The sequence below is a fragment of the Bartonella sp. LJL80 genome, from assembly GCF_054871565.1.
Window position 1 is genome coordinate 63,873 of the sequence record NZ_JBTXLM010000001.1, and the last position, 57,671, is coordinate 121,543.

The 57,671-nt window shown below is 50.5% G+C and carries 46 protein-coding genes (1 of these 46 only partly in view); 14 read left to right on the forward strand and 32 right to left on the reverse strand.

Going from position 1 to position 57,671, the window contains the following annotated elements; all coding sequences use genetic code 11:
* On the reverse strand, window positions 1–708 hold the 5' portion of the coding sequence (locus ACYSNS_RS00315) for an alkene reductase (protein WP_461721141.1). Its footprint begins 408 nt before the window's first position; only the first 708 of its 1,116 coding nucleotides appear in the window; the start codon lies at window positions 706–708; its stop codon lies off the left edge, out of view.
* Window positions 709–872: 164 nt separating this feature from the next.
* Here ACYSNS_RS00315 and ACYSNS_RS00320 point away from each other — a divergent pair, with 164 nt between their 5' ends.
* Window positions 873–3,158, forward strand: a complete 2,286-nt coding sequence (locus ACYSNS_RS00320) for a Tex family protein (protein WP_461721868.1) — start codon at window positions 873–875, stop codon at window positions 3,156–3,158.
* Between the two features lie 324 nt (window positions 3,159–3,482).
* Here ACYSNS_RS00320 and ACYSNS_RS00325 read toward each other — a convergent pair whose 3' ends face one another.
* A complete protein-coding gene (locus tag ACYSNS_RS00325) occupies window positions 3,483–9,782 on the reverse strand; it encodes an autotransporter outer membrane beta-barrel domain-containing protein (protein ID WP_461721142.1) in 6,300 nt (2,099 codons plus the stop codon).
* Between the two features lie 719 nt (window positions 9,783–10,501).
* On the opposite strand from ACYSNS_RS00325, the gene rpsU reads away from it, so the two are divergent.
* Window positions 10,502–10,729 carry a 30S ribosomal protein S21 gene (gene rpsU / locus ACYSNS_RS00330; protein WP_461721143.1) on the forward strand — a complete coding sequence of 76 codons (228 nt, stop codon included), beginning with the start codon at window positions 10,502–10,504 and terminating at the stop codon, window positions 10,727–10,729.
* 206 nt (window positions 10,730–10,935) lie between these two features.
* Entirely contained in the window at window positions 10,936–11,748 is an 813-nt protein-coding gene (locus tag ACYSNS_RS00335; protein ID WP_461721144.1) for a tetratricopeptide repeat protein, read from the forward strand.
* Between the two features lie 335 nt (window positions 11,749–12,083).
* Here ACYSNS_RS00335 and ACYSNS_RS00340 read toward each other — a convergent pair whose 3' ends face one another.
* From ACYSNS_RS00340 to ACYSNS_RS00350, 3 genes are all read right to left on the reverse strand, one after another.
* Window positions 12,084–13,172, reverse strand: coding sequence for a baeRF11 domain-containing protein (locus ACYSNS_RS00340; RefSeq protein ID WP_461721145.1), 1,089 nt, complete (start codon window positions 13,170–13,172; stop codon window positions 12,084–12,086).
* Between the two features lie 483 nt (window positions 13,173–13,655).
* Window positions 13,656–15,029 (reverse strand): glutamate--cysteine ligase, encoded by a 1,374-nt coding sequence (locus ACYSNS_RS00345; protein ID WP_461721146.1) that lies wholly within the window; start codon window positions 15,027–15,029, stop codon window positions 13,656–13,658.
* Between the two features lie 61 nt (window positions 15,030–15,090).
* Window positions 15,091–15,843: a 16S rRNA (uracil(1498)-N(3))-methyltransferase gene (locus tag ACYSNS_RS00350; protein ID WP_461721147.1), complete on the reverse strand. Its 753-nt coding sequence runs from the start codon at window positions 15,841–15,843 to the stop codon at window positions 15,091–15,093.
* A 255-nt stretch (window positions 15,844–16,098) separates the two neighbouring features.
* Here ACYSNS_RS00350 and ACYSNS_RS00355 point away from each other — a divergent pair, with 255 nt between their 5' ends.
* The 4 genes from ACYSNS_RS00355 (at window position 16,099) to ACYSNS_RS00370 (ending at window position 19,577) form a co-directional block, all read left to right on the forward strand.
* Entirely contained in the window at window positions 16,099–18,189 is a 2,091-nt protein-coding gene (locus ACYSNS_RS00355; protein WP_461721148.1) for an FUSC family protein, read from the forward strand.
* Window positions 18,186–18,389 carry a DUF1656 domain-containing protein gene (locus tag ACYSNS_RS00360; protein WP_461721149.1) on the forward strand — a complete coding sequence of 68 codons (204 nt, stop codon included), beginning with the start codon at window positions 18,186–18,188 and terminating at the stop codon, window positions 18,387–18,389. Before ACYSNS_RS00355 ends, ACYSNS_RS00360 begins: the two co-directional genes overlap by 4 nt.
* A gap of 5 nt (window positions 18,390–18,394) precedes the next feature.
* A complete protein-coding gene (locus ACYSNS_RS00365) occupies window positions 18,395–19,267 on the forward strand; it encodes an efflux RND transporter periplasmic adaptor subunit (protein ID WP_461721150.1) in 873 nt (290 codons plus the stop codon).
* Between the two features lie 166 nt (window positions 19,268–19,433).
* Window positions 19,434–19,577: a hypothetical protein gene (locus tag ACYSNS_RS00370; protein ID WP_461721151.1), complete on the forward strand. Its 144-nt coding sequence runs from the start codon at window positions 19,434–19,436 to the stop codon at window positions 19,575–19,577.
* A 124-nt stretch (window positions 19,578–19,701) separates the two neighbouring features.
* Here ACYSNS_RS00370 and ACYSNS_RS00375 read toward each other — a convergent pair whose 3' ends face one another.
* Complete coding sequence (locus ACYSNS_RS00375; RefSeq protein ID WP_461721152.1) at window positions 19,702–20,529, reverse strand: aldo/keto reductase; 828 nt, start codon at window positions 20,527–20,529, stop codon at window positions 19,702–19,704.
* A 333-nt stretch (window positions 20,530–20,862) separates the two neighbouring features.
* Between ACYSNS_RS00375 and ACYSNS_RS00380 the strand changes: the two genes are divergently transcribed.
* Entirely contained in the window at window positions 20,863–21,165 is a 303-nt protein-coding gene (locus ACYSNS_RS00380; RefSeq protein ID WP_461721153.1) for a hypothetical protein, read from the forward strand.
* Here the strand turns inward: ACYSNS_RS00380 and ACYSNS_RS00385 are convergent.
* From ACYSNS_RS00385 to ACYSNS_RS00410, 6 genes are all read right to left on the reverse strand, one after another.
* A complete protein-coding gene (locus ACYSNS_RS00385; RefSeq protein ID WP_461721154.1) occupies window positions 21,135–21,842 on the reverse strand; it encodes an MOSC domain-containing protein in 708 nt (235 codons plus the stop codon). The two genes, ACYSNS_RS00380 and ACYSNS_RS00385, sit on opposite strands and share 31 nt — an antisense overlap.
* 129 nt (window positions 21,843–21,971) lie before the next feature.
* Window positions 21,972–23,858, reverse strand: coding sequence for an AsmA family protein (locus ACYSNS_RS00390; protein ID WP_461721155.1), 1,887 nt, complete (start codon window positions 23,856–23,858; stop codon window positions 21,972–21,974).
* Between the two features lie 185 nt (window positions 23,859–24,043).
* Window positions 24,044–24,742 carry a polysaccharide deacetylase family protein gene (locus tag ACYSNS_RS00395; protein WP_461721156.1) on the reverse strand — a complete coding sequence of 233 codons (699 nt, stop codon included), beginning with the start codon at window positions 24,740–24,742 and terminating at the stop codon, window positions 24,044–24,046.
* Window position 24,743: 1 nt separating this feature from the next.
* Window positions 24,744–25,472 carry a glycosyltransferase family 25 protein gene (locus ACYSNS_RS00400; RefSeq protein ID WP_461721157.1) on the reverse strand — a complete coding sequence of 243 codons (729 nt, stop codon included), beginning with the start codon at window positions 25,470–25,472 and terminating at the stop codon, window positions 24,744–24,746.
* Window positions 25,473–25,521: 49 nt separating this feature from the next.
* On the reverse strand, window positions 25,522–26,559 hold the full coding sequence (locus tag ACYSNS_RS00405) for a Stealth CR1 domain-containing protein (RefSeq protein WP_461721158.1): 1,038 nt from the start codon (window positions 26,557–26,559) through the stop codon (window positions 25,522–25,524).
* A 295-nt stretch (window positions 26,560–26,854) separates the two neighbouring features.
* Window positions 26,855–27,739 carry a LysR substrate-binding domain-containing protein gene (locus ACYSNS_RS00410; protein WP_461721159.1) on the reverse strand — a complete coding sequence of 295 codons (885 nt, stop codon included), beginning with the start codon at window positions 27,737–27,739 and terminating at the stop codon, window positions 26,855–26,857.
* 93 nt (window positions 27,740–27,832) lie between these two features.
* On the opposite strand from ACYSNS_RS00410, the gene ACYSNS_RS00415 reads away from it, so the two are divergent.
* Window positions 27,833–28,237 (forward strand): CidA/LrgA family protein, encoded by a 405-nt coding sequence (locus ACYSNS_RS00415; RefSeq protein ID WP_461721160.1) that lies wholly within the window; start codon window positions 27,833–27,835, stop codon window positions 28,235–28,237.
* Complete coding sequence (locus tag ACYSNS_RS00420) at window positions 28,224–28,934, forward strand: LrgB family protein (RefSeq protein ID WP_461721161.1); 711 nt, start codon at window positions 28,224–28,226, stop codon at window positions 28,932–28,934. The genes ACYSNS_RS00415 and ACYSNS_RS00420 overlap by 14 nt, the downstream gene beginning before the upstream one ends.
* A gap of 158 nt (window positions 28,935–29,092) precedes the next feature.
* Here ACYSNS_RS00420 and proC read toward each other — a convergent pair whose 3' ends face one another.
* Entirely contained in the window at window positions 29,093–29,908 is an 816-nt protein-coding gene (gene proC / locus ACYSNS_RS00425; RefSeq protein WP_461721162.1) for a pyrroline-5-carboxylate reductase, read from the reverse strand.
* A gap of 264 nt (window positions 29,909–30,172) precedes the next feature.
* Here proC and folD point away from each other — a divergent pair, with 264 nt between their 5' ends.
* Complete coding sequence (gene folD, locus ACYSNS_RS00430; RefSeq protein WP_461721163.1) at window positions 30,173–31,072, forward strand: bifunctional methylenetetrahydrofolate dehydrogenase/methenyltetrahydrofolate cyclohydrolase FolD; 900 nt, start codon at window positions 30,173–30,175, stop codon at window positions 31,070–31,072.
* A 285-nt stretch (window positions 31,073–31,357) separates the two neighbouring features.
* Here the strand turns inward: folD and edd are convergent, their stop codons facing one another.
* From edd to zwf, 3 genes are read right to left on the reverse strand one after another with little or no spacing between them, the layout of a single operon-like run.
* Complete coding sequence (gene edd, locus ACYSNS_RS00435) at window positions 31,358–33,187, reverse strand: phosphogluconate dehydratase (protein WP_461721164.1); 1,830 nt, start codon at window positions 33,185–33,187, stop codon at window positions 31,358–31,360.
* Window positions 33,188–33,211: 24 nt separating this feature from the next.
* Window positions 33,212–33,979, reverse strand: a complete 768-nt coding sequence (gene pgl / locus ACYSNS_RS00440) for a 6-phosphogluconolactonase (protein WP_461721869.1) — start codon at window positions 33,977–33,979, stop codon at window positions 33,212–33,214.
* A 10-nt stretch (window positions 33,980–33,989) separates the two neighbouring features.
* Window positions 33,990–35,465 carry a glucose-6-phosphate dehydrogenase gene (gene zwf / locus ACYSNS_RS00445; RefSeq protein WP_461721165.1) on the reverse strand — a complete coding sequence of 492 codons (1,476 nt, stop codon included), beginning with the start codon at window positions 35,463–35,465 and terminating at the stop codon, window positions 33,990–33,992.
* A 181-nt stretch (window positions 35,466–35,646) separates the two neighbouring features.
* Between zwf and ACYSNS_RS00450 the strand changes: the two genes are divergently transcribed.
* Window positions 35,647–36,399, forward strand: a complete 753-nt coding sequence (locus tag ACYSNS_RS00450; protein ID WP_461721166.1) for a glucose 1-dehydrogenase — start codon at window positions 35,647–35,649, stop codon at window positions 36,397–36,399.
* A 27-nt stretch (window positions 36,400–36,426) separates the two neighbouring features.
* Entirely contained in the window at window positions 36,427–36,567 is a 141-nt protein-coding gene (locus tag ACYSNS_RS00455) for a hypothetical protein (protein ID WP_461721167.1), read from the forward strand.
* A 151-nt stretch (window positions 36,568–36,718) separates the two neighbouring features.
* Here the strand turns inward: ACYSNS_RS00455 and ACYSNS_RS00460 are convergent, their stop codons facing one another.
* The 6 genes from ACYSNS_RS00460 to ACYSNS_RS00485 form a co-directional block, all read right to left on the reverse strand.
* A complete protein-coding gene (locus ACYSNS_RS00460; RefSeq protein ID WP_461721168.1) occupies window positions 36,719–38,002 on the reverse strand; it encodes an NAD(P)/FAD-dependent oxidoreductase in 1,284 nt (427 codons plus the stop codon).
* Between the two features lie 117 nt (window positions 38,003–38,119).
* Window positions 38,120–39,547, reverse strand: a complete 1,428-nt coding sequence (locus tag ACYSNS_RS00465; RefSeq protein WP_461721169.1) for a glutamine synthetase family protein — start codon at window positions 39,545–39,547, stop codon at window positions 38,120–38,122.
* 333 nt (window positions 39,548–39,880) lie between these two features.
* Window positions 39,881–41,776 carry a bifunctional sugar phosphate isomerase/epimerase/4-hydroxyphenylpyruvate dioxygenase family protein gene (locus tag ACYSNS_RS00470; RefSeq protein WP_461721170.1) on the reverse strand — a complete coding sequence of 632 codons (1,896 nt, stop codon included), beginning with the start codon at window positions 41,774–41,776 and terminating at the stop codon, window positions 39,881–39,883.
* Between the two features lie 110 nt (window positions 41,777–41,886).
* Window positions 41,887–43,092, reverse strand: coding sequence for a 3-oxoadipyl-CoA thiolase (pcaF, locus tag ACYSNS_RS00475; RefSeq protein WP_461721171.1), 1,206 nt, complete (start codon window positions 43,090–43,092; stop codon window positions 41,887–41,889).
* Window positions 43,093–43,101: 9 nt separating this feature from the next.
* Complete coding sequence (locus ACYSNS_RS00480; RefSeq protein WP_461721172.1) at window positions 43,102–43,806, reverse strand: 3-oxoacid CoA-transferase subunit B; 705 nt, start codon at window positions 43,804–43,806, stop codon at window positions 43,102–43,104.
* Window positions 43,803–44,510: a 3-oxoacid CoA-transferase subunit A gene (locus tag ACYSNS_RS00485; RefSeq protein ID WP_461721173.1), complete on the reverse strand. Its 708-nt coding sequence runs from the start codon at window positions 44,508–44,510 to the stop codon at window positions 43,803–43,805. Before ACYSNS_RS00485 ends, ACYSNS_RS00480 begins: the two co-directional genes overlap by 4 nt.
* 140 nt (window positions 44,511–44,650) lie before the next feature.
* On the opposite strand from ACYSNS_RS00485, the gene ACYSNS_RS00490 reads away from it, so the two are divergent.
* The gene (locus ACYSNS_RS00490) at window positions 44,651–45,406 is read left to right on the forward strand and encodes an IclR family transcriptional regulator domain-containing protein (protein ID WP_461721870.1); all 756 of its coding nucleotides are present in this window, start codon (window positions 44,651–44,653) and stop codon (window positions 45,404–45,406) included.
* A gap of 387 nt (window positions 45,407–45,793) precedes the next feature.
* On the opposite strand, the gene pobA is transcribed toward ACYSNS_RS00490, so the two are convergent.
* The 10 genes from pobA to ACYSNS_RS00540 all read right to left on the reverse strand — a co-directional run bounded on the left by pobA (window position 45,794) and on the right by ACYSNS_RS00540 (window position 57,370).
* Window positions 45,794–46,966, reverse strand: a complete 1,173-nt coding sequence (gene pobA, locus ACYSNS_RS00495) for a 4-hydroxybenzoate 3-monooxygenase (protein WP_461721174.1) — start codon at window positions 46,964–46,966, stop codon at window positions 45,794–45,796.
* Window positions 46,967–46,997: 31 nt separating this feature from the next.
* On the reverse strand, window positions 46,998–47,366 hold the full coding sequence (locus ACYSNS_RS00500; RefSeq protein WP_461721175.1) for an NIPSNAP family protein: 369 nt from the start codon (window positions 47,364–47,366) through the stop codon (window positions 46,998–47,000).
* A 6-nt stretch (window positions 47,367–47,372) separates the two neighbouring features.
* Window positions 47,373–49,106, reverse strand: coding sequence for an FAD-dependent oxidoreductase (locus ACYSNS_RS00505; protein WP_461721176.1), 1,734 nt, complete (start codon window positions 49,104–49,106; stop codon window positions 47,373–47,375).
* A 24-nt stretch (window positions 49,107–49,130) separates the two neighbouring features.
* The gene (locus ACYSNS_RS00510) at window positions 49,131–50,159 is read right to left on the reverse strand and encodes a 3-carboxy-cis,cis-muconate cycloisomerase (RefSeq protein WP_461721177.1); all 1,029 of its coding nucleotides are present in this window, start codon (window positions 50,157–50,159) and stop codon (window positions 49,131–49,133) included.
* 133 nt (window positions 50,160–50,292) lie between these two features.
* Window positions 50,293–51,696, reverse strand: a complete 1,404-nt coding sequence (locus ACYSNS_RS00515) for an MFS transporter (RefSeq protein WP_461721178.1) — start codon at window positions 51,694–51,696, stop codon at window positions 50,293–50,295.
* Between the two features lie 385 nt (window positions 51,697–52,081).
* Window positions 52,082–52,699 (reverse strand): NIPSNAP family protein, encoded by a 618-nt coding sequence (locus ACYSNS_RS00520; protein WP_461721179.1) that lies wholly within the window; start codon window positions 52,697–52,699, stop codon window positions 52,082–52,084.
* Window positions 52,700–52,701: 2 nt separating this feature from the next.
* Entirely contained in the window at window positions 52,702–54,450 is a 1,749-nt protein-coding gene (locus tag ACYSNS_RS00525) for an FAD-binding protein (protein WP_461721180.1), read from the reverse strand.
* 157 nt (window positions 54,451–54,607) lie between these two features.
* Window positions 54,608–55,648 (reverse strand): Gfo/Idh/MocA family protein, encoded by a 1,041-nt coding sequence (locus ACYSNS_RS00530; protein WP_461721181.1) that lies wholly within the window; start codon window positions 55,646–55,648, stop codon window positions 54,608–54,610.
* Window positions 55,649–55,717: 69 nt separating this feature from the next.
* Window positions 55,718–56,542, reverse strand: a complete 825-nt coding sequence (locus ACYSNS_RS00535) for a sugar phosphate isomerase/epimerase family protein (protein WP_461721182.1) — start codon at window positions 56,540–56,542, stop codon at window positions 55,718–55,720.
* 24 nt (window positions 56,543–56,566) lie between these two features.
* Entirely contained in the window at window positions 56,567–57,370 is an 804-nt protein-coding gene (locus ACYSNS_RS00540; protein ID WP_461721183.1) for a shikimate dehydrogenase family protein, read from the reverse strand.
* Window positions 57,371–57,671 lie beyond the last annotated feature (301 nt).

A 57,671-nucleotide genomic window follows, 5' to 3' on the forward strand; every position in this document is an offset into this window, starting at 1 on the left:
TGTCACCGGCGAGATACGAATACCGGTTCTGCCGCCACCAATTTCAGCGGCAACAGCTTCTGCAACCGCAAGAGGAAAACGGGCACGGTTTTCAATCGAGCCGCCATAATCGTCATGGCGCTGATTGGAATCCGCGCGCAAAAACTGGTCCAGCAAATAACCATTCGCCGAATGGATTTCGACCCCGTCAAACCCGCCAATATCAACCGCGGCACGTGCTGCCTTGCGGAAATCATCGACAATGCCGTCAAGCTCTGCAACTTCCAAAGCGCGTGGTTGCGATGTTTCAACAAAAGCACCCTTGCCGTCATCGCCTTTAATATAGGTTCTTCCCTTGGCCTTGATAGCTGACGGAGCAACAGGAGCGCCGCCGCCGGGCTGCAGGGAGCTGTGGGATATACGGCCGGTATGCCATAGCTGGGCAACGATTTTCCCACCTTCCTGATGGACGGCATCGGTCACCTTGCGCCAACCATCCAGCTGCTCCTTTTCATAAAGGCCGGGGACATCAATGTTGCCCTGCCCCTGTTGGCTGATGGCCGTTCCTTCAGAAACAATAAGGCCAGCCGTTGCACGTTGGCGGTAGTAAAGTACATTCAATTCATTTGGCACTTCACCAAAGGCACGCGCCCGCGTGAGCGGTGCCATCACGATGCGGTTTGCCAGCGAAAGAGAGCCTGCCTTGATAGGATCGAATAACGTTGTCATGGAAAAGCCTTTCAAGCATTTTAATCATTGTTCATAAGAAAGATAGGAATGCACACAGCGTTTACAAAGGAAAAAAATTCTAAAACCGGCTTCATCACGCTATTGTGGTTGCGTTATGCGTGGTGATCCGTAAGGTCGGGACCAATACGAATCTGGTGAATATGATGACACACATTGCGCAATTTATTTGCAAAACAATTGCCGCTGAAATCGGCGCACGTACGGAACAGGTCAATGCCGCAGTCGGTCTGATTGACGAAGGTGCGACAATTCCCTTCATTGCCCGATATCGCAAGGAAGTGACAGGCGGGTTGGATGATACTCAGTTACGCACCCTTGCCGAGCGTCTTTCTTATCTGCGTGAAATGGAAAGCCGTCGCGAAACCATCATCCAATCCATTCGCGAGCAGGGCAAGCTTACAGAAGAGCTCGAAACGGCGTTGACTAAGGCTACAACGAAGTCAGAACTTGAAGACCTTTACCTTCCCTATAAACCGAAGCGTCGCACCCGTGCGCAGATTGCGCGGGAAAATGGCTTGGCGCCATTGGCTGAAACAATTTTGGCGGACCGCGGCCAAAATCCGGCAGACCTTGCCAGTGCCTATCTCAGTGAGGCAATTACCGACATCAAAACCGCGCTTGACGGTGCGCGCGATATTATCGCCGAAGAAATGGCTGAAAACGCCGAGCTTTTAGGCCGTTTGCGCCATTACATGCAGGCCAATGCACTTTTGCATGCCCGTGTTATTGATGGCAAGCAAGAGGCCGGCGCCAAGTTTTCAGATTATTTCGACCATGTAGAAAAATGGAACAATGTGCCCAGCCATCGTGCCTTGGCCATGTTGCGCGGCCGCAATGAAGAGATTTTGAATGTCGATATAGAAATTGACGAAGATTTCCCTGTCGCACAAAAACCGGTATTGAAATTTATCAAGGACGCCTATCAGATTGGTGCGTCATTGCCGGGCGATCTTTTTCTTTCCGATGTCGCGCTCTGGGCTTGGCGCGTCAAGCTATCACTCCATTTGTCGCTGGATCTTATGCGTGATCTGCGTGAACGCTCCGATGAGGAGGCTATACGCGTTTTTGCCCGCAACCTCAAAGATCTTTTGCTTGCAGCACCTGCGGGATCGCGCGCCACAATGGGACTTGATCCGGGCATCCGCACCGGCGTGAAAGTCGCGGTGATTGACGGTACCGGCAAATTGTTGGAAACGGCAACCATCTATCCTTTTCAACCGCGCAATGATGTCAATGGAGCACAGGCTGTGTTGGCTGCGTTGATTTCACGCCACAAGGTTGATCTCATTGCTATCGGCAATGGCACTGCAAGCCGCGAGACAGAAAAGTTGGTTGCGGATCTTCTCAGCATGATCCCAGCGCCAAAACCGACCAAAGTCATTGTTTCTGAGGCAGGCGCATCTGTTTATTCTGCTTCATCATTGGCAGCGGCAGAATTTCCTGACCTTGATGTGTCCCTGCGCGGTGCGGTGTCCATCGCCCGACGCCTGCAAGATCCGTTGGCAGAACTCGTCAAGATAGAACCGAAATCGATCGGCGTGGGGCAATATCAGCACGATGTCGATCAATTCCAGCTTGCCCGTGCGCTTGATGGCGTGGTGGAAGATGCGGTTAATGCTGTCGGTGTTGACCTGAATACGGCATCGGCCTCATTATTGGCGCGCGTTTCGGGCCTCGGTTCATCGCTCGCTGAAGCGATCATTGCTCATCGCAATGAAAACGGTCCGTTCAAAAGCCGCAATCTTTTGAAATCGGTGCCGCGGCTTGGTGCTAAAACGTTTGAACAATGTGCCGGCTTCTTACGCATCCCTGATGGGGATGAGCCGCTTGACGCCTCTTCCGTCCATCCAGAAGCCTATAGCGTTGCCCGCAAAATCGTATCGGCTTGCGGACGCGATCTGCGCGATTTGATGGGAGATACCGCCAAGCTGAAGCAAGTCGATCCGCGTCAGTTCATGGATGAACGTTTCGGCTTGCCGACAATCAAGGATATTATCAGTGAATTGGAAAAGCCCGGTCGTGATCCGCGACCAGAGTTTAAAACGGCAACCTTTGCTGACGGTATCGATGATATAAAAGACCTCAAACCGGGCATGGAATTGGAGGGCACTGTTACAAACGTCGCGGCATTTGGGGCGTTTGTCGATATTGGTGTGCATCAAGACGGTTTGGTCCATATCTCCCAACTGGCCGACCGTTATGTCAGCGATCCGCACGATGTTGTAAAGGCCGGAGATATCGTCAAGGTCAAGGTGGTGGAAGTCGATGCCGCGCGCAAACGCATCTCTTTGACAATGCGCAAGAATAACGATGCCATGCCATCACATACGGCACGGGATAAGACACCCCGCGCCAAACCGGAAAAACCCGTTTCCCAACAGGGCAGTTTCGGTTCGGCACTTGCCGATGCGTTCAAGAAAAACCGCTAGAGCAAGTCTTCTTAATATTGAACCATCGATTTGCTCTAACTCTGTGTTTTACCGCAATTCTTATCCAATAGGAGCAGGATAGAGAATTGATCCAGTGAATCGATTCTCCTGCGGATGCGTTTCACATTTTTCGGGAATTGCTCTAGAGCGTTTTTCGACCTGACGCTATCCGCCCGTCGCGTCTCAAGTCTCTGATTTGTCGCGGTATCTTATCCGATTGATGATTCCCATCAATCGGATACCGCTCCAATCTGGCGGAAACCACTTTCGACAGCGCGTAAAAAAGGCCGATCAATGACCGGCCTTTTACTTTGCTTGTGATAATCAGAATGACCGCCGGAACCCGAAGGTTCCACCGTAACTATAGCTGTCGCCAAAGTTTTCGAGACTGGAACGGGCTTCAACCTCGCCGTAAAGCGCATATTTGTCATTACCCCAGTTGTAAGAACCGCCGAAGCCCAAACCACCGGACCAGCGGTCTGGACTGTTAAACACTTGCAGTTCAGAAACTTCCACGCGGCTATCGCCCAAGCTTTCATAATAAAGATTGGCAATGCCGTAACCATAATAACGACGCATGTCGCCCTTGACACTCGTCCAAGCATTTTCCTTGGCCAATGCCAATCCGGCACGCGTCACCAAACTGTCACCGCCGCTCAGCTGGGATATTTCAGCTTCCATTTTATCTTGGAAACTGCTCATATCGAACTTCGACCACTGGATTTGCGCCTGTGGTGTTATCGCCCAAAGCTGGTTGAGCTGGAAGGCATGTCCGACTTCCGCCGAGAGCGCATAGCTTACACCCCGTGCATTGTCCTTACCGTCCAGATCGGTCCAATCCGATTCAATATCTGTTTTGTAGAACGTTACCGCACTTTGCAAATCGACATAGGTTTTGTTCGCGCTATACCATGTCAAAGTACCGCCGAAGCCGATACCGTCCGGCTTCAACCGGCCAGAGCCATAGATAGAGCCACGCACCTTGGATTCCCCCGTACGATAATGCACTTCCAACCCGCCAATCCAGCTATCTGTTGCATTCTCATCGTTGATCTGGAAATCCACACCGGCTTGGAAATTCATATATTGGCTGGTGCTGTGAGCACCTGCAAATGACCGTCGCGGATCGGCACGGGAACTGGCACCTTCCCAACGTACCCACAAACCACGCCCCTGCGCATTCAAAGCCGTCGGCGCAGATACGGAAAGATCGCTGCTTGTTTCGCCAAAATTATTGCGATAGCCACCGGCATTTTCACCCGGTGTGATCCATTGCCGATTACCGACACGCTGCTGCAATGTCGGCAATTTTGCCAATTCCGTCATGATGACCGGATAGGCTTCGTAAACCGGTATCGTACTTTTATAGAAGGGATGGTACGGGCCCGATCGCAAGTACCAATCATTGGCCCAGTCCTGATCAAGGTAAACATCGGTCATAACGGCCGGATTGGTTGTGCCGGGGCTGCCTTTTTCAAGACGATAGACATAGGCCGAACCGTAAATCATCACCGCACCACGACCATCAGGTGTTGCCTGATAGGTCTGCGATTTGCTGGAAATGATGAAGGCATCATCGGTGGTTGTGGCGCCATTTTTGGAATCAATAACCTTTATACCGTCATAATAGGTGTAAGCGCCGGGTCCGCGTTCGCCGTGGCCATTGATCACCAAAGCGGTTGTGCCCGAAGCATGGCCGCCATCAAGGATGATCTGGTCAGACGGCGCGATATTCCACCAGTCCCGATCGGTTTCCAAATAGCTATCCAACCAGATTTCGCCGCCCGCACCGACATAATCACCCTTAATGGTAAAGCGATCGCGATAAGCGGCAGCGCCACGGTCGTAAAGCCCGTCAGGTGTCGGAGTAAGATCAATGGCACCGGCATTGGTAACCACCAGATTACCCACCGCAGACACGCCGAGATTGGAAAGATTACCGGCATAAATACGACTGGTCTTATCAATCGTGAGCGTGCCATTCCGGTCGAGTGCAATGTTTCCGGTCAGGTGCAATTGGGTGTTTTGCAGTGCGATATTTTCCCATTGATTGCCAAAATTCACCCCGCGTGAAAGATCATCCTGATCAAACGAACCGCCTGAGAAAGTCGCACTGTCGGGTAGAACACCGAGATTGGCCAGAACAAGAATATCGCCATCGCCGCTAGAGCCTTCGGCACGCGAAAAGCGTGATGTGTCAATTCCAAAACCACCATCAATCCGCGCTTTGTTGTTTTCACCGCCACCCATTGTAAAGGAGCCATCCCAAGCACCGGCATCCCAAATCAGCGTGTCCGATCCCTCGCCGGCATTGACGACACCGCGAACCGAGCCGGCAGCGGCGACATTGCCGGTAAACATCAAAAGATCATCATAGTTGGAGCCGCGTACCGCAAGCGTATCGCGATTGGCCGCCTGCAATGTTCCGATATTATAAAACTTTACACCGCTGATACCTTCTCCCGCAGTCGACGTACGGTTGGCAAGATCAACCAACAGCGCATTGGTGCTATCAGAGCGTATTGTACCGGCATTGACTGCTTTATAAGCAGTGCCGGCAAGCCAACCGACATTATGGGCAGATGCATCCATGGAAACAGTTGCTTCATTATAAACAAAGCCGCTCGTATTGGTGCGCAAACCAATACCATTATCGGAAACGTTGACCGTATACCCCGTAGACACGGCTGTATCGTTGGTTAGAAGATTGGCAAGGCCGCCATTGGCATCCGATGCGCGGAAATCATAACCAACAGCATTGCCGCTGACATTGATCGTTACAATAGAGTTATTGTCGGTCAATGCCATGTTCTTATCAAGAACCTTGTCAACCAAGGCAACGGCGGTGCGAATACCGGCGCTGTTGCCGCCAACATTGATTTCAGTTTCATCAAAAGAAATATAATTGGTTTCCGAACCATTTTCCACGCCGTTGCCAGTGCCCTGCACATCAATACGGTTAACGCCGATGGAAACACCGGCAGCCTTGCCATGTTGCCGACCAAGACTGTCGGTATAGGCCGCCGCAAGTTCGATACCGTTTGCTGTACCTTTTGCAACGATAGCATCGTCAATGCCGCCGCCGCTCTGCCACAACACGTAAGCGCCATTGTCGAGAAGCAATCCCGCCCGTCCATCATCGACGACAATATTGCCTTTATTTTCGACCTGCGCGGCAACCACCGCTCCCGCCTCACCCTCGACGTGGATGCCGACACCGCTGCCGACATGGATGTCTTCGTGGTTCTGCAATCGCCCATGTTCAAGGATGTGGATACCGGTGTTATTTTCACCGTTCATCAATTCGATATTGCCATAATTGGCCAACAAGCCACCGTTTCGGGTGATAAAGCCGGTGACATCTTCGCCAATACCGGTACCGTTGCTACCGTCGCCGGTTCTCACATCGGCATAATTGGTAAGAGTTGTCTGGCTTAAACCGTTTTCGCCATTCCACTCGACTACTTTACCGGAGGATGTTTTGACATAGCTTTCATCAATCAGCTGGTAACGCCCGTCAACGACGCCGCCAATCGAATTACGGCCATTCAATAGAATTTCCGTTGCCGTACCGTTTGCTGAATTTTCAGCATCCGATATGGTGCCATTTGCGCCACCACCGATGAAAACGCCGATCGAACCGCGCCCGTCAAGAATAAGCCGGGCGTCATTGGTTACAACTTTTGTCGGATCACCGGCAATCAGATTGCCCGCGCGGTTTCTGTTGGGGCCTACACCAACGATCAATGTGGAATAGGCAGCATCTGACGATGCCTGCAACGTTTGCCCGCGGCCGATAAATTCGGCACCTGCTTCAATACGGAACAATGTCGAAGCCTGGGTAGAAAGCGTCAAACTATCGGCAAGATTTGTAATGCTGGAGCTTGTCGAGCCATCGGTTGAACGACCATAGATGAAATAGCCAATCTGGTTGGCATCAACGTTTCCCGTCATGATGTTGCCATCGGCATCACGCAACGCAATTTTGTTACCGCTCGAATCGAGTTTGTAAACCGGACGTCCATAAACATCATAAGACGCTATTTCATATAATGTACCGGTTGGATTGGCGGTGTTGATTTCTGCTGTCGAGGCAATGGACACTGTAGCACCCATACGCGCATGGACGCCGATAACACCGTAGCCGGTCATGTTGACCTTGCCATCAAGGTCGATCAAGGCATCGTCACCATCGGCATATACACCGTAATTGCGATAGAAAACGTCCTGACCGTTTATCTTGCCCTCGAAGCTTTCACCGATATTGATCACGCTGGAGCTGTCAAGCTTTACATAGGTCCCACCCAACCCGACATAGTTGCCTGAACTGTCAATGGTATAATCGATAGCGCCAATACCGGTAGAATTCATACCATCCACATTGATCGTACCATTATTGGTGACAGTTCGGTTTCCACCCTTGGCGCCATTGCCAACGGCCCGAATGCCATAGCTCATATATTGGCGGAATCCATTGCTGACATTCCATCCACTTTCAATATTGATAACACCGTTATTGGTGATACTGGCGGCATTGGTTCCTTGCACCATCTGCATACCCACGACGCCCTGGGTCTGCGCACCGATATTGATGGTAGCGCCGGCGGCGTTTTCTGCATTGCCTTCTGCCAGGATGATACCGTAACTGTTGGCAGCAGTTCCTTGCCCGCCGGTCTGGGTTTTACCGATATTGATAGAACTGCCGCTTTCATTGGTAAATTTGGCATCCTTATTGTTCATACGAACGCCATTACCGTAGGCCGAGTTGATTTCGCCGGTATTCACCAGCGTTTTTTCTCCCGTCCCTGCGAGCACAACACCATCATATTGCCCGTTTACCGTACCGCTATTTGTCAGAGCGATTTTTCCAGAACCCACAACATTGATTCCCTGATAGGTACCATTGACCGTCCCCTTATTGACGATCTGACTGACCTCGCCGTCGGAACGGCCATTTTCCACATAAATACCAACAGAACCCTGCAATGTGCCGGTTTCAGCATTGATAAATGTTTCGTTGTTTTTATCGGCATTGACGCCATTGAGGCCGCCGCCATTGATGATGTTGACCGCCGTATTTGAATTGGCAATAATTTTGCCTTCATTGCGGCCGGTTGCGCCATCCAACAGCACTGTCGCATCCTGACCAGTGACATTTAATGTGTTGTTTTCGGCGATTATGTAACCGCTTTTATCGCCATATGCCTTGATACCCAAGCCACCTGTCAGATTGATGGTCGAATTATCCGCCTTCATCTGAAAGACAGACTGGTTGACATCAAACAATATGTTTGTGGCAGGATCATACCAAGTATAACCATTCTGAATCAGAAGCTCGTCGCTCGGATCAAGAAAACCGGGATTATTGACCTTCCACTGCTTGCTCTCATTGGCCGCTTCCGGCGGGTCTGACGGATCATAGCGAAACGCCTGATTGATTGCCGTATTGTATTGATTTTGGTTCAACATCCACGTCTGATCGCCGCTCTTGAGAACCGAGACAAGATAATCATTGTAAGCCGCAATATTGGCGGCAGTCTTCTCGGCATCTAATATCTGTTTTGTAGAATCTTCAGGATCCGGCTTGGTGGCACGGATAGTGAAAACACGGCCATCACTTGTTGAAACCGTAGCTGGAAAATTCTTGGGATCAGATGTCGGGTTAATAACATTGATATTGACATATTTGTCCTGCGGGTTGGTGTATTCCTCCGCACTAAGATCAATATTGGTCACACCTTCATGTACCCAGTTGAGGGTTGAATTGTCTTCAGCCATAAAGATTTTGCCGTATTTGACACGCGCATCAAGATTGCCGTCGATATCAATATCGAGCTCACCGCCACCCTCGACTTTTGCGAGATTCAAACCGGGATTGTTACCGATGACTTCCAGCTTCTGGCCGCCTTGCCCATCGGGCACCATGTGGTAGTCCGGCGCATAATAATTGTTGCCAGCCGATATCTTCCAACCTGAAGGACTGATCGAACCGTTGGCGCTGGCCTGCCCTGATGTATAAACGTTGAAATTCTTATAAACGTTCACATTAACGTCACTACCGGTGATTTGGTCCTTCGCAACGATTGTTTCCATTGAACCACGATAGACACCTTCAACCGTATTACCTTTAATCGACTCGCGATAGGCATTGAAAGCATCATATAGTTGCTGTTGGGTCTTACCATAATTTGGATCAGTCGGATCTGTGGCGACGATAAAGTCGGCTGGTGTCAAATCATTCCATAATAAAGGATCATTTTCCTCAACCTTGGCGCCACTATCGACCTGCGAAAAATTTCCCTCAAGCCGTACCTTGTCACCACTGACAATGGCTGCACCGGCATTGCCCGAATTGCCATCATTATCGACAGCGTTAAGCCCGTTGCCATCATTCAGCTGACAGGTGCCGCCTCCTGTCACACTTGTTCCGCTACCAACCCAATTGCCGGACGAGCTGCAATTTGATGCTGCATCCGCCTGCATTGCACCTCCAGCGAGCAAAAAGGCTGGCGCCATCAACAAATGAACACCTACTGTCGCGATCATTTTTAAAGGAATGGATTTACGCCCAACTACAATAGCTGACGCACTGGCCCCAGCCAGCAAACGACTTTGATCGCGCATGTAAAAACCCCTGCATGTAGACCCAATGACCCAATAGTAATACGCGACACGATGTCGGTGCGGCGCAAAACAACGCATGACTTATAACGTTTACAGACACAATGAACAAGAGTCGTAAAGGCGATCAATGCCAAATTGGGACAAATTTAAATTGATGTGCCGATTATGACACAATATTATTGTCCAAATCGTATAATTGGTTATTACAACTTTTACGTTTAAAAATATTAATCACAACCTTATTGAATTACAATTCTTTATTTGCCAGCTAAATTATCAACTATATTTAAGCAATAAGAATTCTGCATGTGTATTTCGAAAAAACCAAAAAAAATACAACAGCTTATTTCACCGGTCGCTATTCTAGACTTTTTGTTTACACTGCAAGGGAAAGCTACAACATTACCCATTTCGCTTGCTTCTCTTGTGCTCATCACAATGCAAATAGCGACGATAGGTGAACTTCTTCGGCTTAAATCGATAATCTTGCCGCCATATTGTAATACTCCCAACCATATAAGCGAGATATCAGTCGGTTCATCTATCCCCAATCGAGCTTACAACAATCGATAAAATGAACGTGTTTTTCAAAAGCCTTATAGACAAGACTGCCTTTTATGTGGTATTGGCCCCGCAATGACTTGCCTTTCTACCTTTCAGGTAAAGGGTTTTGGGTTTTACCCATTTAACTTAGACATCGAAACAAAGCAGGATAAAACGTGCAAGTACTCGTTCGCGATAATAATGTTGACCAGGCGCTACGTGCGCTGAAAAAGAAAATGCAACGTGAAGGCATCTTCCGTGAAATGAAGATGCGTGGCCATTATGAAAAGCCGTCTGAAAAGCGCGCCCGTGAAAAGGCTGAAGCTGTTCGTCGTTCACGTAAGCTTGCCCGGAAGCGCGCACAGCGCGAGGGTTTGGTTAGCGGTCGTTCTGCTGCACGCTAATTGCTGTCTCATCCGTCCTCTATTCATCTTTGAAGACTTGGTGTTCAATCTGGAATATCGTTGATAAGATGACAGGACGGACAGGAATATATTTTTAAGCTTTTTGCCTGTATATAAGTGGAGATGCCTTGGGCATTTCCACTTTTTTATTATCATTGGCGCCGTGCGATACGGAACGTTATAGGCCTGAAACGGGATCGGATCATATGAAAAAACTGAAAGCAGCAAGTTTGTTTCTTTTCGGTGCTGTTGTTCTGGCAGGTTGTACATCAAGTCATGCGGTGCTGGATCCTGAAGACGTTGCGCAGGGTTCTCGAGAAAACATCGCTTCGCTTACCTCCGTTATCAATAGCAATCCGCGCGACCCGTCGGGTTATAATGTGCGCGGTTCGGCCTATGGGCGGGCGGGGCGTTCAAAAGAGGCGATTGCCGATTTCACAACTGCCATCCAGCTTAATCCCAATTTCTACAATGCTTACGCCAATCGCGCTTTGATTTATCGTAATATGGGCAATAATGCTGCTGCTCTTGCCGATTATAATCGGGCATTACAGATTAATCCCAGCTATGACGTCGCTCTTATCGGGCGCGGTAATGTTTATCGTTTGAACGGCCAGCTCGATCAGGCCTTCAACGATTATAATCAGGCCATTCAGGGCGGCACCACGGATGGCCGCGCATGGCATAACCGCGCATTGATTGAACAGGCGCGCGGCCAGCATCAGCAAGCCATTGCGGATTTTGGTGCAGCAATGTCGCGCCAGCCAAATGCCCCCGCCCCCTATAATGGCCGCGGCATTTCATATGTCGCACTTGGCGACTGGGACAATGCTTTTGATGACTTTAACGCGGCTATCCGCCTTGATGGCAATATTGCCGAAAGCTGGTCAAATCAGGCCATGGTTTACGAACATCGCGGCGATAAGAAGCGCGCCTTCAATTCTTATACCAAGGCAGTGTCTCTGGATCCGAATTTCAAGCCTGCCCGTGATGGCCAAAGCCGGACGCGCGGCGGCTAGAACGATTCCTGATTGATGTGAATCATCAATCGGATAAGATACCGCGACAAATCAAAAGCTTGAGACGTGCCTGCCGGATAGCATCAGGTCGAAAAGCGCTCTAAAATTTTTCATCTTATGATATCGAAGAAAGCCCGGACACATTCATCTGTCCGGGCTTTTTGATGAAGATATATTATAGAGTCGCTATCCTCATTTGCTCAGGGTGCAATGCGGTGGTTTGGCGGCATGATTTTGCGTATTGCAAGATCAGGCAAAGCAAGCCGGATATACGGGTATAAAACCACGGCGGTGCCCGAAATCGGGCACGCGCCTTGCACTTCTTCGCTCGTATTTTAGACAGCAAAGCGAAAGATTGCTGCAAGCGACTGTTGTTGCGGGATATCGCTTTTGCGCACTGCGAGAACCTTACCGCCATTGGCAAGAACGCGTCCTGCAATCTCGTCAATGATATTGTACGTGTCCGGCCCTTCCTCGCCAAAACTTACAGCACCGGTTTCCTCGTCAACCGTACCATGGATCATTTCATCCATATCGGCCAGCAAAGTGTCGATCTGGCCAAATGTTGCAGCGCGTGCTGCCAAAGCAATATCAGTGGTTGTACGCCCTTCAGAGACCAGTTTTTCAAAACGAGCACGAATATCGGCAATTTGGCGCTCATAGTAGCGATCCAATACCGGACGGGCCAGATCACCAATTTCCGTCGGATTCGCCCGATCCAGACCGGCATTGGCAATTTCCCCGATAAGGTCATGGCCATTGTAAACGGCGCGGAAGGCATTCAAAACCGGTTCGCTGCCGGCGACAATCAAAGGTATGTCGGAATTGGTCAGATAGCGGCGCAAAGCAGAATCGATCTGGCGGCAATATTGCGTCAAGCGCGCATGGGTGTTGGCACCGACCTTTTCATTACCTGTGCCGGTAGCACTGTTCATGTCTTTCGGCATGTTCGGCACTTTGACCTCATAAGGCTCGATATCGCTGGCAATCTCGATCAACCTGACGGTATTTTCCGAAATGGCAAGCACATGCGCGGTATGAGCGAAAGTAATGGAACGCAAAAGCGGGCTTAAAAGAAATCTGTCTGCAACCTCGACCACGGATTTTAGATTATTAGCCAAACGGAATGTCCAGATTCTGTCAGGCGTCGCTAGAACCGCGAGCGTTCGCGCCTGTTTCAACCAGAATTCTTCATCCTCAGAAAGGCTGGTCAGCAGCGCTTCCAAATCCGCCAGGCGCCTCTTGTCCAGCAACGAAGCCGATTGTGCCAGAGCTTCTTTCACTTGATTGGCATATTCAATTTTACATGCGCCAATTTCCGAGGTGATCGGCGTCGTCGGCAGATAGATCGACACACAGGCATCGCTTCTCACTTCGCGAAGTTTATTGAACGCGCCCATTGATGGAATATCGACATGATGCATTGAAAATCCCTTTCCTGCTTGATCTTTCAATAAAGATATGGGGATTTCGTCGCTGCAAAAACAGGCTGACAATGCCTTTAAGCAGGATTGCGGCCGGATAAATTGTCGCAGGCCGAGCACCTTTCAACGCAGATCGCAAGATAGATAAATGAAACAAGCTGGTTACTGACGGCAGAAAAAGTTCTTCGACAGCCTACGCACAATACACGTTCAACCGCCGAAATGTTTCAAGCTTCTAGAGCGTTTTTCAACCTGATGCTATCCGCCCGGCGCGTCTCAAGCTTTAAATTCGTCGCGGTATCTTATCCGATTGATGTTTTACACCAATCGGGAACCGCTCTAGAGCAATTCCCGATAAGTATGAAGCGCATCCGAGGAGAATCGATCACTGGATCAATACTCTCTCCTGCTCCTATCGGATAAGAATTGCGGTAAAACAGCGAGTTGGAGACAAACGATGATTCAACATAGAGAAAATTTGCTCTAATAGGCATATTCCAGGAAGATCGGCTCTACCGATCCACCCCAGACAGAATGATATTTAGACAAGAGACGATCGGCATCGGTTTTACCAATTATCACCACTTCTTCCAAAGGATCCAGAAAACGGCTTTCGTCATTCCCATCGGCATTAAGCTGACGACGGTTTTGCAAGCCCTTACGTGAAATATCCAACGCATGACGTGCCAGTTCCCGGATAGTGGTCTGGCGGAATGGCGTTTGTAAACCAAGTTTAGGCACATGGTTACGCATGTCCAGGACTTCTTCAAATGTCCAATCGCGTGTCATGGCTTCAGCTTGCGACAATGCTTCATCGTCATAAAGCAAGCCGACCCAAAAAGCCGGAAGCGCACAAATTCTACGCCATGGTCCGCCATCGGCACCGCGCATTTCAAGAAAGCGTTTCAAACGCACTTCGGGAAACAGGGTTGAAAGATGGTTGACCCAATCGCCCATATTGGGCACCGGATCGGCGATTTCGCCTCTCAAGGCTCCATCCATGAACTGGCGGAATGTCACATGAGTGCAATCATGATAATGCCCATCGCGAACCACGAAATACATCGGTATGTCGAGCGCCCATGCCGCATAGTCGGCAAAGCCGAAATTATCGGAAAAAACAAACGGCAACACCCCTGAACGCTGGTTATCGGTATCGCGCCATATTTCAGAGCGCCATGACAAGAGACCGTTGGGTTTTCCCTCGGTAAAAGGTGACGTGGCAAACAAGGCCGTTGCAACCGATTGCAGCTTCATCGACACCTGCATTTTTCGTCGCATATCGGTTTCAGAAGCAAAATCCAGATTGACCTGAATGGTTGATGTTCGATACATCATATCCAAACCGTGTTGCCCAACTTTTGGCATGTAATTGGTCATAATCTGATAGCGTGATTTTGGCATTTGCGGGGTTTCATCCAACCGCCATTTCGGGCTACCACCAATTCCTAGAAAACCGATACCGAGCGGTTCGGCAATTTCCTTAACCTGCGCCAGATGCGCGTTAACCTCGCGACAGGTCTGGTGAATCGTTTTCAACGGAGCACCGGATAGTTCGAACTGGCCGCCGGGTTCGAGCGAAATTGCCCCTTGCCCTGTTGGCTCCACAAGTCCGATAATGTTGCCTTCGTCCATAATCGGTTCCCAACCGAGCATGGCCTGCATCCCCTCTAGCAATGCACGGATGCCCTTTTCGCCGCCATAGGGAACCGGACGATTGCCGTCGATGAAAAACGGAAACTTTTCATGCTCGGTGCCGATACGCCATTTCTCGGCAGGCTTACAACCTTCAGCCAGATAGTTGACTAGATCATCGAAATTGTTAACCGCCGTTTCGTCTGTCGTATCACGCGCCATGAATCACACCGTCCATTCACCTTTATCAAGTGTTATTAAGTGAACTGTTTTTAGTTGCGTTTCAAGGGGCTGATGTGTCCGACCAATCGCCCAGTACCGCATTAACAACAGCAAGTGCTGCAACAGCGGCTGTATCAGCTCTTAAAATTCTTGGGCCGAGCGGGATTGAGGTGACAAACGGATAGCCTTTAAGCAATAGCCGTTCTTCCTCGCTAAAACCGCCTTCAGGACCAATCAACACGCCGAGCGGCGCCGGCTGCATCTTTTGTAAAATCAGCAATGGATTTTGTGTTTGTGCCGATTCATCACAGAATATCAAATGGCGGTTTGATTGCCATTGTTGCAAAAGCTGGGGTAAATCCACCATGGCGGCACAATCGGGGATCGACAGAACACCGCATTGTTCTGCAGCTTCAATGATGTTGGCGCGCATACGATCTTCATTCAGCCGTGCAACCTGCGTGTGACGGGTCATAACAGGTTGCAATGTTGATGCCCCCATCTCGACTGCCTTTTGCACCATATAGTCCAGACGCGCATGTTTAAGCGGCGCAAAACAATAAATAAGATCGCCGGCGCGCGGCTGCGGCCTTTCTTGGGCTATAAGCGCGATTGTGACATGCTTCTTTTTCAACGCAATGATTTTGCCGCGCCATTCGCCGTCAGATCCGTTGAACAGAAGCAGATCGGCATTCTCTTTCATGCGCAAGACATGTGTCAGATAATGGGCCTGTTGGTCAACAAGCTGCACCTGCCCGTTCAGCGCCAAAGCGCTGTCGGTATAAAGCCTCTGAAGTCTGTAATTGGCACGCATACTCTCTGTCTGGCAGGCTGCGTTGCGGTCGTCAAGAGGTGTGTTTATCCCCCTGCATCAAATACTGGTCGGTCAGCTTACAAAAAGGTGATTGGAAACGACGCCGAAAGGTAAGTATGCAACGGAAAGAAATCTACATTCACTGTGCGTATGAGTAGCTATGAAACCGTGGGAAAAACAGCTTTGTTGTTCTGACGCGGGCAGACCGGCAGTTGCCGCCCTGCCTGGCAACGCATGTCCCGATGGTGGCTGCCCATGACGGTTGTGGTTAAACAACCAACAGTCTGGGATGTGGTATTCTCACTCAAGACATTTGCGGCGGCGGCACTTGCGCTGTTTATCGCCTTCTATTGCGATCTACCCAATCCCTATTGGGCGATGGCTGCTGTCTATATCGTCGCCCACCCTCTTTCAGGCGCCTTGACGTCTAAAGCCATCTACCGCCTTTTAGGCACTGCAATCGGCGGCATGGCAACGGTCGTTATGCTGCCGCAGCTTATCACTTCGCCTGAACTCACAACATTGGGGCTGGCAGCATGGCTTGGAGCCTGTCTTTTTGTCAGCCTGCTTGACCGCAGCCCAAGGGCTTATGTTTTTATGTTGGCAGGCTATACGGCCACCCTCATTGCCTTTCCTATCGTGGACACACCGGAGAATGTTTTCACTTACGCCACCAATCGCGCTGAAGAAATCGGCGTCGGTATTATTTGCGCGGCCTTGGTGGGACGGTTGGTTTTCCCGCGGCACGCCGGACCTGTGCTTGCCGGGCGGATAGATGCCTGGCTGAGAGACAGTGCCGATCTTGCGCTCAAAAGCATCCGTGGACAAGGCAACACGACCGAAGCCCTCAAAAGTCGGCAAAAGCTTGCCATTGACGCGGTTGACCTGCGCAATTTCACCACCCATGTCGCTTATGACACGTCATCATTGCGTTCAACCGTACATGCCATGCGTATTCTGCAAAGCCGCATGGTGGCGTTGTTGCCAATGGTTGCAAGCTGTAATGACCTGATCAGACTGCGAGACAGGCTGATTGCTGAAACCTATCAGGGCAACAGCAATAGTGACAAACTGGATCACCTGATCAATGTGACAGCAGAATGGCTGGAAACGCAAACCGCCATGGACGGAAACGATCTGACCAAAATGCGCACATTGCGTGACGCGATTTTGGAAGATATGTCGCAATCAAAAAGATGGATCGATCTTATATCGCGTAATCTGACTGTGAGATTGACCGATATCATTCAGATTTATTCGGATTGTCTCAATTTACGGCAGGATATTGTTGATGGCACCAGGCATAAATTGCGCTGGCACCGTTTCGACTTTCTCGGCGATGTCCAACCCATCCATTATGATTATGGGATGGCATTTCTTTCCGCCTTTGCCGCTATGCTGGCTGTGCTCATATCTGTAACATTCTGGCGCTTGAGCGAATGGCCGCAGGGCGGAACGGCTGCCATGATGACCGGCATTTTCTGCTGTCTTTTTGCGACGCAAGATGATCCCGTGCCGATGATCCGCAGTTTCATCAAACAGCTTCTGCTTGTGCTGCTGATTGCCTTTGTGTTCCAATTTGCTTTGTTTCCTCTGGTTGATGGTTATATTCCGCTCATGCTGGCACTGGCGCTTGTGCTTATTCCAGCCGGTATTTTGATGACCATTCCTTCACGGTTCATGATGGGCATGGCGATTACGGTGAATTTACCAAATCTTCTTTTGCTGCAATCACGCTTGAATGATGATTTTTATACATTTATCAATGCCAATACCGCCATGATATTGGGTATTATCATCGCAGCAGCAACCACCGGTATCGTGCGCTCTGTCGGCGCCGAATGGAGTGCAAGCCGGCTGGTGCGTTCAGGTTGGTCCGATATTGTACAAGTGGCCGAAAAGCAGAACAACGTCAAAGCCCATAGCCGGCTTTTGCACCGCATGCTTGATCGTTTTGGTCTGGTTGCACCACGATTGGCAGCTATTCCGGCGGATTCCCATATTGGCGGCGCTGACATTCTCAAAGATGTGCGTGTGGGATTGAACACTATCGAGCTCCAGCATTTAAGAGATACACTTGGCCCCACCAGCCGCAAGCAGGTTGACGTGGCGTTACAACAATTGGCACTTTATTACCGCTCGAAACTGCGCCATTTCCACGATCCTGACGGCACGGCCCTGCTTCAGAGTCTTGATGCGGCGCTCAATCGTCTGGTGCATACGCGCAACAATGATAATCATCAGCGTATTTCATTCGCACTAACGGGATTGCGGCAAAATCTATTTGCACAAGCCCAGCCATTTATAGCGGTTTCACCCACAAAAAGCAGAGGGCAGGACGCATGAATCCGGAAATCGACATTTATGGCGTTTACCTACCAACGCTCGGCATATTGGCTTTGATCAGCTATTTCATCAATATTGGTTTGCAATGGCTGATCAGCAAAGGCGGTCTCGGTCGGTTTATCTGGCATCGGGCGCTATTTGCCGCGGCGACCTATTTTATTATTCTGGGCACACTTTCCTTTATCACAACACGGATCTGACTGACATGAGCAAGCTTATCGCCAATTCCGGCCGCATTTTTCTGACACTTGTCATGGTTGTGGTAGCTGGTCTCCTCATCTGGCATATGTGGGATTACTACATGAATGATCCATGGACACGCGACGGCAAAATAAGTGCCGATGTCGTACGAATTGCCCCCGATGTTTCAGGTTTCGTTACCGAAGTGGCCGTAAAAGACAATCAGATGGTCAAAAAAGGCGACGTCATTTTCAAAATTGATCAGGCCCGCTTTACCTTGGCACTGGAGGATGCGCAGGCACAAATTGACAATGCCAAGGCTGCCTATGATCAAGCCAAGCGCGATTTGGAACGCTATCGAAAGCTTGACGAAGCCACGGTAACACGCCAGCAATTGGAAACATCCGAAATGCAGCAACTGCAAGCCGCCGCGGCCTATCGCAAGGCTCAGGTTTCCCTCGACACCGCCAAGCTTGACCTTGAGCGCTCGACGGTAAGGGCTGCCGTCAATGGCCAGATAACCAACTTTTCATTGCAACCGGGCGAATATGTTACCCGCGGGCAACCGGTCACTGCGCTGGTCGATACAGATTCATTCTACGCTTCAGGCTATTTCGAGGAAAACAAGCTGGATCGTATCCATATTGGTGACCGTGCAACTATCCACATTATGGGATCCGACACAGTATTAACTGGCGCCGTTGAAGGTTTTGCAGCCGGGATTGAAGACCGTGAAAGGACACAATCGAGCAATCTTCTGGCCAATGTAGCCCCGACATTCAACTGGGTCAGACTGGCGCAGCGTATCCCCGTTCGCATCAAGCTCGATCCGGTACCACAATCCATCCATCTTGTTTCGGGCCGTACTGTCAGCGTTGCTATTGATGAAAAACGCTAACCACAAACAGAGAGTGACCGCGCTGCAACAGATTTAAGTTTTTTTTACTTTAATGCGAAAAAGCGCAACAAAAACGCGTCTGTTACATTGTCGTAAAAATTACTTCGCTATATGACATCATCAATTCACACTTTTGCATCACTGCATATCTGATCGGAGAACAAAAATGTCTGCAAAGAGAGCCACTTTCGTGACTGTCGCAGCCCTTTTCACATTCATACTCGTCGCTGCCGGTATCGGCTCTGTTGGCGCAGGCGATAAACAGGTTATCGCCGATGATGGATATGGCATTACCTCTTCTATCAATTGAACGCATAATCCTTGACAAAAAAGGGGCCACTCAGGCCCCTTTTATTTTGTGTCATCCAAGGTGAGAACTTATTCATTTAAATAATAAAGTCCTGACGCTCGGTTTCTGCTACGCCCGTTTGCAATCAACCGCAAAACTCGGCAGGATCACCGCCTGTGCGGCCATCGGCCCGATCAATGGCAGCAATTTGATCATGATCGCCTGCTGTAAGCTTGAAATCGAATATATCGAAATTTTCTGCCATGCGGATAGGCGATTGCGATTTGGGAATAGCTACCGTACCCAGTTCCATATGCCATCTCAGAATAATCTGCGCCACAGTTTTGCCGTGGCTATCAGCAATTGCTTTCAAAACTGGATTATCCAGCAATATGCCACGCCCCAGAGGAGCCCAAGCTTCGGTGAGGATGTTGTTTTTCTCGTGAAAAATGCGCAGCTCTTTTTGCTGGAATTGCGGATGCAGCTCCACTTGATTGAGCACCGGTGCAACACCCGTTTCCTGCATCAGACGTTCCAGATCGACAATGCGGAAATTGCAAACACCGATTGAGCGCACGCGCTTCTCATCACGCAGGCGAATAAGCGCTTTCCATGTTTCGACAAAGAGATCCTTTGCCGGAACCGGCCAGTGGATGAGATACAGATCAACATAATCTGTGCCCAGACGTTTGACACTCTGATCGAAGGCTTTGAGTGTCTGGTCAAATCCCTGATCCGTATTCCAAACCTTGGTTGCGATAAATACATTTTCGCGGCCAATACCGGCTTCTACAACGCCCTGCCCGACACCTGTCTCGTTATCATAGGCTTTGGCGGTGTCGATATGTCGATAACCGGTTTTGATTGCTTGGCTGACAGCTTGTTTTGCATCTTGATCGGATATCTTCCAAACACCATAGCCAAGTTGCGGGATGGTGTGACCATCATTCATTTTTATCAAAGGGACTGTCATGTTTTTTCCTCATCATCGTCTTTTTATACGAATGGCTGATCGCCATTAAACCTCTTCCGCAATATAGGGTCGCACGCCTACGGTTGCAAATAGGCCCGCTGTTTTGTCTTGTTAAGGCAGATCTCGCCCCCATCATTTAAAGCATATTTCGATCTAACAGGATCAGATCGACGCTCTAATCTCTTATTCACACCGCGTTTTTTATCCTAAAAGCGCTTCAGACTTTTCGGAAAACGCTCTAACAGGACAGCATTCGGCAGACCCACAGCTGGACAATCATCATGCCTGATCCTATCTTATTCAGTGATGATTGGTGCTAAAGGTGACAGATTGATGACAACCGACCGGACTATTTCAATCTCAGCTACACACGCTTATCCGGGATGCACCTTGACTTCTGAAAATTCGCTTGCCGAAAATGGTGATGGCCCGTGCCTGATCACCTTTAGCGATGGAGCTTTTGTGGTCGGGTTGTGGCAAAGTTTGGACGGGCAGACGTGGTGTCTTACCATCCCTTCTTATAAGACGACCAGCGGTACGACCGTGGCCGAGAAGGCTTGGCGTGTGATTGCTGATGGCAACAGCCGCTATAAAATAACACGTCGCTATGCGCCACCCTCCGTCGATCCTGTTTGAGGGCCATTCAAGCGTTTCGACCAATCTTCAACCGCGCGGTTACGCAGCCTTTTGACAGCCAAATCGCGCCAGCTTTGTGCCAGAACCTCCAGTTCGGCAATTTCTTCCAGAGCCGACCAATTATACCGATCGACATAAAGAATGTGCCATAAGCGATAAATCGACCAATTTTCGCATAAGCGATCGATGCGGCTCAAAGTATCATCGGCATCAACGCTCCCCTCCTGCAACACGCGATAGTACCAGCCTGTCCTGCCGCTATTTTGCACCAGAAGTGCCATGTTCTTGGTCTGAAAGCGTAAATTGAGCTTGAAACAGGGTTGCCGCCCCTGCGATACCTGCACCACAGCCTTTCCCAAACTGAAGACATCGCCGACGCAGATATTCCGTTCATTAATCCCTTGTGTCGCGATATTCTCGCCAAATGCACCTGGCTCTTGCAACACATCTAAATCACCCAATTCGTTGCGCCAGACTTGATAATGGTCGTAATCATAATGATGGACAGCTTTTTCCAATCCGCCATGATGGCGGGTATCCGCTTGCATGTCGCCTTGAAAACCGGTTTTGCTCAGAAAAATCGATCCGCCTATAGCCCTTTTCCCAATGCCGCTTGAAACTTGCTGCGGCCCCAAAGGTGCAATTTTTCCAACTCTGAGAGATAAAAGCCTGATCAATTTAAAGTCCTTGCTTCAACCAAATTTTCTTGCGGATAATACTGAGATGAAAGATCAACGTCGTTCCATTTTCGATATTTTTTGAAAAAATATCAAATATCGGACAATGGCTCATCTTTTGCATGAAGCCTATTGATCTCCATTGACCCGTTTTACAACAATATTACCGTCGGACGAGCTATTACCAATCAGCGAAAATACGATTGGTTGCTGCAAACTGTTCTGCAGGCAGATGACATCGGCACACACGGTATCGGAGCGCTGATTTTTCTGTAAAACGGATTGCAGGTCAACCGCGTAGCCAGTGGCGCTTTCACCCTGCAGCGCTGCTGCCCTTCCCCCGGTTATTGCCATTGTCCAGTCGCCGATACGCATGGCGGCTTTATTGATTGTGAAATTTCCCGCCGCAATCTCTGCTTCGACATCAAAGCGGTCAAACGCGGTAGAAACATCCTCAGCGCGGTTGAGCGCAAACGTATTTTCGGACGCCAGCCGTGTACGAATGTCGTCAATGCTATATCCATCAATGCTGCCGGCACCCATGTTCAATGTCAATTGACCGGTCATTTGCGACGCCACCTCCGACCAACGGTTGAAGGGAGCACGCATAATCAGAATGAAGCCGGTTTTCGCATTGATAATAGAGGGCCGTTGCAACGCTTGGGTCATTGCCTGTACGTCTATAGACGCACCGGAAACACGGCCTTCAATCGTCGCCTGTTGGCCGCTACGACTGATTTGTATATTGCTTTGCAGCGCGCCGCCAAAGGCGTTCGCATTGCCGAGATCAAATATGGCGCGGCCATTGCGGATCTGGATGGCCGCCGCCAAGTTGGTCAGCGTGACATTGCTTAGCTTGGCTTCCGGTGCTGACAAACGAATATCAAGACCGATTCGATCCAAGACATTCAAATCCAATATTTCATTTTGATCTTCATCAGGAAACAGTGCCGCAACCAAAGTATTGAGATCAAGGCTTTCAAATGCCAATGACCCTGACGTAACCGGCACGCTTTGTTGATAACCGACCTCCAGCGCACCACGGGCGCTGTCATTGCCCAATTTGAACACGACGTCATTAAGCTGGATACGCTCAGGCTGCGCGGTAAAACCGGATTCCCACACCACAGTTGCTTTTAGGCCCTGTCCCAACATATTTTGATAGCCAAGCCAATCCAGAGTCTGGTTCCACCCCGGAGAACGGGCAGCAAGATGTCCATCAAAATAGTAATTTTCGGATAATCTGCCATGGCCATCAAACGTTACGCCTCCACGCAGTGAATTGAGGCTGACCCTGATCTGGCTGTTTCCACCAGCAAGAAGCAGCAATGCCTGTGCCGCATCAATACGCAATTCGGTCAATTGACCGTGCCAGCGCGCATTGGCGCGAAAACTGGCTGCACGGGTTGAATCCGGCCATTCCATCACAGCATTGATTGCGGTGATTTTTTCGGCCATGCCGCCAAGACTTTCCCGATAAAGCAGCTCGCCATTCTCAATGACAATGCGCCCGAAAGGCTGGTTCAAAAGCCGCGTCGTATCCGGCCTATCAGGATTGGTGCCGACGATTTCACGCGCCTCGCGTACGGCAAGCCCTAACGAGCCTTGCGACCGCGAAATTGTATCGAAAAAATCCGCAAATGTTTTAACCGGTTCCTCAACGATGAAATGCGGACGGATAATCCGTGTTTCCGAAAAAGAAACGCGCCCCAAAAGGGCATCAACCAATGAAAGATCGACTTCAATACACTCCGCTTCCATCAAAGGTGACGCATCGTCCGCCATCGGCGTCAATGTCACACCGGATAAGGATGCACGTGGATAGGGAAAAAGCTCCAGATGCGGGGCTTCGCGCAATTGCACATTATATCCGGTCCAAGCGCTTAAATCCTGTGCCAGACGTATGCGAATTGCATCGGTCGAGACAAGATAGGGCAGCGCCAATGCAATAGCGGCCATGGCCAATAAAACGACCAAAACAACGCCCACCACAATTCTTGCCGACCGACTGCGCACATTCACCCTTTACTCTCTGTTAACCATAACAGAGTAAAACCGGATTACATTTCGGCTTCCAGCCCAAAGGTTGTATCTGAAATGCCCTTGTTTAAATTCGTTGCCGGGTTCGATCCCGGCATTTTTTTGCCGATAGACCCGCGGCCTAACGTGCATTTAAGCATTAAACGACCATCGCGGTATTTTCAACGCCAAAGGCATTTTGCCAGGAAATGCAGAAGCGTGTCATTGCGACGCACACTATGGCGCGGCAGTGTATATGCGTCTTCATGACCATGGGCCCGCCCTTTTCGTGTGGTTACGGCAAAATCATAGCCGGCCTGTTTCACCCAATCGCGCACAGAGGTGTTTTCGTCACCATAAGGATAGGCAAAAGAGCGTATTTTCTGTCCCAATTGATCTTCCAATATCTGCCGTGACAACCCAATCTGGCGCTTGGCCTCGTTGCTTTCCAGCTCGGTTAAATGGACATGGTCCAAAGTGTGGCTTCCAACTTCATGGCCCTCAGCGGCCCATTGGCGCATTTGTTCCACTGTCATCAACGTTTCACGGGCAGCGCGCGTATCATCCCAAGCATTGTCCAAGCCGCTGCGATGAGGCACAAAGAAATTGGTGGCTGTAAACCCGAAGGATTTCAGCACCGGCATGGCATGCCGATAAACTGAAAGGAAGCCATCGTCAAAAGTAATAGCGGCAATCCGTCCGGTTTTTTCACCTTTTATATAGGGCATGGCTTCGACAAGCGATACCCCTTTAAAGCCCAGCCGATGCAGCATACGCATTTGTTTTTCAAAATTTTTTATCGTCACATAATTGGACCGCGACGGTGTACCGGCGCTAGGCGGTTGGCCTATATGGTGATAAAGAAGAATGGGAACGGCCATTTCATACCTCCTGCTTATCCGACAGAGCGGCTATGCGACGGCGATAAAGCGGACGGGCTATTTCGCGATAGATACGTGCCCAAAGTCCGCGTCGGCTTTTAATGGTCGAGCCACCAAGTTCAGACGATATTTCACGCACACATGGAGGCAGCATAACGGTTGGGTGCACGCCCGTTTGCCAATAAAGCTGCATCGTCGTATCGACCGGTCGATCAAATTGCCGGGTTGCCTGCAAGAGTTTTGCGGCAGCTTCGCGGCCCACAAGCTGCGCCACTTGTCCAAGACCGATACGCTTCGGTTTTAACAGGCGTTGTTCCCCATCCTGGGCAATAATGCGGCCATCTTCGCGCTGTCTGAAAGGAAAACGAATGAAATCCTGAGGGGTGGCGTGACGAATGGCAAAATCGAAAGCCGCCAAAAAATTGTCCCCCAGCTCCACATCATCCTCGATAACAAAACCGGCTTCCAAATTGTCATCGACAATTTGCTGCCATGCGGCGCGGTGGGACAAGAAGCAGGCAATCTCATTTGCAGATAGCTGAAACGGGTAATAGGGCTTATAAAGCCTTTTGCGATAGGCGGCTTGCATATCGGCTTTACCAAGCTCGCGGCTGTCTACCGCTTTGATAATCTCCGCATGGCAAGGCAAATTGCCGATCAACCGCGAAACCTGCGCCTGGCGCTCGGCCGCGCGCTCCAAATGGATGATAAAGGCTTTTACATTTTTCATATGGCTTACTCTATCCGGACGCCTCGAACGAAAACCGTAGTTGCGGCATTCAAGCCATGCCCGTATCGTCGATTGTTGGCAAATCTATTTGGTCTTTTAACATTTGTATCACAGCAGACGGAAGCTGTGCCTGAAATTTAGCAATCAGCGTATGATGAATATGCGCGCGCATTGCCGGTTCCAATTGTTCAAAACCTTGTACGCAACCATAGGGAACACTGGCCTGCTCGATGAGATGCAAAGCGGTTTCTATATTTTTTGGTTTAACATGGTCAATATAAGCAATTCCCTTGCTTTCAACAATCTTGGCCGTTCCCTTGGCTATTTCTAAATTATTAGCGAGTGACACCAGATTGAATTGCGCAATATCACGGTAGCGGAATTGAACCTGATGATTGAGGATATCGGGGTGATTGGCAAAATAAGTCGATAAAGTCGACCGGCGCAGCGGATGCGGCATATGGTGAACGCTGAAATAATCACCCTTGATACCTGCCAATACCGCAGCTTTGGTTTGCGACATTGCATGATTTGGCCGAACGTAACGATAGGGCGTCGTTAATTCTAACAAGCGTTTAAAACGATATTTCCAGCGTGCTGTTTCCGGCTTGGCCCAGTCGCCGGAGAGAACGGGATTCCCTTGATCGAAAAAATCCGTTTGCCGGATTGCGGCATTGAGAAAGAAATCATCATTTGCATAGATAAAATGCTCTGAAAGGTCTTTTATCCGCCAAACGGTCGATTCAATTGCACGCGCATTAAAAGAAGGGCGAATTGCCGGTAGACCATCAAAAATCTCGTCATGGCTGACTATCTTGATGAAGGACGCATCGCATTTTCCCTCGTCAAAAAACGCATTCAGCAGATGTGGTTTTTGATTGTCAGTCACCAACAAGATACGGCGAATAAAGGGGGCATATTTCAGGATTGACGCCAAATGATAATAGATTTCGCCATTATCTTGATAGCGCTCCTGCGATACAGCTTCAGCATGGGTTAAATTGCCTGAAGCCCGATAGGTATTGCGCGCAGCAATATGGGCCGGATCCTGTCCGTCAACCCAGGCAATGACATAATCTATCTCCACACCGAATTCCTTTTCACACGTGCTTCCTGCGCAGCTGCATGTTGTCCTACGTTGCAGACAATAGGCTCCATGTCATGATGATTTTGTTAAAAAACTTCAAGCCATTGATAAATATATGCGCAAACTAAGCCGAAAACGCACGCTTTAATCGGGCAAGATAAAACAGCTGCAATCTGCTTTATTGAAAAGCTCATACCCAAGTATACCACCCGCTTTCCACTTTCCTTCGCATCTTTTCGCTGTTTATTCTGCCATATCGTTTTATTGCATCAGTCCTGACCCCAGACGAATTGCATCATGTTTGTGGCTGATGATAGTCGCGCGACAATTTTAACCATTCGCGCGCAGCATAGGATAAATGGTTTTTTTGCCGCCATACCAGCGCCATATGCCAATCGATGGATGTGCCGGTAATTTCCACCACCCTAACATTGGGTACTTGGCGTTTTTGCGCAATCATTCGCGGCAGAAAACCGACCCCCATACCGGCTCCAACAAGCCCGAAGAGAAAATCAATCTGGCTGGAACGCGCGGAAATTACCGGTTCCAGGCCCTGTTTCCTAAATACATCCAGGACAATGGGTGTCAAAGCAAACTGGCTTTCAAACAAAACGAATGGGTGCAAAGCAAGCTCGGTTGCCGTCATCTCGGTTCGGCTCCCCGCAAGGGCTGCCGGCATTAAGGCCACCACCGGTTCATTGCGCACATCCTGATAATCAAAACCGTCTGCCACCGGGAAAAGCGAAGCGGCAAGTTCGATTTCCCCCAAACGAACGAGCTCTTCCAGTTTTTTACTGCCATGCTCCACAATATTAATGTCGATCTGGGGGTGCGCGGCCGTATATCGCGCCAAAACCGGTGCAAATAATTCCGAGCTGCCGATAGGCGGCAAACCTATTTTTAGTACGCCGCGTTTCAAGCCCTTAAGCTCCGCAATTTCCCGCAGCATTGCCTCTTCTTCCGCTAAAATCCGCAAGGCATGGCGATACACATATTCACCGGCAGATGTAAGCTGCAGCTTTCCCTTGCCGCGATTGATCAATCGGACATCATAAGTGGTTTCAAGCTGCGCCAGCGATTTGCTGACGGTAGACTGCGTAGCGTTCAACACTTTGGCCGCCGCTGAAAAGCCGTTCTGGCGGATAATTTCGACAAAAGCTTCAAGAGTTCTCATTTGCATAACTATTCCATATCAGAATAGTTGAAATGAAATCAATTCATTTTACGAATGATGTGTTCTGACCTATCTATCATCCCATAGGAGTTACGTTAAATGCCTCACCGTATGACTGTTCAGATGCGCCACTTTCTTCACCACAGCGTTATCGCGCAAATGGGGTTGCTCGGCCTGTTCTGGCTTCTGGGTGAAGCGATTTCCCGCGTTCTGCACCTGCCAATTCCCGGTGGAATCGTTGGTATGGCGCTTGTATTATGCTTACTCGCCAGCGGTAAAATCAGCCTTTTCAGCATGAAGCGTGGCGCTGAATGGCTGCTGGCCGAGATGTTGCTATTTTTTGTGCCTGCTGTTTTGGCTTTGTTGAACCACAAGGAATTTATTGGTCTTCTGGGTTTGAAAATCCTAATCGTCATTTTGGGTGGCACGGTTGTTGTCATGACCATAACCGCATTGACAATTGATATGTGTTACCGTTGGACGGTGCGCCATGTCAAAAACTGAGCTATTTTTTCATCCTATCGTGCAAACCGTTTTCTGGTCTCTTGTCACCATCGTGCTTTACATGGTGGCAAAGTCGTTCTACCGGCGTTTTTCTTTTTGGTGGTTGACGCCACTGGCTGTCACACCGCTTCTTGTCATGATTGTCGTCGTGGCACTCAATGGCGACTATGCCCACTATATTGGCGCGACCCATTGGCTGCTCGCCATATTGGGCCCGGTCACCGTGGCGTTTGCGGTGCCTATTTGGCAACAACGAGAAACGATAGCCAAAAACTGGCACATATTGGCCATCGGCATTGTTGTTGGTTCCAGCGCCTCCATGCTGTCGGCTTGGGGATTAGCCACACTCTTGCAGCTTGATAACTCGATGCGCCTCAGCCTTATGCCGCGCTCCATGAGCACACCCTTTGCCATGACGGTTTCCGGCGACATTGGCGGTATTCCCGACCTCACCGCTATCTTCGTGGTGATGACAGGCGTGTTAGGCGCTGCCTTGGGTGAAGTTATCATGAAATATATGCCGCTGCGCTCTTCGCTTGCCCGCGGTGCTCTGTTCGGTATGGGTGCCCATGGTGCCGGCGTTGCCCGTGCCCATCAAATCGGCAGTGAAGAAGGCTCGATCGCCGGTCTTGTCATGGTGATGGTCGGCATTGTCAACGTTTTGATGGCCCCGTTGATCGGTTGGGCACTACGCTAGATAGGTTCCCGATAGATGTGAATCTTCAGCTGGATAAGATACCGCGACAAATCAAAAGCTTAAGACGCGCCGGCCGAATAGCATCAGGTCGAAAAGCGCACTAAAAAAGGCGCTGGAAAATACCAGCGCCTTTCTTGATAGCCTGTCGCCTGAACGGCTTATGCCTTACCAAGCTCTATCGAGCGCTCTGTCGCAGCTTTTACCGCCGCGCAGATCAGTTTTTCCAATTTTTTGTCATCCATCAAAACCGCTAGTCCGGCAGCGGTCGTGCCATTGGGGCTTGTGACCTGCTCACGCAAGGTGGTGGGTGAAACATCGCTTGCCGCAGCAAGTGCGCCAGCGCCTTTAACCGTCTGCATCGCCAGAAGGGCGGCGGTTTTTTCCGGTAGACCGACATCGACACCGGCTTGTGTCAATGCTTCGATCATATGGAAAACATAGGCTGGGCCAGACCCTGACAATCCGGTCACAGCATCCATCTGGCTTTCATGTTCCACATCTGCGACAGCGCCATTGGCAGCCAAAAGCTTGCGCACAAAAACGTGGCTTTGATCGCTGACATGGCTATTCGGGCAGATAACCAGCATCCCCTCGCCGATGGCTGCAGGTGTATTCGGCATACAGCGAATAATGGCAGCCTGATTGCCCAGAATATTTTCAAAAAACGCGATCGAAAGACCGGCTGCAACGCTCAAATAAGCACTTGTATCGGCGTATTTTGCATAATCGGGTGCGACTTTTCCCATAACCTGCGGCTTAACTGCAAAAACAATCAGACCCGGCTTTAAGCCTTGTGGAAGCTCCTGTGCGCCAGCAGCAACATGCACACCCAGCGTTTCAGCGCGGCTGCGCAGGGCATCTGTTGGTTCCACAACATAAACTGACGATGCCGAAACGACCTTCTTATCTATCCAGCCCTTCAGCATGGCAAAGCCCATATTGCCACAGCCCACCAATACAAGTGTATCGCTCATAGTCACATCCTTCCGATTTTTGAATCTTTGGCCTTCATTCAAAGGTCATTTACTCTATTGCTAGTGCAATTCCCAAAAAGTGTGAAGCGGTTTTCACAAAAGAATGGCGACAAAACAACAACTGAAAGCACGTATTTAACCATTGAGCACCAAGCGCGCTTTGGCCTATCCGGCACATGGTTTCAATATTGCCACAAAACACTGTTTTCTTGTCAACAAATGCTTTAAAGCAAAATGAAGAATGCCGACCGAAAGGATTTCTCCATGGCCAATGTGATTGATGGAAAAAAGCTCGCTGAAGACATCCTTGCCAAAGTAAGGAACGAAACAGCGTCTTTGCGTGAAACAAACCAGATACAGCCCGGCATTGCGGTGGTTATCGTGGGTGAAGATCCGGCAAGTCAGGTTTATGTCGCCTCCAAAGGCAAACGGGCCGAAGAATGCGGCTTCCTATCCATCAAACATGATCTGGAAGAAAACACCAGCGAAGAGCAATTGCTCTCACTGATTGAAAAGCTCAACGGCGATGAAAAAATCCACGGCATTCTGGTACAATTGCCTTTGCCTGCGCATATCAATGCCGATCGCGTTATCCAGACGATTTCGCCCGAAAAGGATGTCGACGGGTTCCATTATATAAATGCCGGAAAATTGGCCACTGGCGCGATCGACGACGCTTTTGTGCCATGCACACCTGCGGGGGCGATGATTATGATCGAGCGCCAATTGGGCAATGACCTGTCCGGCCTTGATGCGGTTGTTATCGGGCGTTCCAACATAGTTGGAAAGCCGATGGCAGCACTACTTCTCGCGGCCAATGCCACGGTCACCATTGCCCATAGCCGCACGCGTGAGCTGGACGATGTCTGTCGTAGTGCGGATATTCTGGTTGCTGCTGTAGGCCGTCCGCAAATGGTCAAGGGCGATTGGATCAAGCCAGGTGCCACAGTCATCGACGTTGGTATCAATCGCGTTGCCGCACCGGAAAAGGGTGAAGGGAAAACCCGTTTGGTCGGCGATGTCGATTACGAAGACGCGGTGCAATATGCCGGTAGCATAACACCAGTACCTGGTGGCGTGGGCCCGATGACCATAGCAATGCTGATGGCCAATACATTGAAGGCCGCCTGTATGGCCAACAAATTACCTATACCGAAATTCTAGAGCGTTTGCCGAAAAGTTTGAAGCGCATCTATGGGGAAAACGATTCACAGGATCGTTTCCTTACCCCATGACGATCGGATGAAAAACGCAGTTTCAACAAGAGATCAGAGCGTCAATCTAATCCGATCAGATCAAAACGCGCTCTAAGCGCTGCACGACAAACCAAGGTTAATATGCTGCGTGGTTCGTAGCATATCCATCTGACAATAAGCGGCCGCTTCATTGCGGTTCGTATTGATCGCCATGTGATCTGATAACAAAACCGCTATACGCTGGTTTGGCTTTTCACGAATGCCCAACCACCACGCTTGCGCCTTGATCGGCACGATTAACAAATTGCCGGAATGCGCGGAAGAGTTCGCGGCCTGTGCCGGTTTCGTTGGCAGACAAATCCGGCTTGTCAATTGGGCGTGCGGTAAAGGCTGCTTCATCTTCCAGAATTGTCAATGTGCCATGATTGGCATCGAGCCGAACAATGTCACCATCTCTCAATTTCGCGATCGGGCCATTATCCAATGCTTCCGGCGTGACATGAATGGCGGCAGGTATTTTGCCCGATGCGCCCGACATGCGCCCATCCGTCACCAGAGCAACCTTTTGTCCACGATCCTGAAGCACGCCCAAGACTGTTGTCAGCTTATGCAATTCAGGCATGCCGTTTGCTTTCGGCCCCTGATAGCGGATAACGGCGATAAAGTCTTTGCCATCAAGCTCACCCGCTTTGAAAGCGTCCTGCAAACCAGCCTGATCATTGAAAACCCGTATCGGTGCCTCTACCAACCAGCGTTCCGGCTTAACGGCGGAAACCTTGATAATTGCCGCCCCCATATTGCCGGATAATATCCGGATACCGCCGTCGGGCTGAAATGGTTTTCGCCATCCTGAAAGAACATTGTCGTCGCCGCTTTGCTTTGCTGCCGGTTCGCGCGTGACGGTGCCATCGGACGCGAGCTTGGGCTCGCTGGCATAGGCGTGCAAACCTTCGCCGAAAACGGTCCTTACATCATCATGCACCAATCCGGCCTCAATCAGCTCGCGAATCAGAAAACCCATTCCACCGGCTGCGTGAAAATGGTTCACATCGGCAAGGCCATTAGGGTAAACGCGTGCAAGCAGCGGCACATTGGCAGAAATTTCAGCAATATCGTGCCAAGTTACGGAAATACCTGCGGCGGCGGCCATGGCAATCAAATGGATCGTATGGTTGGTTGAACCACCTGTGGCATTCAACCCGACAATGGCATTAACAAAAGAACGTTCATCAATCATCGCACCGGCGGGCGTATAATGATTTCCAAGTGCCGTAATCTGCAAAGCGCGTTTGGCTGCTTCGCGGGTCAGCGCGTCGCGTAACGGTGTATTTGGATTGATGAAGGAAGCACCAGGCATATGCAGTCCCATCATCTCCATCATCATCTGGTTGGAATTGGCTGTTCCATAAAATGTACAGGTACCCGGACCGTGATAGGACTTTGATTCAGACTCCAGAAGCGCACGCCGGTCGACTTTGCCTTCGGCATAAAGTTGGCGAATTTTTGCTTTCTCGTCATTGCCCTGTCCGGTTGTCATCGGGCCGGCAGGAATGAAAACACCCGGAAGATGGCCGAAGGTCAGGGCGCCAATGACCAAACCCGGAACAATTTTATCACAAATACCCAGATAAACCGCTGCATCAAACATGTCATGCGAAAGGCCAACAGCGGTGGCCATGGCAATGACATCGCGTGAAAACAGCGATAACTCCATGCCATTATAGCCCTGTGTAACGCCATCACACATGGCAGGAACACCACCGGCAACCTGTGCGACACCGCCGGCCTCGCGTGCAGCATCCTTGATAAGTGCAGGGAAGGTTTCAAATGGTTGATGGGCCGAAAGCATATCATTATAAGCGGTAATAATGCCGATATTGCCGACGACATCTTCCTTCAACCGTTCTTTATCAACAGGCCCGCACGCGGCAAAGCCATGCGCCTGATTGGCACAACCAAAAAAACTACGCTTAGGCCGGTTGCTCGCAGCTTTGGCAATCTGGTCAAGATAAACTTCGCGCTTGGGCTTGGACCGCTCGCGAATTCGATCGGTGATTGCAGCGATTGTGCCTGAAAGAGCCATCTTATAACCTCGTTATTTCTCTCGTTACATGGTTATTGTATCGAAAAGTGTTGCGCTGCCATCGGGTTCTGTCCGGTCGCCTTCTGCCGGTGACCAATAGACCTGCAATGGATGCACCGCATGTTTCAAGACCGCGCGAATTGGCATATCCAATTCCGGCCCGTCTTGCAGCGCCTGATCAAAACTGGCCAATTTGCCATGCCCCTCCAATTGCAGTGCAATGAAGCGCGCCTGACTGATGACGGGCAATGTCAGCGTCAAGCGTGGTTCGCCAACGCCGCGGGCATGGATGGGCAAAACCAACGCACGTGATTGCGGATCCAAAGCTTGCTTCAAACGATCGCCACCGGGAAAAAACGAGGCTGTATGTCCATCAACGCCCATTCCCAAAACCACGACATCGAAGGGTTGGGGCAAGCCATTTATGCGGCTGGCAGCAGAAAACGCTGAAAGCTCTGCGGTTAAAGACTTATGATAGAGACCATAAAACTTGGCTTTGGCAGCAAAATGTTGCAACAAATGGTTGCGCACAAGCCGCTCATTTGACCGTTCATCCGTCAGCGGCACATAGCGCTCATCGACCAATGTAACAAGGATGTTTTGCCAATCAATATCTGCCTTAGCAAGATAGTGAAAAAAAAGCTCGGGCGTCTTCCCTCCGGAGACAGCCAAAACAGCCTGCTTACGTTCAACGACAGCCACGCTTAATTCTGCCGCTACACGGTCGGCCAAGGCCGACGCGAGCGCCGCAGGTGAATCAAAGTTCAACCGGTTTATATCCATTCCACTCATCATTTCTGCCTTAAACAACATCATTCCATGTGCGGCCATCGCGTTCGATCAGCGCAATCGAACGGGAAGGCCCCCACGTGCCAGCCGTATAGCCTTGGACGGCAAGCTTTGTTGCGTCCCAGCCTTCATGGATAGGGTCAACCCAGCGCCACGCAGCCTCAACCTCGTCGCGCCGCATGAACAGGGTTTGATTGCCTCGCACAACGTCCATAAGCAGCCGTTCGTAAGCATCGGGGTTACGCTCCGAAAACGAGTCGGCAAAGCTCATATCCAACGGGATATGACGCAAACGCATACCACCCGGACCTGGATCCTTGATCATCAACCACTGTTTGACACCTTCATCCGGCTGCAACCGGATAACCAGACGGTTAGGTACAATCTCACCCGCATCGTCACCGAAAATATTATGCGGTATGGGTTTGAACGTGACAACGATTTCCGACATGCGTGTCGCCATCCGCTTGCCAGTGCGCAAATAGAACGGTGCACCTGCCCAACGCCAATTATTGATGTCAACCTTCAGCGCAACAAAAGTTTCCGTATTGCTGGCATCCTTGCCAAGGTCTTGCAAATAGGAACCTACCGGCCCGCTAGTTGATGCACCGGCAAGATATTGCCCGCGAACGGTATTATTCATCACATTGCGGCTGTCTATCGGCGCGAGAGAATGCAGCACTTTCAACTTTTCATCGCGCACAGCGTCGGCATTATTGGCCGATGGCGGTTCCATTGCCACAAGGCACAGCAATTGCAACATATGGTTCTGCACCATGTCGCGCAATGCACCCGCATTGTCGTAATATCCGGCACGCCCCTCCAAACCAACGGACTCGGCAACGGTGATCTGCACATGGTCAATATGGTTCGAATTCCACAACGGTTCATAGAGAGCATTGGCAAAGCGCAGCGCCATGAGGTTTTGAACTGTTTCCTTCCCCAGATAATGGTCGATGCGGAAAATTTGGTTTTCGCTGAAAACACCAGCAAGCGTATCATTCAAAGCGGTGGCCGTTTCAAGATCCCGCCCGATTGGTTTTTCAACGATGATGCGTGTTCCATCGGTGACCAGACCGTGCTGCCCCAATTTTGTGGCAATATCCCCGAAAAGGGACGGGCTGACAGCCAGATAGAATGCACGTATTTCGGCAGCGTCCTTATTGACGGCCTTTTTAAGGTCTGCCCAACCTTGCTGCGAGGTCGCATCAACCGAAACATAGGTTAAACGTTTAAGAAAGCGCTCAAGCTCTTTCTTATCAATGTCCTTGGAATCGACATGCTTCTCGATCGCTTTACGGGCGAAATTCCGGTATTCGCTATCACTCATGGCCGAACGCGATGTGCCGATAATGCGGGTCGGTTCGGTAAACTGGCCAGTACATTGGCGATGGTAGAGTGCGGGAATAAGCTTTCTTTCGGCAAGGTCGCCCGCGCCGCCAAATACAATACAGTCAAACGGGGGTATGGGAATAATTTTGCTTACCATGGAATTTTCCAGTTCTATGATCCGGCTTTTGCGAGTCGTCGGGCACCACATTGATATCAATTTATATAGAGCAGACATGTACTGAACAAGCTATTAACTTTCTTCCATTCTAATGGGACAAAATGACAGTCTGATCATAAAGATTGTCGAAACGGCATAAAGAAATGGCAGGCAATAGCAAATGAACAAACGACTAGCAGGAAAAACAGCATTGATAACCGGTGCGGGTGCGGGTTTTGGTGCGGCGATGGCCAAACGCTTTGCAGCAGAAGGAGCCCAAATTGCCGTTGTCGATATCAACCCTGTCCATGCCCGCAACATTGTCGAAGAAATCGGCGATAATGCCATTGCTATCACTGCGGACATCTCACATCTTGGTGATGTCCACCATATGGTGGAAGCAACTGTCGCGGCATTTGGCCGTATTGATGTTTTTGTTGCCAATGCCGGCTTTACCCATCGTCGCATGCCGTTGGAACATGTCAGCGAGGATGTGTTTGATCTGGTACAAGCGGTCAATGTCAAAGCGCTTTATTATGGCGTGCAAAGTGTTTTGCCCGTTATGGAACGCCAGAAAAGCGGTGTCATCCTGACAATGGGAGCGATTGCGGTTGAGCGTCCACGCAGTGGGATGACATGGTTTACCGCGGCCAAAGGCTGGATTATGGCCGCATCGCGCGCCATGGCTCTGGAACTTGCAGACCGCAACATAAGGGTAAATTGCCTTTGCCCCGCCGAAGCCGACACCCAAAGCCTGCAATCTTCCTATGGTGATACAAGCAAACAAACGGTTGAGCAATTGCGTGCGGAAATTCCACTGGGGCGACTTTCAACCCCTGAAGATGTAGCCAATGCAGCGCTCTGGCTGGCATCTGACGAAGCAGCCTTTGTCACCGGCGCTGTTTTACCGATTGATGGCGGTTATCGGCTTTAAACAGCTAAACGCTTGCAAAATATGCCAATGGTAGAAGCCGCATACTCGCTAGAGCAAATCTTCTTTTTGCTGGGGCATGGATTTGCTCCAGATTTTTTATTTGTCGCATTGTCCAACGAAAAAGCCGATTCAGCTTTTTCTGGAAATGCGCTTATTGCCGTGGAGTAAACGGCTCGAAGCTTTTTCGATAGCTTCAAGCGCAAATATATCGCGCGCCCAAAGAGCAGGACAAAAAATGCCGGTGGAGTTTTCTCAAAAATTGATCCTCGGCAAACTTTTGTTGGCTTGCTTGGTAATCATGGTGTGCGGATTACGCACATCAGAAGCGATCCAACAAGGCAAACCAGTTCATCGCTAAAAATAGCAGCGGCTTGCGCAAAGCCGTTCCGCCGGGAAAGCGCGAAATGTCCAGATCTTTAAAACGCTCCAAACGCTCGGTTTTTCCCAATACCGTCTCCGCGTAAAGCTTGCCCAGAAACGGTGCCATCATCACCCCGTGGCCTGAATAACCGCCGCAATAGGTGACACCGGGCATCACATCATGCACATAGGGCATGCGCTCCACGGTAATGGCAACTGTCCCGCCCCAACAATGGGTAAGTTCCATCGCTTGCAATTTCGGATAGATCTCCGCAATCTGACGGCGGATACGGCTTTCAAGGTCGCTTGGTACTTGATCATCATAACTTTCAGCACCACCGAAGAGTAGGCGATTATCAGCGCTTTTGCGGAAATAACGCACCACAAAGCGCGAATCGTCAACAGCCTCATTGCCTGATAAAACCGTACTGTCGAGCGGCAGCGGCGATGTCGCACCGATATAGGATCGGATCGCCACGATATGACGCTCAACAAGATGCTGCAAACCAAGGTCATAAGCATTGGTTGCCAATAGAACACGATCGGCGGTGATATAGCCGTCTTCGGTCGTGACAATACACTTTCCATTATGACGTCTCAATGCCGTGGCCGCAGTCCCCTCATAGAGCTTGGCACCTGCGCGGCTGGCTGCTTTGGCCAGCGCCACAACCAGCTTGAGAGGATTGACATGACCCGTTCCGGTATCGCGGATACCGGCATGATAAAAGTTGGAGCCGAGCCGGTCAGCCGTTTCTTGCTTATCCATAAACTGCAGATGGTTATAACCATAGCGCTGCATGGTTTCGATATGCGCCTGATAGGCGGCAACTTCTCTCTTTTTATGGACGAGAGACATCTGCCCGGGGACAAAGTCGATATCGACAGCGGGATCTGCATTGAACTGCATGAGATCTGTTTTGGCGTCTTCTGCCAGATCGAAAAGAGCTTTCGCCCTTTCAAATCCGTATTGTTTTTCGAGTTTTTCAACCCATTGGCGTTGTCCCGTTCCCATCTGCCCGCCATTGCGGCCCGATGCACCATCGCCAAAGCGTGCACCGTCAATCAGGACAACGCTGACACCTGCCTTGGCAAGATGATAGGCCGCCGACAATCCGGTAAAACCGCCGCCGATAATCGCCACGTCACAATCAGCTTTTTCAACAAAGAAGGGAAAGGACGGACGTTCCCCCAAACTGTCTTCGTACCATGACACGCCGGGCGATATCTTGTTTTTTTGCACCATGACGCAACTTCCTAGAGCATTTTCGAGCCAAAAGTCGAAACAATTTTTGTGTATGAACAATGCGACAATATAATGAATCTAGAGCAAATTCGTGCACCATCATTCAGTGAAATTGCTCTAGACATTCAGCAGGAGATATTCACGCTCCCACGGGCTGATGACTTCCATAAAGGTTTCAAATTCCTGACGTTTGATCGCAGCATAGGTGGTTACAAAAGCATTGCCCAAAAGCGCACGCAGGGTAACATCCTGTTCAAACAGCGAAACGGCATCAATCAGTCCGCGCGGCAATTCAATATGGTCGGCATTAACGGTTTGCGTTGCCGGTTCATCCGGCTCCAATTTTTCACGCAGACCAATCAAACCGCATGCCAATGAGGCCGCCAACGCCAGATAGGGGTTGGCATCAGACGAAGGGATACGATTTTCTACACGCCGCCCCTGCGGGACGGAGCGGGGAACGCGAAACGCCGTTGTGCGATTGTCATAGCCCCAGCGCAGATTGACCGGTGCCGAAACATCAGGAATGAGCCTGCGATAGGAGTTCACATAGGGTGCCAGCATCACCAGAACGCTGGACATATGTTTTTGCAAACCACCGATGAAATGACGGAAGGCTGCACTTTCGCTTCCATCCTCGTTGGTAAAGATATTATTACCGGTTTTCTTGTCGATAATTGATTGGTGAATATGCATAGCCGAACCGGGCTGCCCCTGTATGGGCTTGGCCATAAAGGTGGCATACATATCATGTTTCAACGCAGCTTCGCGTATCGTCCGTTTAAACATAAAGACTTGATCGGCCAGTTCGACCGGATCGCCGTGACGCAGATTGATTTCAAGCTGACCGGCGCCTTCTTCATGGATTAGCGTGTCAATTTCAAGCCCTTGCGCTTCCGAGAAATGGTAGATGTCATCTATCAGCTCGTCAAACTCGTTGACACCGGCAATAGAATAACCCTGCCCGCCGCCAATGGCGCGGCCTGAACGCCCGACTGGTGGGGTCAACGGATAATCGGGGTCGGGGTTTTTCTGTACCAGATAAAACTCGATCTCCGGTGCAACAACTGGCTTCAGCCCCATTTTGGTATAAGCTGCAACAACATTGCGCAATACATTACGCGGTGTAAAATCAACGCGGCTGCCATCCTGATAGACAAGATCGCAAATGACCTGCGCTGTCGGGTCATCTTCCCATGGCACAACACTGAGCGTCGACAAATCCGGTTCCAGACGCAGATCGCCATCATTTTCAGGATATTCAAAGCCGTTGCCATCTTCGGGATAATCGCCAGAAATCGTCGCCATGAAAACAGCCGAGGGCAAAGCAAGCGATGTATCGGAGGTAAACTTCTTCGACGGCATCATCTTGCCGCGTGCCACACCAGCCTGATCGGGCGTGATACACTCGATATCTTCAATCCCGCGATAAGCCAGCCATTCAGAAACCTGTTTCCAGTTTTTAACACCGCGTTGGTTTTTCAGAAAAGATGGAATGGCCTTGCGGCGCGTGCGTTTAGGCTTTTCGTTGTTATCAGCAACCATGGAACACCAATTTTTAAAAAAAGGAAATATGGATTTTCCTATTCGACTTTCAACCTTTTATTGCATATCGCGGTGCAAGGCCATGGCCTTTTGTCCAAAACCGTCGATTTCGTTGCTATCATGGCCGTATGACTGGTTTTCTTATCGCGATCTATCGGCATGCCTATGCCTTTTGCCATTGAGAACAATGGCAGGTCTGATTGCGCCTTGGGGACTGCACACGCAGCACTTAGAGCGCTTGTCGACCTGATGCAATCCGGCCGGCGCGTCTCAAGCTTTTAGTTTGTCGCGATATCTTATCCAATTGATGTTTCTCAGCAATGGGGAACCGCTCTAATGTTTTGGCATGCCTTTTTGCCTGATCTGTTTTTTCTGCGCAGCGATGCGGAAGATCGCATTTGGCGCACCATAGCCGCCATAACCATCGCGCTGGACAATCTCGAAGAAAAAGCCCTCGCCATAGGTTTCGCTATAGAGCTGATAATATTCTCCTGTCTCATCGCGATCATAGAGAATATTTTCTTGTTTCAGCCTATCACAAAATATCTGCTCCAATCCGAACCTTGCTTCAATATCGTCATAATAATTGGCGGATATGCGCAAGGTTTTAAAGCCATTGGCACGAAGAGCTTGCGCTGTTTTGAAGATATCTTCGGTCTTGAAAGCGATATGCTGAATACCAGAACCATGCTTATCGGCAATGAAATGTCCGGCCAATGTATGTCTATTATCGGCTCCATTCATCGTGATGCGTAGCGAGCCCGCGCTATTTTCTATCACTTGCGAGCGTATGATGCCGGCGGGATCGACAATGTCGACAAGCGGTGTTTTTCGGGTATTGAAAAGCGTATTATAGAATAAAAGCCATGTCATCATCTCGTCGAAGTCAACACTTTGGCCGATATGATCGAACTGTAAAAGTCCGGCATCCATAGGGAGTTTCACACCGTCCGATTCAATAGGGTCAAAATCCGTCTGATCGAATGTATTGGTGTGGGTTTTACCGTCAAGGAAATAGATCACCCCGCCGCCAACGCTTCTGACGGCCGGAATATAGGCCTGCCCTTCAATGGCGGCTTGCTCAAACTCGACAGCTCCAAGCGCTACAGCCCGTTTCAACGCTGCAGCGGTGTCATCAACGTTGAGCGCTATGGCGTAGGCCATAGTGCCATGCAAGGCGAAAGAAAGGTTTGAAAAGCCGCCTTTATCACGATTGATAATAAGTTTGATGGTTCCTTGCGTCAGCAAATCGACATTTTTGGTTTTATGCCGACCGGTTAATTTGAACCCCATTTGTCCGAGCAAGGCAAGCAGCGCCGCTTCTTCCGTTTCATCAGTTGAAAATTCGATAAAGCCGATGCCGTGGACATCGATAGGCGCTGGCATTTCGTTCAGCGTCAGCGAACCGACGTTACGGGTACGTCGCACAGTGTCGGCGAGATTGATAAGCGAGCGCTGACCGTCATGGGCGATGGCATAGGGCGAACCACCGCGAAAGCGATCATTGAAAATTTCCAATGAAAAATAGCCATCATAACCGGTCTCGGCAACTGCCGCCATAAAATCTTTAACCGGTAATCCGCCCTCGCCCGGCATATTACGAAAATGGCGGCTCCAGAAAAGAAGGTCCATATCGATCAAGGGTGCGTCGGCAAGCTGTACGAAAAACAGTTTTTCCTTCGGAATATCCAATATTGATGCAACGTCGATACCGCGGGCCAAAGTGTGAAAGCTATCAAGAATGAGACCGACATTGGGGTGGTCGGCCTTTTGCACGATCGCCCAGGCATCACGATGGTCGTAGACATGTTTTCCCCATGCCAAGGCTTCATAGCCCACTTTGATTCCATGCTGGCGCGCCAGCTCGCCGAGCTGGTGAAAATCTTCTGCAGCGCGTTCAACACCGGCAAGACACACAGATGAAAGGTTTGAACAAACCAGAACCATATCGGCTCCAAGCCGGTTCATGACATCGAATTTTTTCTGCGCACGCTCAAACGCCCTACCGCGATAGGGTTCCGGCATCCCTTCAAAATCCCGGAAGGGCTGAAACAGCGTGATGGCCAGACCATAGTCGCGTACCATTTGGCCAACTTGCAGTGGTGTGGCATCATAGGTGAGAAAATCATTTTCAAAAATCTCCACACCGTCGAAGCCGGCTTTCGCGATTGCTTCCAGTTTTTCAGGCAAAGTGCCGGCAATGGATACAGTCGCTATCGAGGTTTTCATAAATCAGCTCCCTTTCTTGCCGACATAGATGGGGACATGTGTAACTGTGGTTGCTTGCGATATTTCTAAACTGCTCTGCTTCCTATTGGCGACCCCGCATTATTTTCCGGTCACACACGTTCCAAAGCAATGGCAATACCTTGTCCAACGCCGATACACATGGTGGCCAAAGCACGTTTCTTGACACCAAGAGACAATTCCAGCGCGGCTGTACCGGTGATGCGCGCACCCGACATTCCAAGCGGGTGGCCCAGTGCAATGGCACCACCATTGGGATTGATATAGTCGGCTTTCTCATCCAGCCCCAACTGACGCAAAACGGCAATGCCTTGGCTTGCGAAAGCCTCATTCAACTCGATCACGTCGAAGTCTTGCGGTGTCATTCGCAAGCGCTGGCAGAGTTTCTGTGTGGCAGGTGCAGGCCCTATTCCCATGATACGCGGCGGTACACCGGATGCCGCCCCGCCGGTAATGCGGGCAAGAGGGCGCAATTGATATTGCCTGACAGCTTCGGCTGACGCAATCAACAAAGCGGCCGCTCCGTCATTCACGCCCGAAGCGTTACCCGCAGTCACGGTGGCACCGTCCATGCGGTTGACAGGCTTGAGCTTCGTCAAAGCTTCCATGGTGGTTGCCCTGGGATGCTCATCGCGTGATACGCTTATCGGATCGCCTTTGCGTTGCGCTACCATGACCGGCGTGATTTCACGATCCAAGCGGCCATTTTCCTGCGCGGCCGCAGCTTTTTGCTGTGAAGATAGCGCGAATGCGTCCTGGTCATGGCGTGATATGCCAAAATCAATTGCGACATTATCGCCGGTTTCCGGCATGGAATCCACGCCATACATTGCTTTCATCATCGGATTGACAAAACGCCATCCAATTGTCGTGTCATAGATTTCAGCCTTGCGCGAGAATGCCGCTTCGGCTTTCGGCATGACAAACGGCGCACGCGACATGCTTTCGACCCCGCCTGCAATGACCAGATCCGCCTCGCCTGCCTTTATGCTGCGGGCGGCTGTCATCACAGCATCCATGCCAGAGCCACACAAGCGGTTGATGGTTGTTGCACTGATATTGATTGGCATATTGGCGAGTAACAAAGACATACGCGCAACATTGCGGTTATCTTCCCCCCCTTGGTTGGCACAGCCAAAAACAACATCATCAACGGCCTGCCAATCCACCGAAGGATTGCGCTGAACCAATGCTTTCAGCACGATTGCCCCCAGATCATCCGGACGAACAGAAGACAATGCACCGCCGAAGCGGCCTATCGGTGTGCGGATATAGTCGCAAATAAAAGCTTCACGCATCGTGGTTCCTCAATCCAATATCTCTTCAAGCGGTGGCACAACAAGATCGCCAACACGGCCATCGATATGGAGCATCGCGCCTGTCATTGCCTGTAGGTCATCCATGGAAAGGGCGCCCAGTTTTTCCCGCAGCACAAAATGCCCATCTTTAACGTCAATAACCGCATGACTGGTGTAAACACGCGTGATACAGCCGACACCGGTAAGCGGGAAGCTGCAGCGTTCAACCAGCTTCGGCTCGCCCTTTTTGGTCAGATGCTCGGTAATGACAAAAACCTGTTTGGCCCCATGGACAAGGTCCATCGCCCCACCGACCGCTGGCACGCCTTTGCTGCCAACCCGCCAATTTGCAAGATCACCATTTTGCGCAACCTGATAGGCCCCCAGAATCGCAACATCCAGATGGCCGCCGCGCACCATGGCAAAACTATCGGCATGATGAAAAAACGATGCACCCGGTTTCAATGTTACAGCCTTTTTACCGGCATTGATCAGGTCCCAGTCTTCCTGCCCTTCAGCGGGCGGCTCACCAAAGTTCAAGATGCCGTTTTCCGTGTGGAAGATAGCCTGCCGTCCTGTCGGTTGATAGCGCGCCACCATTTCAGGAAATCCGATACCGAGATTGACATAGGCACCATCGGCAATGTCTTGCGCCGCGCGCCATGCAATCTGTGCATTGGAAAGCTTGATGTCGTCATGCGTGTCGAAATTCATTGGTATACCACTCCCGCCCTGATAAGGGTTTCTTCCTGCTGCGGGTTGGCAACCTCAACCACTCGGTCGACGAAGATACCCGGTGTGATGACCTGTTCAGGATCGATATTGCCTGCCGCTTGCAATTGCGATACTTGCGCAATGGTCGTACGGGCGGCCATGCACATCAGCGGATTGAAATTTCTGGCGGCCTTATTATAGGTCAGGTTTCCCTGCACATCGCCAAGTCTGGCCTTGATCAGGGCGAAGTCGGCTTTCAGCCATCTTTCCTGCACGTAAGACCGGCCATCAAACTCGGCCACGGGTTTGCCCTTTGCCAATTCGGTGCCGAAGGCGGTTGGCGTGTAAAAAGCGGGAATACCCGCACCACCGGCGCGAATGCGCTCTGCCAATGTGCCTTGCGGCACCAGCTCGAGTTCAATTTCACCAGCCAGATATTTTTCCGTGAACGCACGCGGATCGGACGAACGTGGAAAAGAGCAAATCATCTTTTTCACCATGCCACGATCAATCATTGCGGCGATGCCGATCTTGCCATTGCCGGCATTATTGTTGATGACCGTCAGGTTTTTGGCGCCCTTGTCGATCAAGGCATGTATCAGCTCTATCGGCGCACCAGAACCGCCAAATCCGCCAATCATGACGGTAGCGCCGTCATCAATATCTTTTACAGCCTCGGCCAGGCTGCCGATTGTTTTATCCATGATGCTTTTTCTCCCAAGGTTGCGACATTGGAAGCCGGAACCTGACCGCCAAAATAAAAGATAAGAAGCTCGACGGCAATTTAATTATGCGATATACGATATTTGTACGACTATCGCACAAACGGATGAACAATATGGCAGTGAAAGAACGGGATTTCATGGGTGGTCTGGCCAAAGGTCTCAAGGTTATCGAGGCGTTTTCAGCTGACCATCCCAAAATGACGATCAGTGAAATATCTGAAATGACTGCACTGGATCGCGCAACAACACGGCGCTGCCTCCTGACTTTGGCCGAACTTGGATATTGCTCCTATGATGGAAAATTTTTTACCGTGACACCGCGGATATTGCGGCTGGGCACATCATGTCTCGCCGCAATGCCGCTGCCGCGCATTGTCCAGCCAAGCCTTGACCGTTTATCGGAAAAAATCCAGCAAAGCACCTCGGTGTCTATCTTGGATGCGGAAGAAATTGTTTATGTCGCGCGGGCATCACAACGGCGTGTCATGTCGATTTCATTGATGCCGGGTTCGCGCTTGCCGGCCTATTGCACATCAATGGGGCGTATCCTGCTTGCGGCCCTTGATGACGATGAAGCCAGTTCGATACTGTCGCAAAGCCATTTGGCCCAGCGCACACCCCATACAAAAACCGGACTTGCAGCCTTGATGGAAGAATTGCAAAAAATACGTCAACAAGGCTTTGCAACCATCAATCAGGAAGTTGAACTGGGTTTGCGATCCATTGCTGTCGGCTTAAAAAATCTGCGCGGCCAAACCATTGCAGCCTTGAATGTCGGTCTCCCTGTGACAACAGCATCAATGGAAAGCGAAGTTGCACGATATCTGCCAGAACTGCGCGCTGTACAAGCGGAAATGACCAATTATCTCAACTGATAGCGTTATTCCTCATGGGCCATGATGAGCGAGCTGACTGACGGTTCGACACCACAAATGCCAATACCATGAAGGTTTTCTCCTTCAAATCATCATTCACCATAATGTTTGCGTCTACCCGCAAAGGTGTAAAAATGGCGATTTGAGAGTGAAGCCGTTTCTGATAGAGTCATGGTTTCATTCTTGGCTTTTCTTCCGGCGTATTTTTTAAGCCAACAAGTCATTCAACATCTTCTGGAGATACTCTGAAGCGGTTCCCGATTGATGTGAATAGTCAATCGGATAAGATACCGCGACAAATCAAAAGCTTGAGACGCGCCGGCCTGATAGCATCAGGTCGAAAAGCGCTCTATTGCGCCATATCATTCAAATGAATAGGTCCTGACCCTAGAAGGCCAGGCCGGTATAGTTTTCTGCAAATACTTTTTGCGCCGAAGGTGAAGACACCAGGTAATCAAATTCTGTGCGCTGCATCCGACGATCAAAATCGTTGGAGTCCTGAAACCGATGCAGCATCATTGTTGTTGCCCATGAAAACCGTTCCGCTTTCCAGATGCGTGCCAATGCTTTCTGCGAATAGTCATTGATGCCAGCTTGCGATTTTTCATGATAATATTCCGTCAATGCATCGGATAGATAACGGATGTCGCTTGCTGCAAGATTAAGCCCCTTGGCACCGGTTGGCGGTACAATGTGGCCCGCGTCACCGGCAAGAAACAGCCGGTCGAAACGCAAAGGTTCCGCAACGAAGGAGCGCAGTGGCGCAATGCTTTTCTCAAGACTTGGGCCGGTTTTCAAGTTGCCTGCCGCCGATTGTGGAATGCGGCGGCGCAGTTCGTCATAAAAAGCATCGTCGCTCCAATCCTCGACATGGTCGGTCAGCGGCACCTGTAGATAATAGCGACTGCGCGTCAATGACCGTTGTGAGCAAAGGGCAAATCCACGCGGGCTGCTTGCATAGATCAGTTCCTCCGCGAGCGGCGGCTGGTCAACCATCAATCCCAACCAACCAAACGGATAAACACGCTCATATTCTTTTATATGATCCACCACCGTGCGGCGGCTGACGCCGTGAAAGCCGTCACATCCGGCGATGAAATCACATTCCACCCTGTGGGTCTGGCCGTCTTTCCGGTAGGTAACAACCGCTTTCGATCCTTGATATTGTTCAATCACCACATCTTCTGCCTCATAAACGCTGGGCGCACCGCATGCTGCGCGGGCAGCCATCAAATCGCGTGTCACTTCCGTCTGTCCATAAACCATTACCGCGCTTGCCACCAAAGACTTGAAATCGATACGATGGGTTTCGCCATCAAAAGCCAGCTCAACGCCATTATGGGCATGGCCTTCCTGCTCCATCCGCGCGCCTGCACCGGCTTCAATAATGAGTTTTCGGGCACCGTCTTCCAGAATTCCGGCACGAATGCGCCCCAGAACATAGTCGGGCGATTTACGCTCCAAAATAAGTGTATCAATACCGCGATTGTGCAAAAGTTGGCCCAATAAAAGTCCTGCCGGGCCCGCACCGATAATCACCACTTGGCTATGCTTTGTCATATCTTCCTCCTGAAATCCGGGCAGCTCTATTTTAGCGCCGCTCTCCGCTATTTTGCTTTATAAGGCTTGGTAATTCGCAAAGCCGGATCAGCCGGTCTTCCTGCGCATGGATCAAACCTTCTGATGCTTTTAAATATTGCGGCCAATCCGCATGATTATCGCGGGCGCGTCCACGCGCCTCGTAATCGGCCATGTCCTTATAGGCCCACAGATGCACCATCTGGTTGAGCGCACCGACATAGCTTGTATAAATGCCAAGCGGTTGCCCGATACATTCAATCAGGACAGGCATGGCAAGCCGGTCAAAAACATCAAGAAATTGCGGCATTTTGCGTGGCACGATCGTGTAGCTGCGCAGATCAACAAGCGGCCGATCAAGGGGAATTGTAAGCGTCATCATCTGACCTCAGGATTGATGCAATGAAACATTTTTGCGTGCTTTTGCCGCGATCTCATTGGCTGCGATAAAGCCGAAGGTGAGCGCCGGCCCAAGCGTAATACCGCCACCGGGATAGGCCCCGCCCATAACGCTGGCGGAATCGTTGCCGACAGCATAAAGCCCATGAATGGGCATATTGCTTTCGTCAAGCACTTGGCATCGACTATCGGTCATCAGGCCACTAAATGTACCAAGATCTCCCATTGAAATTTTAACCGCATAAAACGGTGCATTTTTAATCGGCGCCACACACGGGTTGGGATGATGATCGGCGTCGCCAAGGTAACGATTGAATGCACTTTCTCCGCGACCAAAGGCGCTATCTTCGCCTCTCTCGGCATCGACATTGAACGCTTCAACGGTCGCCTTTAATGCGGCTGCATCCATGCCCATCTTGGCAGCAAGTTCGGCCAAGGATCGACCTTTGACAAGATAGCCTGAGCGCAAGGCGGAAAATAGCGGCACCGGTGCAGGCTTGACATGACCTATACCATATTTTCGGATGGTTTTATGGTCTGCTATCAACCATGCCGATGTTTCCTCTTCATTGCCGCAAGCCGCAATCATGGCCTGACCGACATCATGATAGGATGCCGCTTCGTTGACAAAGCGTTTGCCCTTCGGTGTCACCATAATGAAACCAGGCTTATAACGGTCAACCAAATGCGGAAAGGCTGTAAATTCGTTTCGCCCCGTCTTTACTTTTGAAACCGGCATCCAAGCGGCCGCATCACCGTAATCCCAGCTGAAAACGCCACCTACCGCTTCTCCCATGGCAATTCCATCACCGGTATTGCTTTCTGGCACCGGCGTGAAATGCGTCCCATTGCGTTTTACATGGGGGTACACTTTGGCAATCCGTTTACTATCACGCGCAAACCCGCCGGCCGCAAGGATAACGCCATAGCGGGCATGAAGCCGCTTTTCTTCGCCGTCAATATCTGCAATGACGCCTTCCACACCATCAGCATTTTTCGTCAGCATGCGGACAGGTGCATTGGTAATCAACGGTATGGAAAGATTGAATACGGATTTAGCCAGACGGGCGGCAAGTGCATTGCCAGCCGTCAACGAAACTCCGCGCCGATAACGCAAAAGATGTGTCAGATGAATGCCCAAACGTTTGGCCACATAGAGAGCCGATGTGATAGAGCGCGTTACATTGAAAAAGTGCTTCAAATCGTTATTCGACGAATTGAACATCATTCCCATAAAGGTGATAGTTTTTAGCGGAGGCCGTAACCGCTGGAATTCGCCGCCCAATTCTCTTCCGTCAAAGGGTGCCGCTACGATAGAACGGCCAAGTTCTACACCGCCCGGCGCCTCGGGGTGATAATCGGGGTAAAGTGTGGGGACAAATTGTACATCCGTGTGCTTGGTCATGAAGTCAAGCATCTTCGGCCCGTTTTCGAGATAAGCGGCAACCTTCTCGCGGTTAAAGAATTTTCCGGTTTCGTGCTTTAAATATTGTTCGGCAGCCTGTCGCGTATCTGTTACACCTTTATCGGCATAGTAATGATTGCCGGGTATCCACAAAACACCCCCGGAAAACGCTGTCGTACCGCCATAATACTGTGCTTTCTCGAGAATGATGGGTTGCAGGCCATTTTTTCTGGCCGTAATGGCGGCAGCCATGCCAGAGGCACCGCTGCCAATGATAATCACGTCATAGGTGTCATCGCTTATGATAGATTTTCCCATTGTTTCCTCCCGCTCCTCATTGGTTTAAAACGTCACATTCTCCAAAAGCGCGTGTGTTTGTTCGAGTGCACCACCGGTAGCCACCGCCATCTGCGGCAAAACACACCATTCCAGCGTCCACGCCGCGCCCGACCTTTCATTCTCATGCACTTGCGATTGTGCGATTGTTCCAAGCAATCCGGCCTGCAAGCGGGCGATGGAAACAAGGATCTCGGCTTTAACCGGGTTATTTTTATGCGGCATCGCCGATGAAGTTCCACTATTGGCAAGACTGATGGCGTGAACTTCATTTTGTGCCATCAAGGCAATATCCTGACCGACCTTCCCCAGTGTCCCACTGATGAGACTGAAGATTTGTGCAATCTCGATGATAGCACTGCGGTCTGTCTGCCAAGGTTTTGATGCACATAGGCCAAGCCTTTGCGCCCAACTATTGACGATTGCAGTCGTCGATTGCCCAAAGGCGGCATTGTTCCCCACTGCCCCGCCGCTCTGCACGCAAAGAAGCGTTGATTGCGTATAAAGCAAGCGCGCCTGATGCTTCAACAAGGCTTCAATCCAGCTATCCAACTTATCTGCAACAAGCATCGGCAGAGCAATCTGCATCCGCGTATGCGCCATATAAGGCTTTTGACCAAATTGCCGTTGCAACCCATCAAGCCGCGCCAAAACGCGGCTCAATTTTTTGTTGAGCAGCCCGAAGACCTCCTTCAGCCTGATCATCAACGCACTGTCTATGATGTCCTGACTTGTCGCCCCTTTGTGCACATCGCCGGCATAGTCCTTACCCACCGCTTCACGCAGTTGCCTTACCAACTCCGGAATGGCTACACCGTCGCGTTGGGTAGCCTGCCTGATCTGCAAGACATCGGGCTTGAACTGTCTGGCAATCGCGGCAATATGCCGTCCGGCCTCAGTCGGGATAAAACCGGCCACAGCCTGAGCTTCCGCCAATGCCGCCTCGACCTTGAGCATGGATGAAAGCTCGGCATCAACGGTAAAGTATCTTTCGACTTCCGGATCATTGACAAGAAAATCTACAAGGCCGACCATCTATTATACTCCGGTTTCACAGTGATGATGAAAAAAGCTTTGCCTGCTACCGATTTGCCCACACAAAGCACGGAGACCTTTGGTCATAACGTCGCTGGAACTCTGGCGCGTTATGGCCTTTGCTCCCCCGCGCTCAGGTCGGCGAAACCGAATGAAGGATGGAACGCGTGCGCGCCCGCACGTAATCTTCCTTCGCCACCGGTTCAGCGTCCGCTTTGCCTAAATCCTCCACCCGAATGCGATAGGTTTCCCGTGAAAGATAGGTAGCAAGCCCCGACAGGCAGGTAATGGCAAAAGCAAAAAGACCGATTGTCAAAGGAATATTTTCCGATCCGGGTGGTGCGACAAGGGCAAAAACCGACGCCAGAAGCGATGCTACCGGCACGCCGATATTGTTGGAAATCGCAACCGCTGTCACGCGTACATTGGCCGGAAACAATTCGGGATAGTAACAAGGATAAATGGCGTTGAAACCCTGATAGATGACACCCCAACCAATGACAGCGTAGATGATCGCCAATGTCAGATTACCCTGGCCGATTGCATTCAAAAAGAAATAGCACATTGCACCCGAGCCAATAACGCCGAATATAGCAATAGGCCGACGTCCAATATGGTCTGAAATCATCCCCATGAACGGTGTGACCACCACCGCGACAATATTGGCCAATAAAGCAACCCAGAGAAACGAATCCTTGGGGATGTTAATGCCGTAAGCCGCCTGTGTTGCATAAGCACCGCCAAAAACAGTTATGACCACCGGAACGACATTATTGAGCGACATGAAGCTGACCTTTATCATGTCGCGCCAATGGTAGCGCAAGGCAATCTTGACCGGTGCGTGGAGCTTTTCGCCTTGCTTTTCGGCTTCGGTGAAAACCTTTGTTTCGCTGACATGGCGACGGATCATAATGCCTGCGATAATGACAAAGACGGAAAGTAGAAACGGTATGCGCCAGCCCCATGTCATAAAGGCATCATTGGAAAGAAACGCCGCAAAAGGAATGAATATGCCTGCAGCCAGAAGCTGGCCGAAGCTGATACCTTGTTGGGCGAAACTGGCGTAGAAGCCGCGTCGTCCCATTGGCGCCTGCTCGAGTATGAGCGAACCTGCGCCAGACATTTCCCCGGCTACAGCAAACCCTTGGACCAGCCGCAGAACCACCAGAAGAATGGGGGCTATGATACCGACCTGTTGATAGGTCGGCAAAAGGCCGACACCGATGGTTGAAACCCCCATGAGAAACATACACAGGATCAAAACACTCTTGCGTCCGTGCCGGTCACCCCAATGGCCCAGACAAAACGCACCGATCGGACGCGCTATATAGCCGACACCATAGGTAGCCAATGATGCGATAATGCCAATCGTCGGATTACCGCTTGGAAAAAACAGTGTCGGAAAAACAAATGATGCCGCCATGGCGTAGATAAAGAAATCATAATATTCCAGCGTCGAACCGATCCAGCCGCTGGCTGCGGCTTTGCGTGATTCGGTTTTTTGGTTCGCGGCTTTTTGTTCAGCTGATACGACCATACTCACTCCTCCTGTTTATGGCCGATTTCTTTTGACAATGCGTTCGGCTTTCTCCCGCGCCGATGCTGTCCACAGCATTTCCTGCATTGTAGCGAAATCGTCTTCTAGACTGACCCTTTCGTCTTCTGGCACGCGACAGAGGACCTCCATCCAGCATATCGCGACCTTCATTTTTATATAACCACACAATAATTAATAGTCAAAAAAATTCTTTTATTCATAACCTCAAGGTTATACTGCAAAAAGATATAGTTATATTTGTGCTTTGTATGGCAAGATAAAACCGCCAGAAGCTTATCTGGCGGTTTCTATGGCTAGGCATTTGATCCTCGCAACAACGTCAAAACCGCAAACGGTCAGCATTGATTGCAGGAATGCCAAGCTTTTACTTCAGCGGTGAAATATCCAGCGGCACGATAAGAGCGGAGCGCATATCGGATGTCAGCCATTGCGGCCCGCCTTTTGGCGGCCACACCCCTTGTTTGACTGAATCGCTGCGCAAATCAAACCGGTCACTGGCTGTTTTATAAGGCCAGATATGGGTAATCCTCGGGCAGCCATCGATACTATACATGGAGATGGTAAGCGGCGAGATTTTTTGGCGCGCTGGAACAGCACTTTCCCATGCTGCAAGGATATGCGGCAGACCGCCATGTTTATAAATATAGCTGCGCAACTCGTAAATCGGCCCGAAAGCACCCGCTTCGACCGGCTTTAGAAATGGAAACGGGATATAGGAATCGAGCACCAGCTCGCTCATCCATTCCGATGCACCGAAAGGATTGGACGCATTCAGAGTTCTGTGTCTTTCCGCCTGTAAATCGGCATCACTGTCAAAGCCACGCAAAACGGTTACCTGATTGAGTGTACCAACTTCGGTTGCAAAAGCACCCAGTAGCTTGCCTTTTGCACCGCTCGCGCCGCAAAAAGCCTCAATTGCCGGCGCAGCCTTGCCGGCCGCCCCCATGGATAATTGCAGTGTTGCGATTTCATAACGTTGCATAATCAGCCTTCCTTTGCGTTGTCATTTGTATCATGAATTTTACCGGCAGCGAATTTGGCAATGCGCCAACCGAAAACAATTGCCGGACCAATGGTTGTACCCGGCCCCGGATATGTGCCGCGGAATATGGAAGCCGCATCATTGCCGCATGCGAACAAGCCGCCAATCACGCCGCCCTTTTGGTCAACAACACGGCCAAATTCGTCACATTGAAGTCCCGCGGCACTGGCAAGGTCTGATGGGCGCACTGCAACAGTATAAAACGGGCCGCTGCCAATCTTGCGCAAACAGGGATTGGGGCCGACATCAGCATCACCGTTGAAACGGTTCATCGTGCTGGTTCCACGGCCAAATGCGGCATCATCGCCGCTTGCGGCATAGCGATTATAGCTTTCAACCGTTTGTTGCAGGTTGGCGGCATCCACATCGATCTTTTCCGCCAATGCCGACAATATCGGCGCAGAGATGACATAACCGGCCTTCAACAGCTTTTGAAGGCCGACGCCACCCGGTAAAACAAGGCCAAGGCCGTATTTGTGGATAAACGCTTCATCAGCGACCAGAAATGCAGGAATGCTTGGAACGATTTTGTCAGCCTCAATCGCGCCCATGCAAAAATCATGATAGCTGTCGGATTCATTGACAAACCTTTGACCGCTTTTATTGATTGCCAATAGGCCGGGCTTGGCACGGTCGAGAATAATATGCGGCCAAACTGCAATGCCACCATCTGCTTTCCGGTAAGATGAACACGGCATCCACAAAGCCGGACTATCGCCGCCATCATCAAGTTTGGCACCAATAGCAATAGCTTGGCTTACGCCCTCGCCACGATTGGTCTGAGGAGCAAGGCAATAATCGCGTGTTCCTTCCGGATAAAGCTTTTCACGCAATTCCTTATTCCAGGCAATACCGCCAGTTGCCAGAACGACACCTTGGGAAGCAAAAACTTTATAACAACCGCTTGGGCTATCAACCACCGCTCCCACGACCCGTCCATTTTCAATAATGAAGGACTTAAGCGCCGTATCGAATGCTATCGCAACATTTTGTCTTTTGAGGCTATAAAGCAAGCGACCAACCAGTGCATTGCCCATAAGAAGCCGCGTTCCGCGTGCGTAGCGCAGGCGGTCTTTGAGGTAGCGCATCACGATTTTGCATGTAGTGGTAAAATTGGCGATATTGGCGAAGCGGTTTAAAATGGCTGTCAGTTCATCACGCCCGACCATCATACCGCCCAATCCCATAAATTCCGGGCGGGGCGGTCGGATGCGGTTGAAATCCTTGCCTAGCAACCGACCATCAAAGCCTATAGGTGAAAGGGCGCGGCCGCCGAAAGCGCCGCCCTCTGCCTCGATATAATCAGGATGCGCTTTTGCCGCCACAAATTTGACATCGGTTTTGCGCTCCAGCTCGTCAATTGCCAAAGGGCCTGATTGCAAAAAGGCACGTCGAAGCGCTTCGCCGCCACGGTTCCCCACAACGGCTGAAAGGAATCTCGCAGCATCGTCGGCGCTGTCAGCCACCCCTGCTGCAATGCTTGATTTTGTCCCCGGAACCCATGTTGTCCCGCCGGACGTGGCGGTGGTGCCGCCAACCTGATGTGTTTTCTCACAAAGCAACACATCAAGACCTTCAATTTTGGCCATCAACGCGGTCGTCATGCCGCCCGCACCGGCACCAAACACCAGGAGATCAACTTCGCGGTCACGGTTTATCGCCGTTGAATCTGTCACCTCAACATCCACCATGGCTTATCGCCTCTTCAGGGAAGCAATACCCCAATATGCGTTGGCGACATTGGGTGAAATCATTTTTCCAACACTGCCATTCCAACAAAGGACAGTTTGACTTGTTCTATGCGGCTTAAAGTTTTTATCCATTGTCACTTTACCCTGCCCTTTGAATTTATGAATGAAGATGAATCGTCTGGCCGGTGCGCGCAGCTTCCTTAACGGCAAAGGTCGCACGCAGCGTTTCCAAACCGTCCCGTCCGCTTACAAGCGGTTCAGCACGGCCTAAAATCACATCACGGAAATTTTGCAATTGCAAAATCAGTGGATCAATGCGCGCAATATCGTTGTTTTCCTGTTGCAAGTTTTCCGCCCAACTGCGTTCACCGCGGTAGTTCCACAGTTCAAGACTGGGTAACGCCAATGATCCATGTGTTCCGCCAATGAAATGGGCATTTTCTTTTACTTGAGGAAAAGCCGGATTTTCCTGCGCGGTCATGTCCCAGCTCCACGGTGCGCAAATGGAATCCGATATGGTGAATGTAGCAATCACACCGTTTTTAAAACGCAGAATTGCGCCACAGCTTTCTTCATTTTCAAAGCCGCGGATACGCGTGGTTTCAGTGGCTTGGACACTTGCCACATCGCCAAACAAATAGCGCAGACAGTCGACATCATGGATCATATTGACGAAAACCGGACCTGCACCTTTTTCACGACGCCAAGCTGCCGAAAAATAGCTGTCCGGCTTCATAATCCAGAACATGCAATGCGCTGCCAGAACAGTACCAAGCCTGCCCGATTCGATAATGTGTTTGGCAGTTTGCAACATCGGATTATGGCGGCGGTGATGACCAACTATCAGTGCAACATTGTTTTTTTCGCCGGCCTCGACCAATGTCAGCGCCTCATCAACATTGTCGGCGATCGGCTTTTCCATCAAAATCGGAATTTTTGCCTCTATCGCCTCCAACCCATTGGCAACGTGATACTGATTGGGTGTTGCAACAATGATACCGTCGGGGCGCTGTGATGCAAGCAGTTCACCAATGGTGCGAAACCACGGAACGTTGATGGATGCGGCATAATCGCCGGCGGCTTCCACGGGATCAACAATGGCTGATATCTCAACCTCGTGATTCTGGTTGATAATATCAATATGCCGTTTACCGATAACACCGGCCCCCATCAGTGCGATTTTGACACGCTCATTCATATTGCCCTCTCTCCCCATATTGTTTTTTGTCTTCGACCGTAAATGGATGGCTTTCACATCCGGGCGTAATCAAAGCCATTTTCGACCGGCTTTCACTAAAATTTCTTTGGCCGCTGCAATGGACTGGTGCGCACAAGCTTCAGCGCCGGCATCAGTCTGAATGTCGAGATTGGCTACTTCCAGACTGACAGGCGTACCATCGGGAATGGCGTCCATGAAAGCCACAAGATCTATTCCGCCATGCCCCGGCATCAGGCGCGCGCCGCGGGCGATCGCAATCAGTTCCGCGTCACTGTGGCCATAGGGCACCGGCCCGTCGCAAAGCTGGACATAGTGCAGCATTGCAGGTGGAAGCGCTCGGATATCCGCAAGGCTGGACGAACTGCGATCAAAGTGCAGCGCATCAATCAGGATACCGCCATTGCCCTGCCCGGCCCCTTCGACCACTTCCCGTGCTTCTGCAATCGACTTGATTGCTGTCCATGGCATAAATTCCAGATCAGCCGTTAAGCTGGCTTGTGCAGCCAACTGGCAGAAAAGACCGAAATTTTCCGTCAGCCTCTGACGTTCAAAATCATCAGCGGCAACCAGAACATGTTTTGCACCCAATGCGGCTGCGCGCATTATAAAGGGTTCAAAATCGTTGATGTTGGTGTGTTCCTTCAAGCGGACGATTTCGACGTCACCGACAGTTATGCCGGTTTCGGCAAGCGCTTTCTGCGTTTCCCGCAAAACAGTGTCATCGGTCAAAAGCGGATAGGCGGGTTCACTGGGTGCAGCGGGCAGCATTCTGAGGCCGACCGATTGATAGCCCTGCCTTGCCGCGATGTGGACAGCCTCAACCGGTGAGATATTTCCGACCGTAAGAAACGCCAGAGAAATTTGATGTGCCATTCGCTATCCCCTTTAGAAGTTTTCTTATTCTGGTGCCTGACCGTCGACGATGAAATCCACCAGCAAATCGCGAACCTTTGCATACATATCCATACCAATCACCACTTTCGCGCCTTGCTGTCTTGCTTGCGTAATCCACGCCGTTTCAACGGGTTTTGTAATCACGTCACCCGCCCACAAATTTTGCGGGCATGTATTGATGTCAAAAGGCAGCGGATCGTCTTCTTTCATGCCCGTGGGTGTTGCATTGATCGCAATATCAAAGCCGGTCAAATTGCGGCTGCCGATCGTAACATTGGCCTGCCCCAAAGCGTTGAGCCGCGTGATCATGTCGTTTTGCCGTTGGGCATCAGCGTCAAAAACAGCAAGCTCATTGACGCCATTGCACACAAGCGCATGGGCAATGGCACCACCGGCACCACCCAGTCCGCATAGCAAAGCGCGTTTACCCGCCACCGCACAGCCCTTTTCACGTAGCGCTGCGACATAGCCAATGCCATCAAGCATATCACCTGAAAAACCCTCGGCAGTGCGACGAATGACGTTGACGGAGCCCAAAAATGCCGATCGCTTGCTTAAAGCATCACAGTAAATCGTCGATGGAATTTTGTGCGGTATTGTCACCATTATACTGTCGACATTTTGCATGGCACGACAGCTTTGATAAAAAACCGCCAAATTATTCGGCGCGACATGGGCAGGAACACAAATTGCATTCAAGCCCCGATCCTGCAGCGCCTTGGTAATGGCCTCCGGTGATTTTACCTGCGCAATAGGATCCCCCACAACGAAATGAAGCCGCGTCGCACCATCTAAAATCTTTATCAAAGGCAACCTCCCGTTGAACCTGTAGAACAAATGCGCAAACGCTGCATTTCAGTCGATAGAACATGCCGCAACACGGGCAAAAGTCATCGCTCGATAGGCATGTAAAAGCAGAAACCGTCCAGTCGCCATGGTGAGCATCCACCTATGCGTGTTCGATCTTTTGCCGGTAAAAGCACGATGCTAGAGCACGTTCGGTATTTGATAAACCAAATACGTGCTCTAAGTTTTTGGTTTTCCGCATTTTTTGTCCGATAGGAGCAGGATAAAGAATTGATCCGGTGAATCAATTCTCCTGCGGATG

Coding starts and splice junctions, on each gene's coding strand:
- ACYSNS_RS00320 (WP_461721868.1), top strand. CDS start 873: ATGACACACATTGCGCAATTTATTTGCAAAACAATTGCCGCTGAAATC.
- ACYSNS_RS00325 (WP_461721142.1), bottom strand. CDS start 9,782: ATGCGCGATCAAAGTCGTTTGCTGGCTGGGGCCAGTGCGTCAGCTATT.
- ACYSNS_RS00335 (WP_461721144.1), top strand. CDS start 10,936: ATGAAAAAACTGAAAGCAGCAAGTTTGTTTCTTTTCGGTGCTGTTGTT.
- ACYSNS_RS00340 (WP_461721145.1), bottom strand. CDS start 13,172: ATGCATCATGTCGATATTCCATCAATGGGCGCGTTCAATAAACTTCGC.
- ACYSNS_RS00345 (WP_461721146.1), bottom strand. CDS start 15,029: ATGGCGCGTGATACGACAGACGAAACGGCGGTTAACAATTTCGATGAT.
- ACYSNS_RS00350 (WP_461721147.1), bottom strand. CDS start 15,843: ATGCGTGCCAATTACAGACTTCAGAGGCTTTATACCGACAGCGCTTTG.
- ACYSNS_RS00355 (WP_461721148.1), top strand. CDS start 16,099: ATGACGGTTGTGGTTAAACAACCAACAGTCTGGGATGTGGTATTCTCA.
- ACYSNS_RS00360 (WP_461721149.1), top strand. CDS start 18,186: ATGAATCCGGAAATCGACATTTATGGCGTTTACCTACCAACGCTCGGC.
- ACYSNS_RS00365 (WP_461721150.1), top strand. CDS start 18,395: ATGAGCAAGCTTATCGCCAATTCCGGCCGCATTTTTCTGACACTTGTC.
- ACYSNS_RS00370 (WP_461721151.1), top strand. CDS start 19,434: ATGTCTGCAAAGAGAGCCACTTTCGTGACTGTCGCAGCCCTTTTCACA.
- ACYSNS_RS00375 (WP_461721152.1), bottom strand. CDS start 20,529: ATGACAGTCCCTTTGATAAAAATGAATGATGGTCACACCATCCCGCAA.
- ACYSNS_RS00380 (WP_461721153.1), top strand. CDS start 20,863: ATGACAACCGACCGGACTATTTCAATCTCAGCTACACACGCTTATCCG.
- ACYSNS_RS00395 (WP_461721156.1), bottom strand. CDS start 24,742: ATGGCCGTTCCCATTCTTCTTTATCACCATATAGGCCAACCGCCTAGC.
- ACYSNS_RS00400 (WP_461721157.1), bottom strand. CDS start 25,472: ATGAAAAATGTAAAAGCCTTTATCATCCATTTGGAGCGCGCGGCCGAG.
- ACYSNS_RS00410 (WP_461721159.1), bottom strand. CDS start 27,739: ATGCAAATGAGAACTCTTGAAGCTTTTGTCGAAATTATCCGCCAGAAC.
- ACYSNS_RS00415 (WP_461721160.1), top strand. CDS start 27,833: ATGCCTCACCGTATGACTGTTCAGATGCGCCACTTTCTTCACCACAGC.
- ACYSNS_RS00420 (WP_461721161.1), top strand. CDS start 28,224: ATGTCAAAAACTGAGCTATTTTTTCATCCTATCGTGCAAACCGTTTTC.
- proC (WP_461721162.1), bottom strand. CDS start 29,908: ATGAGCGATACACTTGTATTGGTGGGCTGTGGCAATATGGGCTTTGCC.
- folD (WP_461721163.1), top strand. CDS start 30,173: ATGGCCAATGTGATTGATGGAAAAAAGCTCGCTGAAGACATCCTTGCC.
- edd (WP_461721164.1), bottom strand. CDS start 33,187: ATGGCTCTTTCAGGCACAATCGCTGCAATCACCGATCGAATTCGCGAG.
- pgl (WP_461721869.1), bottom strand. CDS start 33,979: ATGAGTGGAATGGATATAAACCGGTTGAACTTTGATTCACCTGCGGCG.
- zwf (WP_461721165.1), bottom strand. CDS start 35,465: ATGGTAAGCAAAATTATTCCCATACCCCCGTTTGACTGTATTGTATTT.
- ACYSNS_RS00450 (WP_461721166.1), top strand. CDS start 35,647: ATGAACAAACGACTAGCAGGAAAAACAGCATTGATAACCGGTGCGGGT.
- ACYSNS_RS00455 (WP_461721167.1), top strand. CDS start 36,427: ATGGTAGAAGCCGCATACTCGCTAGAGCAAATCTTCTTTTTGCTGGGG.
- ACYSNS_RS00460 (WP_461721168.1), bottom strand. CDS start 38,002: ATGGTGCAAAAAAACAAGATATCGCCCGGCGTGTCATGGTACGAAGAC.
- ACYSNS_RS00465 (WP_461721169.1), bottom strand. CDS start 39,547: ATGGTTGCTGATAACAACGAAAAGCCTAAACGCACGCGCCGCAAGGCC.
- ACYSNS_RS00470 (WP_461721170.1), bottom strand. CDS start 41,776: ATGAAAACCTCGATAGCGACTGTATCCATTGCCGGCACTTTGCCTGAA.
- pcaF (WP_461721171.1), bottom strand. CDS start 43,092: ATGCGTGAAGCTTTTATTTGCGACTATATCCGCACACCGATAGGCCGC.
- ACYSNS_RS00480 (WP_461721172.1), bottom strand. CDS start 43,806: ATGAATTTCGACACGCATGACGACATCAAGCTTTCCAATGCACAGATT.
- ACYSNS_RS00485 (WP_461721173.1), bottom strand. CDS start 44,510: ATGGATAAAACAATCGGCAGCCTGGCCGAGGCTGTAAAAGATATTGAT.
- pobA (WP_461721174.1), bottom strand. CDS start 46,966: ATGACAAAGCATAGCCAAGTGGTGATTATCGGTGCGGGCCCGGCAGGA.
- ACYSNS_RS00500 (WP_461721175.1), bottom strand. CDS start 47,366: ATGATGACGCTTACAATTCCCCTTGATCGGCCGCTTGTTGATCTGCGC.
- ACYSNS_RS00505 (WP_461721176.1), bottom strand. CDS start 49,106: ATGGGAAAATCTATCATAAGCGATGACACCTATGACGTGATTATCATT.
- ACYSNS_RS00510 (WP_461721177.1), bottom strand. CDS start 50,159: ATGGTCGGCCTTGTAGATTTTCTTGTCAATGATCCGGAAGTCGAAAGA.
- ACYSNS_RS00515 (WP_461721178.1), bottom strand. CDS start 51,696: ATGGTCGTATCAGCTGAACAAAAAGCCGCGAACCAAAAAACCGAATCA.
- ACYSNS_RS00520 (WP_461721179.1), bottom strand. CDS start 52,699: ATGCAACGTTATGAAATCGCAACACTGCAATTATCCATGGGGGCGGCC.
- ACYSNS_RS00525 (WP_461721180.1), bottom strand. CDS start 54,450: ATGGTGGATGTTGAGGTGACAGATTCAACGGCGATAAACCGTGACCGC.
- ACYSNS_RS00530 (WP_461721181.1), bottom strand. CDS start 55,648: ATGAATGAGCGTGTCAAAATCGCACTGATGGGGGCCGGTGTTATCGGT.
- ACYSNS_RS00535 (WP_461721182.1), bottom strand. CDS start 56,542: ATGGCACATCAAATTTCTCTGGCGTTTCTTACGGTCGGAAATATCTCA.